The following is a 56,088-nucleotide window of genomic DNA, read 5'->3' on the forward strand; positions in this document are numbered from 1 at the left end:
CTGGAGAGCGCGCGCTCGCTGACCTTCTTCATGGTCATCTTCTCCGAGCTGTTCCGGGCGTTCGCGGCGCGGAGCCAGACGCGGCTCTTCTGGGAGGTGGGCGCCTTCACCAACCTGCGGCTGCTCGGGGTGGTGGGGGTGTCCACCGTCGTCCAGGTCGCCATCCACTACTTCCCGGCCACGCAGACGCTCTTCCGGCTGGAGCCGTTCTCCTGGAGGGAGTGCGCGCTGGCGATGCTGCTGGGGCTCATTCCCGTCAGCGCCGTCGAGCTGTCCAAGCTCGCACACCGCTTCCCGCGGCGAGCACCCTCGCTCACGGATTGAAGCGGTGTGGGGGGCTGATGCAGCTCACGACGGACAAGCGCCGTCACGAGGGCATGAAGCGCCCTCTCTGAGTCACTGCTGCGGCTGCGCGGCGGCGGGGTCCATCCAAAAGGACTCCCACTGGTGGCCGTCCAGGTCCTCGAAGCTGCGCTGGTACATGAAGCCCTGGTCCATCTTCTCCTTGGTCTCCTTCGCGCCCGCCGCCAGCGCCTTCTCCATCAGCGCGTCGACCGCAGCACGGCTCTCCGCCGTCAGCGCGATGATGACCTCGGTGGCCTTCTTCGCGTCCGAGATGTCCTTCTTGATGAAGCTCTTGAAGAACGGCTTCACCAGCAGCATCGCGTAGATGTCCTCGCTGATGATCATGCAGGTGGCGTTGGCGTCGGTGAACTGGGGGTTGAACGAGTAGCCCAGCTTCGTGAAGAACCCGACCGCGCGGTCCAGCGACTCGACGGGGAGGTTGACGAAGATCTTGGTGCCCATGGTGCGTCTCCTGACGGGAATGGATGAGGTGAACGTCGCCTTCATCCCCGCGACGAACGCACCCCCGCGGGATCGACACCGGATTTATTTTTCCGCGCGCCCCCGCCAACCCGCCGGAATCACAGCACCTTGCCGGGGTTGAGGAGGCCCAGTGGATCGAGCGCGCCCTTGATTGCCTGGTGCAGGCGCAGCGTCTCCGGACCCAGCTGCGCGCCCAGGAAGCCGCGCTTGAGGGAACCCACCCCGTGCTCGCCCGTGATGGTGCCGCCCAGGGCCAGCGCCGCGCGCAGGATGTCGTCGAACGCTTCCTTCGCCCGCGCCAGGGCCGCCGCGTCCTTCCGGTCGAAGACCACGGTGGGGTGCATGTTCCCATCGCCCGCGTGCCCGAACGTCCCGATGAGCACCCCATGCCGCTCCGCGATGCGCTCCACTTCGGCCAGCAGCTCCGGGATGCGCACGACGGGCACGCCCACGTCGTCCAGCAGCGTGGCGCCGCGCTGCTCCAGCGCGGGGAAGGCGAAGCGCCGGGCGCCCATGAGGAGCTCGCCCTCGACCTCGTCGGCGGTGCTCATCACGGTGGTCGCGCCGGCCCGCTCACAGGACGCGACCATCAGGGCCAGCTCCTCTTCTCCCTGCGGACCTCCCGCGTCGGAGCGCGCCAGGAGCAGGGCCGCGGCTTCGACGTCCAGGCCCATGGGCTTCCAGGCCTCCACGGCGCGCACGGTGGTGCGGTCCATCAGCTCCAGCAGGGAAGGGCGCGTGCGCTCCATGATGTCGCAGACGGCGGTGCCCGCGCTCACGAGCGTCGGGAACGCGGCCACCAGCGTCGTCGCCTTCGGCGGCCGGGGCCGCAGCCGCAGGGTCGCCTCGGTGAGGACGCCCAGCGTGCCCTCGGAGCCGACGAAGAGGCGCGTCAGGTCATAGCCCGCCACGTTCTTCACCGTGCGTCCGCCGGTGCGCACCACGGTGCCGTCCGCGAGCACCGCCTCCAGGCCCAGCACCGCGTCGCCTGTCACGCCGTACTTCACGCAGCACAGGCCTCCCGCGTTCGTCGCCAGGTTGCCGCCGATGGAGGAGAACTCCCAGCTCGCGGGATCCGGCGCGTACCAGAGGCCCTGCTCCGCGGCGGCGGCCTTCACCGCGCCGTTGAGTGCGCCGGGCTGCACGACGGCCAGCATGCCGCGCCGGTCCACCTCCAGGATGCGGTTCATCCGCATGAGCGACAGGACGATGCAGCCGTCGCTCGCGTTCGCGCCGCCCGACAGGCCGGAGCCCGCGCCCCGGGGCACCACCGGCACGCGCAGCGCCGTGGCCACGCGGAGCACGGCCTGGACCTCGGCGGTGGAGGCGGGCCGCACCAACACACGCGGCATGCCCGAGGGCGCCCACTCGGCTTGATCGTTCCGGTGCGCCGCGAGCACGTCCGGATCCGTGATGACCGCCTCCGCCGGCAACACCTCCGCCAGCGCCCGCTCCACGTCGACCGTCATGAGGGCCTCCCAGGCTCCGGAGCGTGAACGCCGGGCTGCTCGCCCGTCATCCATTCCCTGACGCCGGACCTCCAGCTTGCCTCGGAGCCGGGGTCGCTTCACCCCGGCCCTGCGCTGAAGTCCCCCTCGGTGTGACAAACGCGTGGCGGGCGTCCGTTGGACCCCGCGCGACACCGGCCTTCCGGGGAGGCTGGTCCCCGAGTGGGGGACCGTGAAACAATCCGTAACACTTCGTTTCCGGATGGCGCGGTTCGAGGAGGGGGTACAGCACATGAAATTCCTGCTCGTCGAAGACGAGGCGAAGATGGTGCTCCTGCTTCGCAAGGGATTGGGGGAAGAGGGGCACACCCTGGATGTCTGTTCGCGGGGCAGCGAGGCGCTCGCGCTGGGATGCCCGGAGGACTACGACGTCATCGTCCTCGACTGGTCGCTGCCGGACACGGATGGCATGACGCTGCTCAAGGGCTGGCGCGAGGCCGGCGTGCGCACTCCGGTGCTGATGCTGACGGCGCGCGGCACCACCGCCGACAAGGTGAAGGGCCTGCGCTCTGGCGCGGACGACTATCTGGTCAAGCCCTTCGACTTCGAGGAGTTGCTCGCGCGGCTGGAGGTGCTGGGGCGCCGGAGCGAAGCGAAGGACGGCGTGGTGCGCCTGGGGGAGCTGGTGCTGGATCCCGGCCGGCGCATCCTGCGCCTCGGTTCGCGCGAGGAGTCGCTCACCGCGCGCGAGTTCGCCCTCTTCAGCGCCCTGGCGCGCCATCCCGGTGAGCCCCAGGTGCGGGCGCGGCTGATGGAGCAGACGTGGGGGCCGGACTTCGACGGCAGCGCCAACGTGCTCGACGTGTACGTCGGGTACCTGCGCACGAAGCTGGAGCGGATGGAGGCCACGCACGTCACCATCCGCTCCGTGCGGGGCGTGGGCTACAAGCTCGTGGTGGCGCTGCCGGGTGGGCTCCCGGCATGAAGCTGACGCGGCGCCTGTGGTTGCACGGGGCCCTGCTGCCCGCGCTGGCCACGCTGGGCGCGCTGGCGGTCGCGGGGCAGCTGTTCCGCGCGGACCTGGAACGCTCGCTGGATCGCGCGCTGCTTGCGCAGGCCGCCGTGGAGAGCGTGAGCCTCTTCGACGGTCCCGGGCAGAAGGTCCACCTGCACATGGCCGTCTCTCCGCTGGTGGAGGCGGTGCGCCCCTTCGCCCCGCAGGGCTACCTCTACCAGGCGGATGGGCGGCTGGTGATGCGCTATCCACCGGTCGCCGAGGGCGCGCCCGAACCGCCGCGCCGAGTGCCGGGCAACCGGGAGGGTCCTCCGCTGCTGACCACCGAGGTGGCTCCGGACGGAAGCCGGTGGCGCGAGGTCATGGTGAACGTGCGTTCGCCGCAGGGGGAATGGTACGGGCTGCGGTTGCTGGCCTCGCTGGGACAGGTGGACCGCTCGGTGGAGTCGTTCTTCCGGATGGCGTTCTCCCTGACGGCGCTCATGGGAGGGCTGCTGCTCATCGTCCAGACCTTGCTCGCGCGCCGGTTGTCGCGGCGGCTGGGGGCCATTGCCCGGAGCCTGGACCGGCTGCGCGAAGGGGACTTCACGCTGTCCTTCGATGGGGACACGAGCACCGACGAGATCGGCCAGGTGGGCGCGGCGCTCCGAGAGGCCACGGCGCGTGTGCGCGGCGCACGCGAGGCGCAGGAGCGGCTCATCGCGAACGCGGCGCATGAGCTGCGCACGCCGCTGGCGCTGATGCGCACCAGCCTGGACCTCGCGCTGCGGCGCGAGCGGAGCCTGGAGGAGCTGCGCGCCGCGCTCCAGGACGCGCGCACGGAGGTGGACCGGCTGGCGGTGCTGTCGGACTCGCTGCTGGACATGGCCACCGCGGGGCGCGGCGCGTGGGATTGGAAGAAGGGGGACCTGGGCCTGCTCCTGACGCACGCGGTGGAAGGTGCCCGCGCGGAGGCCGAGCGGCGGGGCCTGCTCATCCACCTGGAAGCGCCCGCCGGGACGCAGGCCCCGTTCGACGCGGGCAGCCTGCGGCAGGCGGTGGACAACCTGCTGGGCAACGCCCTCAAGTTCTCCCCGCGGGGCGGAGAGATTCACGTCCGGCTCGCGGCGGAGGCGGGGCGCTTCCTCGTGAGCGTCAGGGACACCGGCCCGGGCATCCCCCTGGCGGAGCGCGACGCGGTGTTCGAACCCTTCCACCGCGTCGCGGGCGCGGAGCCCAGGCCCGGCGCGGGGCTGGGCCTGGCCATCGTGCGCGAGGTCGCGCGGCGGCACGGGGGTTGGGCCTACGTCGCGCCGGGGACGGGGCCCGGCGCCGAGCTGGTGCTGGAGCTGCCGGCCGCGCCGCCCCTGGAGGGCCGGGCCTCAGGGTGACAGGGGAATCCAGTCTGACGCGGCCCGCAGGCGTCCCGTCGCTTCCAGCGTCGCGAGCTGCGCGCCCTGGACGCCGACCCTGCGGTTCACGCCGAAGCTGACGGGCGGAGAGACCCCGGTGTCGAAGTCGCGCAGGGACTCCAGTTGCTGTTGAAGCCCCGCGCGCGTGAGGTCCGCGCCCGCGCGGGTGACGGCCTCCACGAACACCCGCGCGGCGGCGTAGGCCCCCAGCTGGAAGGCGGTGTGGCCGGGCTTCAAGCCGTGCCGGTCCATGAACGCGGTCAGCGCCTCCAGGTCGGGCGCGTGCTCGCCCAGCCCCAGGGGCGACAGGAAGGTGACCTGCCCTTGCGTGAGCTCCGGCCGTCGCGGATCCGCGAGCGACCCCGGGGCGAACACCGGCACCTTCATCGCGCGGGCGGCCAGCGTGCGCACGAGCAGGGCCAGTCCCTCGGACGTCCCGGTGTACAGCACGGCGAACGGCGCCGGCCCCGGCTCCGTCTCCTCCAGCGCGAGGCCCCAGTCCAGCGGCGGGGCCAGCTCCCGGCGGTCCGCCTCCGCGCGCACGGCCTCCCACCACGCGCGTCCGGCCGCGTCCCCTGGATGCACCACCGCGAGCGGCTGCCGGCGCAGCCGGGGCGCCTGCGTGCTGGCCAGGTGCTGCACCGCGAGCCGGGCCAGGGCGGAGGGCTCCGGGTAGAGGAAGAACACCGGCCCCTCGTCCGGCGGCGGTCCTGGCTCCAGCGGCAGGGGCAGCACCAGCGGCGCGCCTTCGCGCTCCAGCCGCGCGTCGGACGCGAGCGTCGCCGGGCGGAGGCTGGCCACCAGCGCGAAGACGTCCCGCTCGAGCAGTCGCGCCGTGGCATCCGCGCCCGCGGAGGACGCGGCCGCCGCGTACAGCGCCGCGTCGTCCTCCACCACCAGCTCCAGCCGGCGCCGGAAGACTCCGCCGCGCGCGTTCACGTCCTCGAACATCGCGCGCACCACCGCCTGGACCTCCTGGCCCACCGGCGCCAGCGGCCCCGTCAACGGCAGCGCCGCGCCCACCGTGAGCGTCGTCGCGGAGAGGCCGGGATCCGGCGCCACATCCAGCGTCTGGAGGTAGCCGAGCAGGGCGTCCGCGTCCGCCTCCGTGATCACGTAGCGCGGCATGGCCACGCCCAGGGGACGGCCGCCGGCGGAGCGGCCCTCCGTGATGGCGCGCAGCAGCGTGGCGCGCGTGTACGCGGGGCGTGAGCGGTCCTCGATGTCCTCCAGCCCCACCGCGCGCGCATGCTGGAGCGAGCCGGGAGTGATGTCCGGCACCTCCACGCCGCCCTCACGGCTGCCCCGTCCGGAAGGGCCGTGGCACCGGGCGCAAGCGGCGACGGCCCCTTCCAGCTCCACCCGCTCGGGCCCCAGGAGGCCGGTGAGCGGTGAGCCCTGGGGGGATTGGCCCCGCTGGAAGAAGCCGCGCCCGCGCCTCACCTCCTCGGGAGTCGCGGCCCGCGCAGGGGCCTCGCGCCTGCAACCGGGCAGCAGCAGTCCGGCCGCGAGCACCAGCACCACGCCCCACCGCGCCCCTGGCGTGAGCCCCGTCCCGTCACCGCGCCTCCCGCGCATGCCGTGCCCCCTCACCTGGGATCGTTCAGGTGTTCCACGGCGGCGACGATGTTGTCCGCCATCGCCATGGCCGGGGACTTGACCCACATGCCCGTGGAGGCGTCACCGATGAGCAGCGTCGTGTTGTGCTCGTCCGGCTTCTCCGCGTAGCCGCCGAGCTTCTTCAGCACGAGCGTGAGGTTCTCCCTGGAGCCCGTGAGGAAATACCACCCCGGCTGCGCGCCGAACTTCTTCGCGAACTTCGCCAGGTTCTTCGGCGTGTCGTTGGTGGGGTCCACGGAGAGCGTGAGCATGTGCACGTCCTTGCCCATGCGCCCCGCCAGCTGCTTCTGCACCTGCGCCAGGTGCTGCGTGATGGGGGAGCACGCGCCCTTGCAGGACGTGAACGCGAAGTTGATGAGCACCGTCCGGCCCCGCACCAGGTCCTCGTAGAAGCGGTGCGTCTTGCCGTGCTGGTCCACCAGCTCCGTGTTGGTGAAGTACTTCGCCGCCGCGGCGTCCTGGGCGGCGGTGCCGTCCACGGCGGCCAGCTCGGGTGGCGCGGCGGAGGACGCCTGGGCCTCCTTGACCGCCTCCACGATGCGCGAGGGGCTGCCCAGCCCGTCCACGCGCGTCCACCGGCTGGTGAGCGCGTTGCCCACGAGCACGAGCGGCCGGTGCGACTCCTTGTCCGGCACGTAGCCCCCCAGGGCCACCAGCGCCTCCTTCACCTTCGCGGGCTCGCCGGTGAGGAAGGACCAGTCCGGCCCGGGGTGGAAGGGCTCCGCGAACTTCGCCAGCCGCTCCGGCGTGTCGTTGTTCACGTCCAGCGTGATGGAGATGAAGCGCACGTTCGACTTCGGGCCCAGCTCCTTGCGCGCCCGGGCCAGCGTGGCCGTCACCGGCGTGCAGATGGTCTTGCAGCGCGTGAAGATGAAGTTGATGGCCACGGTCTGCCCGCGCACCAGGTCCGTCCACAGCTTCACCTGCCGGCCGTGCTGATCCACCAGCGCCACGTCTGGCACCGTCACCTCCAGGGACGCGGGCGCCGCCGGCTGGGCGGGGAGGGGGACGCGCACGTCCTCTTGCGCGTGCGCGAGCGGCGCGCACGTCAGCGCCAGGGCGAACAGGGCCTGCTTCAGGGAGGGCATCGTCATGGGGTGGACTCGGAGGTGAGGGCGGCCGCGAGCGGGGACGACACGCCGAGGGTGGACGTGGGCAGGCGGCCCAGGTCGAGCCCCCGGCCCTCCACGCCCACCACGAACTTGTATTGGCCTGGCGACGGCGGCCGGAAGTCGACCTCGAAGACGCCGTCAGCGACGCGCCGGGGTTCGGTGCGCACCTGCCAGGTGCCGGGCGTGCGGAACAGCAGCACGCGGATCTCCTCCGGCGCCACCGGGGGCGCGCCCGTGCCCGCGGTGGGCTCCAGACGGAAGCGCAGCGGCACCGTCTCTTGTGGCGCGAAGGTCCGCTTCGCGTCGAACTCCGGCGTGAGCTTCAAGGGCAGCACCTTCGCGAACGACGCGTCCAGGGGGACCTGGCCCACCGTCCACTCCATGCACGCCACGACCCGGGGGTTGTCCAGCAGCACCTGGACGTCATAGGTGCCGTTCTCGCGCACGCTGCCCCGGGCGGTGAAGACGCCGGGCTCCACCTCGCGCAGCGAGCGATCCAACACCATCACCGCGCGGGGCTCACGGCCGTAGTTCAGGTGCGTGCCGCGTGGGGCCATCATGCCTTCCTGGTAGAGGAACAGCGCGCGGTCCGCGTTGCCCGCGACGATGACGCCATTGCCCTCCGGCAGCGGCGCGATGGGGTCCGACCGGCCCAACTCCCGTGCCTCGGCCGCGGGCCGCTGGCCCATGGTGATGCGCACCTGGGCGGGCGTGCCGGTGCCCTCCAGCGTCTTCAACTCCACCAGCGTCACGTGGCTGTCGGTGGTGTTGCGCACGTAGGCGAACGCGTCCGTGAACACGACGGAGTCCGGCGCGGAGAAGCCGGTGAGCGTGTGGGCCACCTGGCCGGAGGCCGCGTCCAGGATGTCCACGGTGTGGGTGTCCTGGTGCACCAGGAAGGCCCAGCGGCCGGTGTTGTCGAAGCGCAGCGCGTCCAGCCCGCCCTTCACCGGGATGCGGCGCGACACCTCGCGGCGTGCGGCGTCCACCACCACCACCTCGTGCGCTCCGGGCCTTGAAGCGAAGAGGGCCCGGGCCACGTCGCTCCAGGCCAGCGCGGTGACGCCCGCGCCCACCTCCACCCGGCCCAGCACCTCGCCGGAGGCCACGTCCAGCGCCGTCAATGCCGTGGCGTCGCGGGCGGAGACCCAGGCGGTGCGTCCGCTGTCGGAGAAGCCGAAGGCGTGCGGGCCCGCCCCCACGTCCACCGGATCGCGCACGGCATGCCCGGGCGTGTCGATGACGCTCACCGTGCCGTCGCCGTCGTTGCTCACCCAGGCGGTGAGGCCGTCCGGAGACAGCGCGATGCGCCCCGGCTGGCGGCCCACGCGCAGTGGGCGCGTCACCACGAAGCGCTGGGCGTCCACCACGGACACGGTGTCCTGCGCCGGCACCGTCACGTACAGCGCGGAGCGGTCCGGCAAGAGCGCCCAGTCCGCCGCGCCACCGCCCACGGACACCAGGTGCTGGAGCTTTGTCCGGTCGAAGGCGATCTGCGGATTGATGACGGACACCGTCTGGTCGTGGTTGAGCGTGAGGAACCAGTACGCGTTGAAGTCCACGTCCGCCTGCGCGGACAGCAGCCCGCCCAGGTACGTCTTCACGCGCGCCGTGCACGCGGCGTCGTCCGGAGCAGGCTCGCCCTGGGGGCGCAGGCGCATCCACGCCAGGGGACGGCGCCCCGCCAGGGGCTCGCCCGTGCGCGCATCCGTGACGGCGACGCGCGCGACCGCCTGGAGCGGCGAGCCTTGTCCGGCCTCCAGTGGCCGGGGCATCAGCGTCAGGTCGAACGCGAGCGATACCCCCTCGCGCGTCACCTTCACGGCGGGCGCGGTGAGGGGCGAGGGCGCGGACCGGGGGGCCGCGGGCGCGGCGGGGACTCGCGAGAGGAAAACGTGACCACCCATGGCGAGGAGCCCGGTGGACAGCAGACCGGCGGTGGCGAGGACGAAGGGCTTGCGCATGGGCGGTTCGAAGAGGTGAGGCCAGCAACGAGGAAGGGGGCGGCGCGAGGGGAAGGGGAGCCTTCCACCGCCGCGCCGCCCGGGAGGGGGCACCGGGGCTACTCCACCCGGTACACGCCCCACAGACCGCCGCTGCTCCAGAGGAAGCTGGGCATGTCGCGGTACAGGTAGTCGCCCGTGACGCCGTAGGCGCCGCCCGCGCCGTACTCAGGGACGATGTTCCAGTGGTGCATCACGGACGACCCCCCCTGCGTGGAGATGACCGGCGACGTGGCGTTGGGGCCCATCACCCGCGACTGCGCGCCCGCGGCCCAGGGGTTGCGGTGCCACTCGGCGCCATGGATGCTGAACGCGTGCTGCCGCGAGTGGCCGGACGGCTGTCCCACGCGCCAGCGCACCGGCTCACCCACCTTGGCGGTGAACACCGGCGTGGCCGGGTCACCGTGGGTCGCGCTGCTGAGGATGGCGGTGAGGTCGTAGTTGTTCGTGTCCTCCGGCGGCGTCTGCGGCGGGACGCCCAGGCGGGCCCACAGCGGCTCGGTGCGGTAGTTGAAGCCCTTCTGGCCGGTGTCCTGCGAGTCGTCGATGCCGTTGGTGTTGCGCAGCGCCGTACCGCTGTTCAGCCCGCTGGCGCCGGAGTCCTGGAAGCGGGGGTTGTCGGTGTGCAGGCCCAGGTCGTCCTGGTAGAGCAGGACGAACTCGCGGAACGTCTGCTTGCTGCCGTCCTGGCGCGTGTAGCGCACGCGCGCCTGCGCGTCCGTGCCGGAGTCGGTGCTCCAGTCCGCGTCCTTCGGCTCGATGACCAGCGCGCCAATGGCGCCGTGCATGCCGTGGTTCACCACGTCCGCCATGTTGCGCAGGTTGACGATGCCGAACTCCATCGGCGTCACCTGGCCCACCGGGTACGGCGACGTCCAGGGCGAGCTCTTGAACTCGCCCGCGAACCAGCGGTACGTGCGCACGCCGCCCGGCGGCACCGTCTGCTGGGCGTTGAGGCCCACGTTCGCCCCGTCGTCCGTGTTCACGTCCACGTTGACCAGCTGCGGGTGCAGCGAGACGTGGTTGGACATCCGCGTCTGGTTGACGTTGAAGCTGGACGTGATGGCCGAGTGGTGTGCCCACACGTCCTTCTTCGTGGGCACCGTGGCGGGCAGCCGGTTGGTGAGCACCACCTGCACGCACTCGCCGGCCCGCGCGCGGAGCACGAGCGGCTCCGGGGCGCGCTTGCCCAGCTTCAGGTCGGACAGGTACTCGTCGCGGGCGAAGATGATGGCGTCCGGATCATAGAAGCCGTGCTTGCTGTTGTAGACGAGCCGTCCGCCGGGCAGCCAGTTGCGCGCGTCGATGGCGGACACCGTGTAGAGCCGCACCGGCGCGTTGCGCGGGCAGGAGTCAATCTTCACCGGCTTGACGCCCAGCTTCCCGCTGTTCTCGTACTGGAGCACCAGCTCGCGGTCGATCTTCAGCATCGCCTCGCGCTCCTCCAGCGCGAACGCCACGGTGCGCTCCTTCACCTCCTCGCCCTTCTCGTTGATCTCATAGGAGGCCTGGATGGTCTCGTCGGTCTCGCTCAGCCGGGGCAGGCCCGCGCGCTCCGGCATGTCCAGCAGCGCCACGGGCGGGTACGCCTGGAGCGGCTCCTTGCCTCCCGCGGAGACCGCCAGGTCCAGCCGCGGGTTCAGGTCCACCGCGAGCATCGCCACGTCCCCCAGCGAGCGCAGCCCCTTCTGCTTGTTGCGGTACGTGCGCAAGAGGCCCCACATGCCGTTCCAGAGGTCGCCGTTGGAGGCGCTCATGTACATGTAGTCCGCCGTCTCGTAGGCGCCGCCGATGGCGGGCAGGCCGCCGGTCAGCTCGAACTCGAAGTGTTCGGAGATGCCAATGGCCTGGGCGTTCTGGAAGCCGCTGTTCGGGTCGCCGCCCTCGCGCAGCCACTTGTGGCCGTGCAGGCTGAAGCTGTGCTGTTCCTCCTGCGAGCCCTGGACCAGGCGGATCTTGATGCGGTCGCCTTCGTAGCCCGCCATCAGCGGGGTGTAGGGGTCGCCGTGGATGTCCGAGCGGAAGACGTTGGACATCTCCCCCGCCTTGGTGGCGAGCAGCTTGCGGGTGCCGCAGCGCGTGGACCGGGAGGAGATGCGAACCGGGATGGGTTCGTTGCGGTAGTTGATCATCATGCCGCCCGGGTCCGCGGCGCTGATGGCCTCCGGCATGGGGACGGGCTCGAAGCCGACCGCCCAGGGCAGCGCGTCCTCCTTGTAGTTGGGAGGGTTCACGGGCTGGCCGCACTCGTCGTAGAGCGGGTTGTAGTCCATGAAGCCCAGGGTGAACTCGCGGAAGCTCTGGCTGGGGTCCGCGGTGATGACGTCCGCGCGCCAGCTGGTGGGGCCGCCGTCCGCCACGCGTGAGCCGTAGTAGACGCCGGTGCGCGGGTCGCGCCACTTGGAGCCCTTGGGCTCCACGATGAGCGCGCCGAAGAAGCCGTGCTGCTGGTGCGAAGACGGGCCGAAGTGATCATGCGTGAAGACCGTCTCCAGCGTGCGCTGCGCGGACTGGTCATCCGCCCACCAGCGCTGCACCGTGGTCTGCGCCGTGCCCGGCGCGCGGCTGATGCGCGGGTGCGACGCGGGCGCGGAGAGCGTCACCCGGGTGCCCGTCTCACCGACGTTGCCGTCCGCCGCGAAGGCGCCGCCGGCCGCGTTGGCCAGGTGGATGCGCTCCGCCACGGTGTCGGAGGACAGCGTGCCGTCCTCGTAGTTCCAGCCGTTGCCGGCGCCGTCCGCCGCCGTCACGTCGAACTTCACCAGGTGGATGTGCTGCCCGATGACGTCCGTGGGCGTGTAGATCTGGAACGCGTCCGGCTCCAGGTGCTTGGGGATGAGGTTCGTGGCGTAGAAGTTGATGCACTCGCCGGACTGGGCCCGGAAGAAGAACGGCTCGGGCGGGCGCAGGCCGTCCTGCGTCGCGGGCACGTCCTCGTTGAGCACCATCAGCCGGGCCTGCGGGTCATGCCACCCGGCGCGGTTGATGCGCTGCAGGTCGATCTGCAGGTAGGCCGCGCGGTAGTTGCGCACGCCCGCGTTCGCGGGGCAGGGGTCCGCGAAGGGGGCCCCCGCCACCGCCTTGCGCCCGTTGACGGTGAACGTCCCGCTGCCGCCCAGCGGCGTGTACGCGGGATAGCCGGCGGCCGCGTCCCCGTAGAGGGTGGTGACGCCGGAGGCGTTGGGGAACTCGCCCGCGTGGAACGCCATGGCGTTCTGTTCCATGGGGGTGCCGTTGTGGGGGAGCAGCTTGATGTTGAGCGCGGCGGGGTCCACGTCGAAGCGGCCGGAGGCGCCGTACGTCACGGTGCCCACGGCGCGCGTGACGATGTGGCGCGGCAGCCCGCCGTCGTACTCCAGGTCCAGCGGCGCCTGCGGCGCGCGGCGGCCGGACATGCCCGCGATGTAGAAGGGGAAGCCGGGGAACGCCGGGCGCGTCACCGGCCGGCCGTTGGAGTCCGTGACGGTGGTGCTGGCGTAGGTGGGCATGGGCGGCATCGGCCGGTCGGGCAGCGGGATGACCGCGGGGTTGGGCGTGCCGTTCTTGATCTCCGCGTCGGGGAGGCGGCGGTCGCTCGTGCCGGACTCGAAGACGTCGTGCACGCGCCACAGCGCCCACATGCCCTGCGCGAAGTGCGGGTACAGGTGGCAGTGGTGGATGGAGTCGCCCGGGGTGAAGTTGCGGTTGCCGGAGCCGCCGTAGTTGATGTCGTAGGTGAACGTGGAACCCGGCCCGATGGTCTGCGAGTCCAGGTAGTTGGACGCCTCCACGCTGGGAGAGAACTTCCACTGGTGGGCGTGGAGGTGGAAGACGTGCGTCTCCGCGGGGCCCGCGTGGATGTTGCGGATGCGCACCGGGTCCCCCAGGTAGCTGTGGTGCACGTTGGTGGGGTCATCCGGGTAGAGCGCCTGGGTGGCGCGGCCGGAGGCGTCCTTCTCCACGTTCATCGCGGGGTCGCCGTTGGCCCACGACTCCAGGAAGAACTCTTCGTACTCGCAGGTGACGCAGTCCTTGGTGGGGCCAATCTTCGCGCGGTTGGCGAGCAGCTCCGCGCCCAGGCCGGCCACGCCGTAGTTGATGCCGAAGCCGTCGCGCACGCTGTGGAACGTGGGGTTCCACTCCAGCTCGTCGAAGGCCTGAACCGCCTTCACCTCGTCGTGGTAGATGGCGGTGAGCTCGCGGAAGCTGCCGGTGTCGCGTGACGTGGACGTCCCCACCACCGTGCTGGAGTAGCCGGTGATGAGCGCCTCCAGGTCGCCGTGGCGGATGCGGTTGTCCCCGTCCAGGATGGCCAGCAGCGGTCGCCCCGAGCCGTCCTGCGCTTCGTAGTCGATGACGGGCGTGCCGTCGGGGTTGCGGGACGTGGTGACGGCATCCAGCACCTTGCCGGTCACCTTGGAGCGGTACCACCGCGCGCCCGGCGGCTCGACGTTGAGGGCGCCGAAGAGGCCGTGCACCGTGGAGCCGCCGTCGCCCTGGCCGCCGAACGACGCGCCCATGCTGTAGAAGAAGAAGACGCCCTCGTGGTCCGCGTACCAGGTGTACGTGGTGCTGGCGCCGGGGCTCACCAGGCTGCTGGCGTTCTTGCCCACCCAGGCCCCGTCCGAGCCCATGGAGAAGTACTGCAGGCCCTGCACGTGGATGGACGCGGTGCGCGTGGCCGGAGAGTCCTCCCGGTGCGCGTCGTCGAACTTGCCCTCGTCGCCCAAGGAGACCCAGAAGCCGCCGGCGGGCGCGTTCTGGAGCAGCGACTTGACCCGGTCATACGTGGGCGTCAGCACCCACGCGGGCAGCACCTTGCGCAGGAACGTCCAGCCATTGCTGGAGCCCGACGCCCGGCTCACGCCCGGCTGCGACTGGGACGGGCTGGGGATGGCAGAGCGCGTGGGCGCCAGCATGTTGTGGAACTGGACCGTGAGGCAGTCCCCCACGTTGGCGCGCAGCGTGAGCGGGCGCGGGCGCTTGTCCGCCTTCAGGCGGACGTTGCCCGGAATCAGGCCGGGCTTGCCGTCGATGGACTCCACGTCGTCGCGGAGCGCGTAGATCATCCCCGTCGGGTTGTAGGAACCCAGGCGGTTGTAGGTGTAGACCTGATCGAAGGCCACCACCTCCGCGCTGACGGTCCGCGCGCAGGCGGGGGAGGGGGGAGGGACGGGAGCGGGGAAGATCTTGTCCCGGTACGGCAGGTTGACGATCTGGATGCCCTGCGCCGTGGCTCCCAGGCCCGCCGTGCCTTCCGGCGCGTCACCGGGAGCGCGCGGCTCGCAGGCCATCACGCCGCAGAGCGCGGCGAAGAGCGCGGTCCGCCCGTGTCGTGACGCAAGGCTTCTCTTCTGGTGTGAAAACACAACGCCCCCTCGGCATTGCCCGATGTCGTGGATGAGAGTCTTTTATAAAAAGATTCTCAGGATTCACCTGCCGCTCGCGGGCAAGGGAATGGGTGAAACACAGACGGACTTGAAGTGACGTGATTTCACTAGGAGAGGTGCTGACCAGAAGTAAACAGGCCGCCCAAGGCTCTGGATTTGTTGGAGTGGAGACGCTGAAGGTCGTCCTCTCTAAGAGGATTCAAAGGAAGATCAGGGCCGGTGCGCGGCGCCGCGGGCCGCGTCCCAGGCTGAATTCAGGGAATCGGCTGTGATGCTTCGGATGAGGAGGAGCGGGGATTCCGGCCCCCTCCACCGAAGGATTCAGGCGAAGATGCGGGCCGGATGAAGACCCGAACAGACGCGGCGGAGCTCATCCGGACCCTGACGTACTTCGAGGCGCCACGGCCTGAAGCCCTGCCCACGCAACTGGCGAACCCCTTCCACGCGGCGCCTCCCGGCCCCTGGGGACTCCAGGCGGCGGAGGCCCTTCAGCAGCGGCTGCGGGAGACCCCCGCGTACCGCGAAGCCTTGTGGCGGCCCCACTGCGGGAAGATGTTCGGCGTGCTGGTGGTTGCCGCGCAGGACGGACGGGTCGGGTTCCTGAGCGCGTTCTCCGGGATGCTGGGCGGCGCGTGGACCGCGGACGGCTTCGTGCCGCCGCTGTTCGAGCCCCTGGCCCGCGACGCGTTCTGGCCCGCGGGCGAGGCGGAGCTGGCCGCGCTGGAGCAACGGCATGTGCAGCTGTCCCGGGAAGCCGATGCCCTGCGAGCGCAGGGCCCCGTCCATTCGCTCCGGGAGGTGGAAGCGCGCCGGGCGGAAGTGGAGCACGTGCGCGCCGAGCTTTCGCGTGACCTGTGGCGGCAGGTGACGCAGGGCTATGTCATTCCCAATGCCCGCGGCGAAACCCAGACATTGGCCGCGCTGTTCGCGCCAAAGCCTCCCCCCGGAGGCGCCGGTGACTGCGCCGCGCCCAAGCTGCTGGCGTATGCCTTTCGTCACGGGCTCACGCCGCTGGAGCTCGCCGAGTTCTGGTGGGGAGCACCTCCGCTGGGGGGCCGCCGGGAGTCCGGTGCGTACTACCCCGCGTGTGACAACAAATGCGGCACGGTGCTGCCGTTCATGCTGCAAGGCCTGGCGGTGGAGTTGCCGGCCCCCGCCGCGACGGTCAGCGCCGGACCGCGCGTGCTCCATGAGGATGCGTGGCTCCTCGTGGTCGACAAGCCCGTGGGACTGCCCACGCTCCCCGGACGGCATGGGCCCGCGCGCGACTCGGTGCTCGTCCGGCTCCAGGCCAATTTCCCGGAGCTGACCCCCGCCAGCTTCCTCCACGAACTGGAGCCCGATTCCTCCGGCCTCCTGGTCATCGCGCGGGACGCTGCGACGCGGGCCTCGCTCCAGCGCCAGTTCTCCCGTCGTGAGGCGGAGCACCGCCACGTCGCCTGGCTGGACGGCCAGGTGGAAGGAGACGCCGGCACCATCGACCTGCCCCTGCGCGGCACGGCCCAGGTGTCACTGGCGGACTGCGTGGACGCACGCCACGGCAAGCGGACCCTGAGCGCCTGGAAGGTGCTCCGTCGCGAGGCCTCCCGGACCCGGGTGGAGTTCGTGCCGACGACCCAGCTTCCCCACGCGTTGCGTATCCATGCAGCGCATCCGCTGGGGCTGGGACTTCCCATCGTCGGAGATGCGCGCTTGGGACGAGAGGACGCGCGGCTGATGCTCCATGCCGAGGCGCTGGCCTTCGTGCATCCTCGCACGGGCGAGCGTCTGTCATTCACGTCGCCCACGCCGTTCTGAAAGCCAGACCTGGTGGATTGTTTGATCAATCCAATGGGCCTCGGACACCAAGGGAACAGGGAAGGGCGGGAAGGCCCTTCGTGAACAGCACCCCCACCTTGGAGCGGAACCCCATGACTCACGCACGCAAGAACCACCGCCCGAAGTCCATCCTCGCGGGCCTGCTGCTCGCCGCGACGGCGCTGACCGGTTGCGGAGCGGACGACATCAACCGCAAGTACCAGGGGACGTACACCCTGGACCTCCAGCTCGACACCGGCGCGAAGCAGTCGGAAGGAGCGCTGGACGTGGGCTTCAACGTCTACAACGACGGTAACGCCTTCATCACGATGAACAAGCTGCAGTGCTCCCTCGCCGCCACCTACGCGAACATCACCGAGCCCGGCGCGGAAGGCGGCAAGGTGGAGTACGAGGACCTGCGCGACGTGCGCCCGGATCAGATCCACGCATGCCCGGTGCCCGCGGAGCTCGGAGAGAACCTCTGGCTGGACTTCCGCCTGGGCAAGGGCCGCGTCCAGAACAGCCAGCTCACCATCGACTACTCGGGCACGGTGGTGCGGGGCGCGTACGAGGAGGTCAACGCCGGCCAGGGCACCCGCGTGGGCTCCTTCGGCTACACGTTCCTGGGGGACGAGGTCGAGGTGCCGTGAGCCTTGAGAGGCCTTGTCCTACTTGAGGGTCAAGAGCGTGCCCGCGACGATGAGGGCCACGCCCAACCCCAGCCGCCAGGACATCGGCTCCTTGAGGATGAGCACCGCGAACGTCACCGTGAGCGCCAGGCTGAGCTTGTCGATGGGCGCCACGCGTGACGCCGGGCCCAGCTGCAGGGCCCGGAAGTAGGCCAGCCACGACAGGCCCGTCGCCACCCCCGACAGCGTGAGGAACAGCAGCGTCCTGCGGCTGAGCGAGGGCAGGGCGTGCTGCTCTCCCCGTGCCAGCGCGATGCTCCACGCGAAGACGAGCACCACCACGGTGCGCAGCGCCGTGGCGAGCGTGGAGGGCACTCCCTCCACGCCCACCTTCGCCAGCACCGCGGTCAACGCCGCGAACACCGCGGACAGCAGGGCATACATCCACCAGGTCATCTCGGCGCTCCAGCGGGCGAGGTCGGAAACAGCCCACCGTCCGTCTCTGCCTCGCGCGGCGCCTCCGCGCAATCGCGCCGTCCACCGCGCGACACCCGGTGTGGCCTCCGCCAACGTCCTCCTCCGTCCCCCGTCGCGGTCGGCGTCGGATGCCATGCAGCGCCCCGGACCCCTCCTGGCAGGTGATTGCACGATTCCCGTGTTGCGCGCATACCCGGGGTTTCGCGGAAAGGGGGACGCGGTCGTGCTCAAACTCAAGCCGGAACCCGATGCCTGGATGCCGCTGTCGGGCGATGCGGAGCGCCACGCGCTGGACCATCCGTGGCCGTCATCCGAGCAGGACTGTGTCCGCTTCGTCGTCGACGACGCCTTCTTCCGCCTGGAGCACGACGCCCGGCTGGAGCTCTACCGAGACCTGGCGGAGCGGATGCTCGCCGTGTTCCGCGAACTCACCCCGCCCGGCGGCTGGCTCTACGCGCTGGACCCGCAGCACCCCTGCTACCGCCTCTACCCGCACGTCCGCTTCGAGATCGGCGCGACGTTGCAGGAGATGACCGGGCTCTACACGCGCGAACACATGGAGCAGGTGGAGCGCGGCATCCACCCGAGGGCGTTCGAGCCGCGCTGGGCCATGGCCGTCCACCCGGTGGGGGACCCCGAACACCTCTTCGCGCCGCCGGACTTCCACTTCGTCTTCGCGGCGCGCTACCGCGTGGGCAACTTCGACGGGCTGGAGGCCCCGGGCCGTGGCCCCATTGAAACGGAGACCTACGAGCTGCTGGGACAGCGCCTCATCGCCGCCGTGGACCGGAACCCGCCGGCGCTCTTTCGGCGCGCGCGCAGGCTGGGGCCCGAGGACTGAGGTACGGCGGGAACGTCAGGCCGGGCGGGTCACGGCGCGCGGACGCGGCGCGCCCTCGTAGTAGAGGCTGGCCTGCCCCTCGCCGTAGACGACCAGCACCCGGTCGTTCTCCTCCAGGAGCCCCGACGTCTTCTGCGTGACCTTGCGGACCAGCGTGTCGAGCTGCGCCGGACCCTGCTTGCTGCTGGCCCGGACCGTGACGACTGGCATTCGGTGTTCCGCTCCTGGTGACCCCCCGCGACGGACAGGAGGGCCCGCGTGTCATAGCCAACGGAACACTTCGTTGACAAGTGCGCGCTGCCACGGTGGATAGGGTCCCATGCTCCACCTCGCTCGCGCATTGCTGGTTATTTCACTTGCCCTGGTCTCCACCTCCGCCGGCGCGCAGTCGCGCGTGCAGGACGACCTGCGGGGCCACGTGTCGCCCACGCCCGCGTGGCTGCCCCGGGGCGTGTTCCTGGGCACGCAGCTCAACAACGGCGCGGTCATCCCCAACGTGCGCGTGCAGTGGGAGCTCACCCTTTTCCAGGACCGCAAGGACGCGTGGATCGCCATCCTGGAGGGGGGAGTGGGGTGGGCGGCGTCGCTGCCCGACACGGCGCTGGAGGGCTTCTTCCTGCCGGTGTCCTCCTACTACGAGCACACCGTGCAGGCGGGCTTCGGCTACCGCAACCACCTGCCGGGCAAGGCCCACTGGGGCTTCCAGGTGACGGCGGGCCCCACCTTCTACGGCGCCCACTTCACCACCCAGCCGCCGGACCGCCGCACCGCGGGCACCGTCCAGGGCCGCCTCCAGATTGGCTACCAGCTGGAGCGCGACGTGGGCGTGGGGCTCGCCCTGGGCTACTCGGAGCCCTTCGGCCTCAAGAACCGCAGCTTCGCACGGGACTTCGTGGGTGGCGTGAACCTCGGATTTTTCGCGGATTGGCGGTAGAGGCGCGGTACACTCCGTGAGTGGGAGCGGCCCCGCCTGCCGGTGCGGGCCGGGCGCCGCGTCCCCGTTCACGTCCCATGGTCGAGCTGCTCAGTGCCCACGTCGCGCGCTATCTGCGCAACCGCGAGGACTTCGAACGGGGACTCCCCGCCGCGGTCCTCCTCTTCACGCCTCCCCTGGGCGGGGTGCCCCCTACCGACCTGGAGGAGTACCCGCTGCGCACGGTGACCAACGCGGGCCCGGCCACGCTCGGCCAGGACGAACCCGTCGTCTTCCCGCTGCTCAAGTCCCAGGGCAACGCCTTCGGCCGGGGCATCACCGTGGGGCGCACCAGCAACAACGACGTCGTCCTGGATGACGGCAGTGTGTCCCGATTTCACGCGTGGTTTTCGCGGGACACCGGGGATGCGGGTTTTCTGCTGACGGATGCGGGCTCGAAGAACGGCTCGTACGTGGGCGGAGGCCGGTTGTTGGCTCGCAAACCCATGCCGCTGGAGGACGGGGTGCGGCTGCGCTTCGGTCAGGTGGAGGTCAGCTTCTACACGGCGGGCGGCTTCGCGCGCCTGCTGACGGTGCGCCTGCAGCCCTGAAGCCTTGCCACGTCTTCGGCGGCCTGCGTAACGTGCGGAGTCACCCTCTAGGCACGGATGGAGCGTTCGCGGTGGCCTTGACCACAGAAGCCTTCGGGCTGACCGATGTCGGCCGGAAACGGCAACACAACGAAGACGCGATGATGGTGGACGCGTCGCTCGGCCTGTTCATGGTCGCCGATGGCATGGGCGGACACGCCGCGGGTGAAGTCGCCAGCGCGCGGGCCACGGAGGTCGTCAAGCAGCACATCGCGGCCAACCGGCACCTGCTCAAGGACCTGGCGCAGAACCCCACGGCGGACAGCCGCTCCGCCGCCGCCGCGCTGGTGGAGGTGGCGGTGCAGCGCGCGTGCGCGGACATCTACCGCACGGCGATGACGGACGCCTCCAAGCGCGGCATGGGCACGACGTTCGTGTGCCTGGCCGTGGGCGGCAACAAGGGCGTCATCGGCCACGTGGGCGACAGCCGCGTGTACCTGGTGCGGCACGGGCAGTGCCACCGGCTCACCGAGGACCACACGCTCGTCGCAGCGCAGCTCAAGGCCGGCACCATCACCAAGGAGCAGGCCGCCACCTCGCAGTACCGCAACGTCATCACCCGCGCGGTGGGCATCCAGGAGTCCGTCCAGGTCGACACGCTCATCGTGGACCTGATGCCCGGCGACGTGTTCCTCCTCTGTTCGGACGGCCTGCACGGCTACATCGAGGACGAGGAGATCCTGCCCCTGGTCGCGGGGCTGCAGCCCGGGGACCTGCCGCGCAAGCTCGTGGAGATGGCCAACGAGCGCGGCGGCAAGGACAACATCACCGCCGTGGTGGTGAAGGTGGCCGGTGACAGCGCGGCGCTCGCCAGCGAGGAGACGAGCGAGGCGCAGTCGCGCATGGAGGCGCTGCGGAAGATCCCGCTCTTCCGCCACCTCACGTACAAGGAGCAGACGGCGGTGCTGTCCATCGCCACCACGCGCACCTACCCGGCGGGTCGGGAGATCGTCGTGGAGGGGCAGCCGGGCGAGGAGCTCTTCGTCGTCATCCGGGGCCGGGTGGCCATCGAGAAGAACGGCGTGGAGATCGCGGAGCTGCGCTCGGGCGGGCACTTCGGCGAGATGGGCCTCATCGACAACGCGCCCCGCTCCGCCACCGTGCGCGCCACGGAGCCCACCCGGACCATGGTCATCGCGCGCTCGGACTTGATGGGGCTGATGAAGCGCGAGGCCATCCTCGCGGTGAAGATGCTCTGGAGCTTCGTGCAGGTGCTGAGCGACCGGCTTCGCGCCACCAACTCGGAGTTGAGCGAGGCGCGGCAGGAGCTGGCGGTGGCGCAGGCCATCCAGCCGTTCGCCGAAGACTGAGTGGGGAACCCCACCGGCCCCCGGGACGTCCTCAAGAGGACGCTCTGGAATTTCCCGGGGGAAACCGTCGTTGGGGGGCCGGCCGGCGAGTAAGGTCCCGGCCGCGTACACATGCGCAAATGGGTCTTCATCGCGGTGGCCGCCGTCCTGGCGATCGCCGCCCTCGTGCTGGGCCCCCGGTGGGGCGCTCCGGTCGCGCGTCCCGTGTCGCCCGTCTCCGCCAGCTCCATCCGCCAGGGGATGCCCGCCTTCAACGCGGTGGGGGTGTCGTCCGGCGCGCAGGAGGGGCTGACGCTCACCGGGCGCGTGCTGGACGGCAACGGCCGGCCGGTGGCGGACGCGGAGGTGTCGCTCGCGGCGTCGGCGGAGCGGACGCTGGCGGACGTGCGGTGCGACGAGTGCGGCCTGGCGCTGCTGGCCTGCACCGCGCATGAGACGGCGCTGCACACGCGGGCCTTCTTCGAACAGCATCAGGGCTTCCTCACGGCGCGCGCCACGGTGCGCACGGACGCGGAGGGCAAGTTCCGCTTCGAGCACCTGGCGGGCGTGTCCTTCACCGTCTGGGCGCGCTCGGCGGGGCTGGGCGTGGCGCTCCGGGACCGGGCCGCGCCGGGAGAGGCGGTGGAGCTGTACCTGCCGCCCCTGCGGAGCATCACCGGCACGGTGGTGGATGACTCCGGACAGGCGAGGCCCGGGGCGCGCGTGCGCGCGGTGTCGCGCAAGGTGCCGCTGCCCTTCGAGGCCGTGGCGGGCGCGGGCGGGGCCTTCACGCTGTCGGGCCTGGGCGAGGGGCCCTTCTACGTGCTCGCGGACGCGGAGGGCTTCCAGCCCGCGGTGGCGCAGCAGGTGGAGGCGGACTCGCAGCCCCTGCGCCTGAAGCTGACGCCGTCGCGCACGCTGGAGGTGCGCGTGACGCGCGACGGGGCGCCCGCGGCGGCGACGGTGCGCCTCAGGGGCGACCACCTGACGCGCGAGGAGCACACGGAGGCGCAGGGCGGGCCGGTGCGCTTCAACGGCCTGTACCCGGATGAGGTGGTGGTGACGGCGGAGGCGCCGGGCTTCGGCTCCACGCCCCAGACGCTCACGCTGTCGCAGCGGGTGACGCAGGTGACGCTGGTGCTGGAGGCGGCGGGCCGGCTGCTCGTCACGGTGGTGGACGAGGACGGCCAGCCGGTGCCCAACCCGCAGCTGCTCCTGCGCACGGTGGCGGGCGACCTCATCCGCCGCGACGCGGTGCCCACCGGGGCGCTGGCGGAGCTGGGGCCGCTGGCGCCGGGCGAGTACGTGCTGGAGGGGCAGGCGGAGGGCTTCACCGCGGCGCAGCTGCCCGCGCGCGTGGCGCAGGGCGAGACGCCGCTGGAGCTGGAGCTGGAGCTGGCGAAGGCCACGGTCATCCGCGGGCAGGTCATCGACGAGTACGGCCGGCCCGCGGCGGGCGTGTCCGTCCTGGTGCAGCCCACCGGCGAGGTGGTGAACGCGGGCGAGGACGGCCGCTTCACGGCGCAGGTGCCCATGCCCGGGCTCTACACGCTGCACGCGCACCACTCCGAGTGGGGCGGCGGCAGCGTGCAGGCGACGGCGCCCGCGACGGACGTGACGCTGTCGCTGGAGGCGAAGGCGGGCGCGGACGTGACGGTGTCCAGCGGCGGCCGGCGGGTGGAGGGCGCGGACGTGGTGATGTGGGCGGATCCGGAGAACATCTTCCGCAGCGACCGGCCCTCCGGGCCGGACGGCGTGGTGCCCATGCGCGGGTTGCCGCCGGGCACGTACCAGCTGATGGCGTCGCATCCGGAGTACCTGCAGTCCGGGCCCAAGCCGGTGACGGTGCAGGACGGGACGAAGCAGCAGGTGACGGTGGAGCTGGAGCCCGGCGCGCAGCTCGCGGGCGACGTGGTGGACGAGGACGGCCAGCCGGTGGTGGGCGCGGCGATGAGCGTGTCGCCGCGCGTGACGGAGCCGACGCAGTCGGACTCCAGCGGCCACTTCGAGTTCCGCGCGCTGCGGCCGGACCGCTCCTACGCGGTGGAGGCGCGCCACGCGAGCTACGAGGTGATGGAACGCCCGATGGGCAAGCCGGGCGGGCCACCGGTGCGGGTGAAGATGCGCAAGCGCTCCACGTTCCGGGGCCGCGTGGTGGACGACTCCGGCCAGCCGGTGCGCCGCTTCCGCGTGGACGAGCACGACGTGAACAGCCCGGATGGACGCTTCGAATTGCCGCTGTCCACGGCGGGCGACCGGCTCATCGTCGCAGTGGACGCGACGGGGTACGAGCCCCAGGTGGTGGACCGCCCGTCGGCGCCGCCGGACATGGGGGACATCGTGCTGGTGAAGGCGCCGTCGGTGTCCGGCCGCGTGCGGGACGCGTCCGGTGGCCCGGTGCCGGACGCGGTGGTGACGTGCGACGTGTGCGACGGGTCGGTGCTGTCAGGGCCGGACGGCACCTTCTCGCTGGCGAGTCCTCCCTTCGTGCCGCGCTTCACGGTGTCCGCGCGCAAGGGCAAGGTGAGCGGCACGCAGGAGGTGCCGCGCGGGAGCACGGCGCAGGTGGAGCTGACCCTCAAGCCCGCGACGCACCTGACGGGCCGGGTGTACCTGTCGAACGGCCAGCCCGCGGCGGGCGCGCAGGTGGAGGGGCTCAACGCGGACCGCAGCGAGACGGTGTCCCTCATCACCGGCGCGGATGGCCGCTACAGCGCGGACCTGTCGCCGGGCAGCTACCGCTTCGTGGTGGGGCCTCGCGGCGGCATGGGCGAGCCGGCGGTGGTGGTGCAGGTGGCGGGCGCGGACATGACGTTGGACCTGGGGCCGGTGCCGGGGACGGGTTCGGTGACGGTGCTGCTCCAGCCGGAGCGGGGCAAGGCGCTGTGGGTGGTGCCGGGGGAGGTGGGCGCGGTGGGCAATCCGCCCACGGAGCTGTTGCGCTCGCGCTACGCGCAGCTCGTGTACCAGCCCATGACGGAGCGGGTGGTGGTGCAGGGCCTGCGGCCGGGCCGCTACACGCTGGTGTGGGGCTACTTCCACGCGGAGATGCCGGGGACGGGCCCGGTGGTGCGCGCGGTGGACGTTCCCTCCCAGGGTGAGGTGTCCCTGCGGTAGTCGTGTTGCGACCGGACGTGCTGGCGCGTAATGAAGCCGCATGGACGCATCGGCATTGAAGGGTCGCCGCATCATCGTCGGCGTGGGTGGCGGCATCGCGGCGTACAAGGCCTGCGAGCTGGTGCGTGAGCTGGGCCGCGCGGGCGCGGAGGTGCGGGTGGCCATGACGGAGGCCGCGCGCCAGTTCGTCACCCCGCTGACCTTCCAGGCGCTCGTGGGGCACCCGCCGCTCACGGACTACTTCGACCCGGCGCAGGAGGGGAACTTCGGCCATCTGGACCTGGCCCGCTGGGGCGAGGCCTACGTGGTGGCCCCGGCGACGGCGGACCTCATCGCGAAGATCCGCGCGGGCTTCGGCGGTGACGCGGTGACGACGTCGCTGCTCGCCTTCAAGGGGCCGGTGGTGCTGGCGCCTGCGATGAACGTGGCCATGTGGGAGAACGCCCGGACGCAGGAGAACGTGGCGTCGCTGCTGGCGGAGGCGCGCTTCAGCACGGTGGGGCCGGGCGCGGGGATGCTGGCGTGCGGCGACGTGGGCTCGGGCCGGCTGGCGGACGTGGGCGCCATCGTGTCCGCGGTGGCGGCGAGGCTGGGCGGAGGTCCGCTCACGGGCAAGACGGTGCTGGTCACGGCGGGCCCCACGCGCGAGTACCTGGACCCGGTGCGGTTCATCTCCAATCCGTCCACGGGGAAGATGGGCCTGGCGCTGGCGCACGAGGCGCGAGCGCTGGGAGCGAAGGTGACGGTGGTGCTGGGCCCGGTGGGTGCGGTGGACCGCACGGGCCTGGAGGTGGTGGACGTGGTGAGCGCGGAGGACATGGCGCGCGAGGTGCTGTCGCGCGTGGAGTCCGCGGACGCGTTCATCGCCACGGCGGCCGTGAGCGACTGGCGGCCGGAGACGCGAGCGCCGCAGAAGGTGAAGAAGGGCGAGGGCCCGGAGAACCTCAAGCTGGTGCGCACGCCGGACGTGTTGCTGGAGGCGTCGCGCAAGGTGGCGGGGAGGGCGAAGCGTCCGGTGCTGGTGGGCTTCGCGGCGGAGACGGAGCGGGTGGTGGAGCACGCGCGCGAGAAGCTGGAGCGCAAGGGGCTGGACGCCATCGTCGCCAACGACGTCACCGCCGAGGGCGCGGGGTTCGGCACGGACACGAACCGCGTGACGGTGATTTCGCGCACGGGTCCGGACCGGGTGCTGGAGGGCAGCAAGCGCGCAGTGGCGGGCGAGATCTTGTCCCTGCTGCTCGTGTCACCGCGCGGCTGAGCGCTTCGGCGTCATCAGCCGCCACACCCGGACGAATGCGGACCCGGGTGCGCGTTACTTCCGCTCGCTCGTCGTCGACGCGCTCAGGGAATGATCTTGCGGCGGCGGTAGTCCGCGAAGACCTCGCGGAAACTCGCTTCCGTCTCGATGTGCCCCTGGAACCCGTGCCGGCGCGCCTTGGACGGATCCGCGAGGAAGTCGAAGTTCGTGGAGAACACCGCGTGGGCATGACGCCAGGGATTGATGTCCTGGTACGGAGTGGGAGCGAGCCCGTGTTTCGCGACCATCGCGTCCCAGAGCGGCGCCTTGTCCGCCATCACGTCGACCAGTGACATGGGCAGGGGAGGGGCGACCTCCAGATCGAACATGCGAGCGATCCTCGGCCACAGGTCGCTCCAGCGGAACTGGTCGCCGTTGTTGATATTGAAGGCCTGGTTGGCGGCCTTCGGGCTCGTCGCCGCCCACAGCATGGCGTGCGCCAGGAGCCTTGCGTCCGTGACGTCCATGAGGATGTCGTAAGCGGACGGCGGTCCGGGGAAGCGCAGCGGGATGCCCAGCTCCTTCGACATGGACGCGTACACCGAGATGGCGAGCCCCAGGTTCATCGGCGTGCCCATCGCGTAGCCGACCACGATGGAGGGGCGGAGCGCGGACCACGTCCACGCCTTGCCCTGCTGGCGCCGCTCCAGGAAGTCCTGCTGCTCCACGTTGAACTCGGGAGGCATGTGCGGCGCGTCCGTCTCCCGGGCGGGCGTCTTGAACGGGCCCAGGTGCGCGCCGTAGACCTTGTAGCCCTGCATCAGGTTGATGTGCTGGAGGTTCCTGGCGACAGGTTCCACCGCATCCACCACGTTGACGAGCATGGCCACGTTGGGCGCCACCAGCTCCGCGGCAGTCGGCCGGTCCTGGAAGGCGGCGTAGAAGATGTGCGTCACCTGCGTCAGTTCGCCCAGCTTCTTGCGGCTGTCGTTCGCGTCGAGCAGGTCCACCGGGATGTAGCGAACGCCCTCCCGGGACGCGCCTCCGCGACGCGACAGCCCGATGATCTCCCAACCTCCGAGCGCCTCCAGGTGCTCGATGAGGTTGAGGCCGGCGATTCCTTGGGCCCCGACAACCAGGGCCACGTTCTTGGGGGAAGACATGGGGTTCTCCATGCGGCCCGACGTGGATCCGTTCCGGGGCCGCACGGGTCTAGTATTCGTGGGCCTTGTCCCCGGGTAGAGCGGTCCCAGGCACAAGGCTTGTGAGTTCAATTCAATGGCGCGTCTGGAAATCAATCGCTCCGGGGAGATGGAGGTCTTCGTCCGGGTCGTGGAGCAGGAGGGCTTCTCCGCGGCGGCGCGCACGTTGCGGATGACGCCGTCGGCGGTCAGCAAGCTCGTCGCGCGGTTGGAAGCCCGCCTGGGAGCGCGGCTGGTGCACCGCAACACCCGTGGCTTCCAGCTCACCTCCGAGGGCTGCGTCTTCTACGAGCGCAGCGTGCAGGTGCTCGCGGAGCTGGAGGCCGCCGAGCGGGGAGTCACGTCGCATGACGCCCCCTCGGGCCGGGTGCGCGTGAACACCAACGTGCCGTATGGGACGCACGTCCTTCTGCCGCACGTGCCCGCGTTCCAGGCCCGCTACCCGGGTATCCGGCTGGACATCGGGCTCACGGATCAGGTGGTGGACCTGCTGGAGGACCGCGCGGACGTGGCCATCCGTGCGGGCCCGCTCAAGTCGTCCAATCTCATCGCGCGGAAGCTGGGAGAGACCCGCTTCCACGTCGTCGGCTCACCGGCGTACCTGAAGCTCGAGGGAACGCCCAGGACGGTCGCGAACCTGGAGAAGCACAACCGCCTGGGCTTCAGCTACACGCGCTTCGCGCAGCACTGGTCCTTCGTGGAGCGCGGTGCCCCGCTCTCCATCCCGTGCGTCGGTAACGTGCAGGTCAGTGACGGAGAGGCGGTGCGGCATCTGGCCCTCGCGGGAGCAGGACTCGCTCGGCTCCCCGTGTTCATGGTCCGCGAGGACCTTCGGGCAGGACGGCTGGTCGTGGTGATGGAGGACCGCAACCCCGGGGACACCGAAGCCTTCCATGCGGTGTTCCTCGATCCCGCGAGGCAGCTCCCGGCACGCATCCGCGCGTTCCTCGACTACTTCGGCGAAGTGGGGCTGGGTGAGCAGACTCCACCTTGATGCGAGCGAATTTCGATAGGTGCCAATCAGCCCCTGCCCTCAACCATCGAGCCAGTAGTAGTCGTCCCCGCTGGCCAGCGCCTTCTCCAGAAACTCGCTAAAGGACGATGCGATGATGCGGCTGTGGACCGGGTCCGGGAACGTCCCGTGGTACCCATCTCGTAGCGGATAGCATCCGTCCTTCTTCTGCGACACGTCGACCAGAACGAAGTCCGTGTCCTGGAGGTCCACGAGCGTGTACCAGGTCGCGGGACCATTCGCGTCCTCGTCCCGCCCCTGGATGGCCACGCGTCCGCGGCGAACCTGGGCGAGTGGGAGGATCCAGAAGTTGGTGTCCGGCCAGGGCATGAAGAGGGCTGCGCCATCGCAGTGCAGGTAGAAGGCGCGGAGATCCTCGTCGAGCCTCCATCCCACGCGAGCCTCGAAGGCCGCGAGAGCCTCGGCAGTGGCGGGAGGATTCGGGAAATGGCGCTGGTCGACTTCCGCGAGCAGGCGCTGCATGGGCGTGGACATGGGCACCAACCTCAATCCGCGTACGGGCGCTCAGGACCCGGCGTGAGCCACTTCCCGCCGGGAGCGTAGCAGGCCGGGTACTCGGTGTTGATGGTGGTGTGCACGTCATCGGGGACGGGCAGGACATTGCCGGGCGCCGTCGGGTCCCCTCCATGGAGGAAATCCCGCAGGTGGTGGCCGGGCCACGCACGTCCCGCCGTGTTCGGCCAGGTGCCAAGCTCCTTCGCCCACTCCTCACGGAAGCGGATGCGTGAGCGCGACCACACTTTCCGAAGACTCTCCGGGTCGGCAACCGTCGGGTAGTCGCAGCAACAATGCGTGATGGCCATCCGCCCACCGGCCTCCGCGGGCATGAGCAGGAAGCGCCCTTGCCAGTCCCCCTTGATGTCGGCCAGCCCCATGCAGCCCATGAGTTGGTAGCCCTGTGCCGCGCACTTCGACTCGCAGCGGGACAGGAACGCGGCGCTGCACTGCCATGGCCCGTAGTAGATGGTTGTCCGGAGTTGGCCGCCCTCTGGCGTGGCGAAGATCGGGCTGACCCACTTCGCGCGCGCAGGACTGCCGCCACCGCCGACGGTGGCCGAGCCGCATCCGAATAACGTAGTGACGACGACCGCAAGAGCAGCACGCCTGATTGTCTGGGGCGCTTTCACGGTATGCGGTGATAGCGCGGCCTACGCATGTCCGCCAACAGCTCGGGCTAACGCAAGCCCACGGCCGCGACCTGTCCCGGCGCACCTTCCACGCCGTGCAGGAACGTGTGCTGCTCCACGTGCACGGCCTCATGGAAGTCAGGCTCTCCGGTGCCGTCATTCCAGTCCACGCGGTCCATGCGGATGACGCGCGAGGAGTACGGCAACAGCGTCGCCGGATCCGTCACCAACTCCAGCTCCACGTGCGCGTACCGTCCCTGCGTCTCATCCGTCTGTCCCACGGGCTCCCGAACGATCTTCAGCCTCGCGCACCGGGGCTCTGGAACCGCGTCGGAGCAGGCCACTCCGACGTCCAGCCGGACGCGCTCCTCGGCGGGGACCTCCTCGGTCTTCTTGCGGCCCGTGCCTACGGACATCGTCGTCGCCACGACCTCCGTCCGCCCTGGCTTGAAGCGCGCCCCGTGCCAGCTGCCCACCCACTCGTTCCACCGGTTGCGGGCCTCCCGCTCCAGGCCGTTCGTGAGCGCCTTCGCCATCTGCGCCTTCTTCCGCGGGCTGACCGGCAGCGCGTCCAGCAGGTCCTGGCCGGGGCCGTCCTCCAGCGGATCAATCCCCTGGAAGTCCCCCTGCGCGTCGATGATGGACGTGGCCAGCGGCTCCACGAAGGCAGGGAAGGGGGCTTCGATGATCTCCACGTCCTGGATGATCAACCGCCGACGCCCCTCCTCATCCACCGGCCCGAGCCGCATCGCGTACCGGCGCTGCGCCGTCATCCGGCCGCTCCAGTCCGTCCGCACGTCCACCGTGTGCATCACCCGGATGGTCGCCTGCTCCGGCCAGCCATAGCGCAGCGTCACCAGGTCCTTCCCCTGCGCGCCTCCGACCGTGGCGCAACCGAAGACCCCGGAAGACAGCGCTGCGATGACGAGCCACGGGCGCGGGAAGAAAGTCATGTCCCGCCACGATAACAATGCCCGGCGGGCCGCGCGGCACGGCGTGAAGCCCGGGCCGCGCGAACCGGACACTCGGCGACGCGCTCAGGCCAGCGCCGCCTGTGTGCCGCGCCGCAGGCCCGCGTACTCCAGCGCCGCGAACACCGCGACCGCCAGCGCCTGCGCCGTGACGAACGCCACCCCCAGCCCCGTGGGCGCCGTCGGGCCGTGCGTCATCAGGAGCACGCTGTCCACCACCCACAGCGCGTTCACCGCGACCACGAACCACACCGGCCACGAGGGCAGGGTCTCCCTCGCCGCCAGGTAGCCGAGCAGCAGCGCGAAGGGGATGAGCCCCAGCCCCGCCGCGCGCAAGAGTCCCGGCTCCAGGCCCAGCAGCGGCCCCAGGGGCCCGGCGGCCACCGCCATCAACAGGCCCATGGCTCCACTGGCGACACCGTCCAGCAGCAGCGCGCGGCGCAACAGGCTTCCCGACACGTTCTTGACGCTCATGGCACACGTTTCCTTGCGAAGGGGTGGAAGCGGCGGCGGCCGTGAGGCCGTCCGTCGTTGATGGACAAGATGCGAGCCGGCCCGCGCGGTGTCGATTACCTCCGAGGGAATGGAAGCGCTGACGTGGGCCCCCTATCTTCCCGGCCATGACGAGCCTTCAGCAGAGCCGTCCCGTGGGAGAGCTGCTGCGCGGCTGGCGTCAGCGGCGCGGGCTGAGCCAGATGGACCTCGCGTTGCGCGCGGAGGTCTCCACCCGACACGTGAGCTTCCTGGAGACCGGCCGCTCCCAGCCCAGCCGCGAGATGCTGCTCCACCTGGCGGAGGAACTGGACGTGCCCCTGCGCGACCGCAATGGACTCCTCGTGGCGGCGGGCTTCGCCCCCGTCTTCTCCGAGCGCCCCCTGGATGACCCCGCGCTCACCGCCACGCGCGAGGCCGTGGAGCTGGTGCTCGCGGGCCATGAGCCGTACCCCGCGCTCGCGGTGGACCGGCACTGGACGCTCGTCACCGCGAACCGTGCGGTCGGCGTCCTGCTGGCGGACGTGGCGCCCCAGATGCTCCAGCCGCCCGTCAACGTCCTGCGCCTGAGCCTGCACCCGAACGGGCTCGCGCCGCGCATCGAGAACCTGCGCCAGTGGCGCGACCACGTCCTCACCCGGCTGCACCGGCAGGTGGACGCCAGCGCGGACGCCACGCTCGCGGCGCTCCTGGAGGAACTCAAGGGCTACCCGGTGCCGGAGGCCGCCCCGGACGCGAAGGCGCGCGACTTCGCGGGCGTGGTGGTGCCCCTGCGCGTGCGCACGTCGCTGGGGCGGCTGTCCCTCTTCAGCACCACCACCGTGTTCGGCACGCCCGTGGACATCACGCTCGCGGAGCTGGCCATCGAGTCGTTCTTCCCGGCGGATCCCGACACGGCGGAGGCGCTGCGGCGGGCCGCCACGGCGCGGGCCCGCCAGGACACCTGAGGCGCTACGGCTTCACGCGCACCGTGCGCAGCGCCGTGCCCCAGGAGACGACCTGATCCAGGAGCGTGTTCACCTGCTTCTCCTTGGCCGGGTCCGGCTTGAAGACGGTGTAGTGCTCGAAGTCGGTGGACAGGAACAGCTGCACCTGCGCGCGCACCGTGGCCAGCTGCAGCTCCGCGGCGACCAGGCGCAGCTGCTCCACCGCGCGCACGCCGCCCGCGCTGCCGTAGCCCACGAATCCGGCGGCCTTGTTGTTCCATTCGCCGTAGACGAAATCGAGCGCGTTCTTCAGCGCGCCGGACGTGCCGTGGTTGTACTCGGGCGTGACGAAGACGTAAGCGTCGTACCCGGCCACCGTCGCGGCCCACTTCTGGGTGTGCGGCTGGGTGTACTTGCCCGTGGACGGCGGGGACGGTTCGTCCAGCAGGGGCAGGTGGAAGTCCTGGATGTCGACGATGTCGTACGTGGCGTCGCCGCGCTTCTTCGCGATGTCGTGCACCCAGCCTGCGACTTTGTCCGCCTTGCGGCCGGGGCGCGTGCTGCCAACGACGATGGCCACCTTGATCATGTGCGAGGGGCTCCTGGAAAACGGGTAGGACGTCCGCCCGGCATCTTCCCCGCGTCCGCCCGGAGGCAGGGAGCTGTTCGCCCGGGGTGTGTCCTGATTCGACCAGAGCCCGGCGCGTCCGCCCGGAAGGTGGCGCAAGCCCCGACCCTGGGCTAAGCGTACAGGCAACTTCCCCGGCTGCTTCCTTGCACCGGGGCGGCTCCTCCGATACCGATCCCCGACCGTGAACGACGACACGCCTGATTCCGCGCAGGAGCTGGCCGACGTGCTCCAGGACGTGCGCCGCCACCTCCTCTGGCAGGAGGAGACCGCGGGCCGCTCGCTCCTCGTCGACGCGAAGGTCGCCGCCGAGCTCCAGCAGCAGCGCGCCGCCGCCTCCTCCGTGCGCTCGATGATTGCCCGGACCAAGGCCCCCGAGCCGGCCGCCGCCCCCCCGCCTCCCCGGCCCCCGCCGGAGTCGCCGACGCGCGACGCGCTGCACGCCGCGATGAAGCAGCCGCTGGGGGCTCCCCGTCCGCTGGCCGCGCCGCCTCCCGCCGCCCCTCCTCGCGCGCCCGTGGCCGCGTCGCGCCCGCTGGCCTCCGACGCCCCGGCCCCGGGGATGCTGCTGGACGTGCCCAGGTCGACGCCCCGCTACAACGGCGCGCTGCCCGGCGTCGTGGAGGGCGAGCGCCCCACGCTGGATCAGATCCGCCGCGAGCTGGGCGACTGCCGGCGCTGCAAGCTGTGCACCGGCCGCAAGAACATCGTGTTCGGCTCCGGCAACCCGCGCGCGGACCTGGTGTTCGTGGGTGAGGGCCCGGGTGAGAACGAGGACCTCCAGGGCGTGCCCTTCGTGGGCGCCGCGGGCGACCTGCTCACCAAGATGATTGGCGCCATGGGCTTCACCCGGAACGACGTCTACATCGCCAACGTCGTGAAGTGCCGCCCGCCCGGCAACCGCAACCCGGAGCCGGATGAGATCGCCGCGTGCGAGCCCTTCCTGCGCTCGCAGTTGCTCGCCATCCAGCCGAAGGTCATCGTCGCGCTGGGCAAGTTCGCGGCGCAGACGCTCCTCCGGGACACCACCCCCATCACCCGCATGCGGGGCCAGTGGCGCGAATACGAGGGCATCCAGCTCATGCCCACCTTCCACCCCGCGTACCTCCTGCGCAACAGCGCGGAGAAGCGCAAGGCGTGGGAGGACCTGCAGCAGGTGATGAAGCTGTTCGGCAAGCACCCGGGCGCCGGCGCATAGACCGCGCGGCGCACCGCGACGACCAGGAGTGGGACCGATGAAGGGCGTGCTCGAGACGCGTGAAGTGCAATCCCCCGCGCTGGAGAACAACCCGCTGGGAGATCCGGCCCGCCGCCGGCTCACCGTGTACCTGCCGCCGGGCTACGCCGCGGGCACGCAGCGCTACCCGGTCGTCTACTTCCTGCACGCCTTCGGCAACGGCGGGGGCTCGTGGACCAACGCGTCCGGCTTCTCGCCGTCCGTGCCGGACCGCCTGGACGCGCTCATCGAAGCCGGCACCATCCCGCCCGTCATCGGCGTCTTCCCGGACGCGTGGACGAAGCTGGGCGGCAGCCAGTGGGTGAACAGCGACGCCATCGGCCGCTACCGCGACTACCTCATCAAGGACGTGGTCGGCTTCGTGGACAAGACCTTCCGCACGCTGCCGAAGGCCGCGTCGCGCGCGGTGGTGGGCCACAGTTCCGGCGGCTACGGGGCGCTGGTGATGGGCCGCTACCACCCGGAGGTGTTCTCCCTGGTGGGCGCGCACGCGCCGGACTCCTACTTCGAATATTCGTACCTGCCGGACCTGCCCAAGGCGGCCACCGCGCTGATGAAGGCGGGCGGCGTGGACACGTGGGTGACGGAGCTGCGTCAGCGCGCGCGGGACACCAAGGTGCGCGGCGACGACTTCCCGGTCATCAACATCCTGGCGATGGCGGCGGCGTACTCACCCAAGAAGGGCGAGCCGCTCAACCTGGAGCTGCCCTTCGAGCAGCACAACGCGAAGCTGCGTCTGGACGTGTGGAACCGGTGGCTGGTGCACGACCCCGTGCGCTTCGTGCCCAAGTTCCTGGACTCGTTCCGCAAGCTCAAGACGGTCTACCTGGACGCCGGCACCCGCGACGAGTTCAACCTGCGCTGGGGCACGCGCATGGTGGCGGACGACCTCAAGGCCGGCGGCGTCGACGTGGTGCACGAGGAGTTCGAGGACGGGCACTCGGGCGTGTCGTACCGCTTCGAGCGATCGCTGTCGGTCCTGGTGCCGCGCCTGGCCGCGGACTGATAAGGGGGGGCCATGGATACGTACGGACTGTCACGCGTCGTCGGTGAGAAGGGCGTGCTGCCGCAGCGCGCGCGCAAGCTGGACCCCTCGCTGCCGTGCGGCGAGGCGGAGCTGCTCATCGACGTGGAGAGCCTCAACATCGACGCCGCGTCCTTCAAGCAGATCAAGGACGACGTGGGCGGAGACCCCGCGCGCATCGCGGGGCGCATCCAGGACATCGCGCGCGAGCGCGGCAAGATGCAGAACCCCGTCACCGGCTCGGGCGGAATGCTCATTGGCCGCGTGAAGGAGCTGGGCGCGAAGCACCCCGCGAACGGCGTGCTCAAGCCGGGCGACCGCATCGCCACGCTGGTGAGCCTGACGCTCACGCCGCTCGTCATCGAGGAGGTGAAGGCGGTGCACGCGGACATCGACCGCGTGGACATCCGCGGTCACGCGCTGCTCTTCGCGAGCGGCATCTACGCGAAGCTGCCCTCGGACATGCCGGACACGCTGTCGCTGGCGGCGCTGGACGTGTGCGGCGCGCCCGCGCTGGTGGCGCGCCACGTGCGCCCGGGCATGACGGTGGCGGTGCTGGGCGCGGGCAAGAGCGGCGCGCTGTGCCTGGCGCAGGCCCGTCGCAGCCTGGAGAGCCGCGGCAAGCTGCTGGCGCTGGACATCTCCCAGAAGGCGCTGGACGCGCTGTCCGCCATCGGCCTGTGCGACGAGGCCCTGAAGGTGGACGCCACCCAGGGCGTGGACGTGATGGAGGCGGTACAGAAGGCGACGGGCGGTCAGCTCTGCGACCTGGTCGTCAACTGCGCCAGCGTGGGCAACACGGAGATGGCGTCGCTGCTGTCCGTGAAGGACGGCGGCACGGTCATCTTCTTCTCCATGGCCACCAGCTTCACCACGGCGGCCCTGGGCGCGGAGGGCGTGGGCAAGGACGTCACCATGCTCGTGGGCAATGGCTACGTGCCCGGCCACGCCGCCCTCACGCTGGAGCTCTTGCGCACCGAACCGGCGCTGCGGCAGCTCTTCGAGGCCCGCTACATCTAGGGCTTGAGGAAGGCCGTGTGCACGGCCTGCATCAGCGGGTCCTGGGGGCCGCCCGCCAGGGTCTTGGGCATGTGGCCCTGGTTGATGGTCCAGATGATGCTGCCGCCCAGGCCCTTCTCCCTTGCCCAGCGGCCCTTCTCCGACACGGACGCGACGTCCTCGTAGGAGATGTAGTTGCAGGACTGCGGGCCGTACGCGGTGGGGAAGGAGAGGTAGGGCGCCTTGGCGACGTCGTCCCAGCGGTACGCCTCCGGCGAGTAGTAGAGCGACTGGATGTTGGCGTAGCTCATCGCGTTGTCGCTCTGCTCCTCCACGATGCCGTCGCGCCCGTCCAGCGGGGTGCCCGGCTCCGTGATGCCCTTCCAGCAGGTGCCGAAGAAGCCCACGCCCACGCCCAGGCGCTGCGGGGGCACGCCCGCGTCCAGGAACGCCTGCACGGAGCTGGCGACGGAGCTGGGGTGTCCGCCGCTCTCCCCGAAGAGGGCGCTGGAGTGCCAGCTCTCCCACTGCCCCCAGTGGCCGCTCATCTTGTAGGCCATCACGTTCATCTGGTCGACGCGGGCCGCCAGCTGCCGGTGGAACTCCGCGTCCACCTTGCCCAGCGCGAAGTTGGAGTTCACCCAGCCCACGGGCACGGTGATGACGATGTTCTCGTCCGCGGCGCGCAGGTCGTCCAGCAGCGCCAGCAGCGGCGCACTGTCCTGCGGCAGGAGGATGGGCTCCCAGTCCACGTCCACGCCGTCGAACTGCAGCTCGCGCATCGTGGTGATGATGTTGCGCACGAAGTTGCGGCGCTTCTCCAGCGTCTCCGTCGCGCCCTTGAAGCCGTCGTACTCGCCCATGCCGCCCAGCATCAGCAGCGCCTTCTTGCCGGCCGCGTGCGCCCGGTGCGCCAGCGCCCGGGCCATCTTCGGCCCCTCCACGGCGTCCACGTCGAAGTCGGTGTAGAGCGTGCCGTCGATGCGCGGGCGGATGCGGCCCACCACCACGTGCGTGAGCAGCGACATGTCCACGGAGTCCACCGGGTACAGGTCGCGCTGGTAGCCCACCCAGTAACCCATCACCCAGCTCGTGGGCGCGCCGCCCGGACGCGGCGTCACCTGGGCCGTCTGGCGCGAGCACGGGCCTTCGCCCATCTCGTTGGCCGCGCAGACGGTGAACGTGTACGCGGTGCCGTTGTCCAGGTTCTCGATGAGCGTGCCCGACGCGGGCGCGTCCACCCGCTTCACCCGGCCGCCCGGCTCCGCCATGACCTTGAAGTACGACAGCGGCCGGCCGCCGTAGCTCGAGGGCGCCAGCCAGCTCACGTACGCCTGGCCGTTGCCCGCGGTGGGCACCACCGAGCGCGGCTGTCCCGGCGCCGTCGGCTTCGGGATGCTCATGCCCGCCTGCGGCGTCACCAGGTCCGTCTCCACGGAGGCCTGGCCCTCGCCCATCGCGTTCACCGCGGAGACCTTGAAGACGTAGGTGAAGCCGTTGTTCAGCCCCAGCACCGTGGCCTGCGTGTCGGGCACCTTCACCAGCGCGCCGCCGCACTCGGGCACGCAGCGCACGACGTAGTAGAGCAGGGGGCTGCCGCCATCCGCGGGCGGCACGGTCCACGTCACCAGCGCGGAGGCGTCTCCGGCCTGCGCGACGACCTGCTTCGGCGCCTCTGGAGGCGTGAGCGGCGGGGGCTTCGCGTCCGGCCCGCCGCCGAAGTCGCAACCGCTCAACATCACCGCGAGGGCCAATCCCACCCACCCACGCACTGGTATTGCCCGATGGCTGTTCATCCCTGCACTCCTGGAAGGACGCGGGATGTTATGCGGCCAACCCCCCACTCTGAGTCAAGGGTAGTTGGAAAAGTGCGGCAATTTTGTATGAGTTGGAATTCGTGTATTAAACCGACTAATCCCATTTCGTCAGAGAATCACAAAACCTCAGCGGTTGGGAAATCGCCCCCCTGAGAACGGCTGGTGTGGGGGGCGGCGGGCGCCACGGGGGCCTCCGGCGTCTGGGTCCGGGCCCAGTCATTGGCGGAGCGGCCGCTGGCGTCGCGCAGGGCAGGGGAGGCGCCCTGGTGGCGCAGCTGGTCGGCGACCTCCGTGCGGCCGAAGAGGACGGCGAACATCAGCGCCGTCTGGCCCAGGCGGTTGGTCTGGTCCACGGCGCAGGGCTGGGCGCTCAAGAGCTTCACCACGTCCGCGTAGCCCTTGAAGGCGGCGCCCATGAGCGCGGTGTTGCCCCGGCTGTCGCCCGCGCACGCGTCCGCCCCGGCGTCGAGCAGCGCCTGCACCGTCCGCGTGTGGCCGTAATAGGCGGCCAGGATGAGCGGGGAGAAGCCCCGCGCGTCGCGAGCCTCCACGGGCGTGCCGGCCTTGACCAGCCCCTCGACGATGTCCGTCTCGCCCTCGCGCGCGGCGGCGAGCAGGTAGCGCTCCGCATCACTGGTGGCGAGCAGCCGTCCGGTAGGCGTCGCCGGGGCGCGCAGGGACATCCACGCGGCGGTCAGCACCGTGCACACCAGCATCACCAGACCCAGCGAACCGAGCAGCAGCTTGCGAACCATGAGGGCGTCTCCAGGGGCCCCGCGTCCGTGCGGGGACGCGGGGCGGGCAAAGGGGGGAGGCAGCGGGACCGCCGAGGCGTCACCGGCGGCCCCGGGCGTCACGTCACGGCTGGTCGCGCGTGGACAGCGGCGCGAGGGTGGCCTTCGCGTCGTCCAGCTTCACGTTCACGGCCTTGGCCAGGCGCGTGCCGTAGTCCACGTTGGCCGCGTAGAAGTGGCCGACCATGCGCGCCTTGACCTTCGCGTCGCGCACCTGGCCCAGGTCGCCGGCCAGGTTCTGGATCAGCCGTTCCTTGGCGGCCGCGTCGAGCGACGTCCAGAAGGCGCCTGCCTGCGAGAAGTTGTCCGTCTTCTCGATGGGGCGCTGCTGCGTGGTGCCCGTCAGCGGTGCATTGGAGAAGAGGGCGGAGGGCGTGTCCGACGTCTCCCGCGTGACGCTGGGCTCGTAGTTCACGTCCGACTTCGTGTTGCCGCTGTTCATCGCGCCGGCCTGGCTGTTGTTGTTCACCGCGGCGCGCGCGCGGTTCACCGGCAGGGACAGGTAGTTGGCGCCCAGGCGGTAGCGCTGCGTGTCCGCGTAGGAGAAGAGGCGGCCCTGCAGCAGCCGGTCCTCGGACGGCTCGATGCCCGGCGGCATCACGCCCGGGGAGAAGGCGGACTGCTCCGTCTCCTCGAAGAAGTTGTCCGGCATCTTGTCGAGGGTGAACCTGCCCAGCTTCACCGGCGGCAGCTTGTCCTTGGGCCACTCCTTGGTGGCGTCCAGCGGATCGAACGCGAAGCTGTCCAGGTCCTTGGGGTCCAGCACCTGCACGCTCAGCTCCCACGAGGGGAACCTGCCGGCCTGGATGTTCGTGTAGAGGTCGTGCGTGGCGTGCTGGAAGTCCTGGCCGCCCAGCTTCGTGGCCTCCTCCGCGGTGAGGCCCTTCACGCCCTGCTGCGACTTCCAGTTGAACTTGACGTACTTCACCTGGCCCCTGGCGTTGACGAACTTGAAGGCGTGCACGCCGTTGCCGTCCATCTGCCGGTAGTTCGCGGGGATGCCCAGGTCCGAATAGAGCTGGGTGAGCATGTGCGTGGACTCGGGCTGGTGGCTGAAGAAGTCGAAGTAGCGGCCCGGGTCTTGCCGGTTGGTGACGGGGGACGGCTTCAGCGAGTGCACCATGTCCGGGAACTTGATGGCGTCCCGGATGAAGAAGACGGGCAGGTTGTTGCCGACCAGGTCCCAGTTGCCCTCGTCCGTGAAGAACTTCAGCGCGAAGCCGCGAGGGTCGCGCAGCGTCTCCGGCGAGCCGCTGGGGTGGATGACCGTGGAGAAGCGCACGAACATCGGCGTCTTCTTGCCCTTCTGGGAGAAGACGGACGCGCGCGTGAGTTGGGAGAAGTCGCCGTAGCTCTCGAAGGAGCCGTAGGCTCCGACACCGCGTGCGTGCACCACGCGCTCCGGGATGCGCTCACGGTCGAAGCGCGCGAGCTTCTCGATGAGGGCGAAGTCCTCCAGGAGGATGCCGCCCCGCGGGCCGGCCGTCTTGGAGCTCTGGTTCGTGCCCAGCGGCGCGCCCGAGTCGGTGGTGATGGGAGGAGGGTTGCCGGCGGCGAGGACGGGAGCGCCGGACAGCAGGACCGCGAGCATCAACGAGCGTCGGTTCAAGGGAACTCCTGGGATCTACGGGGGAACCGGAGCGACCCCAGAGCACTCCTCGTGCCGACCTCATGATTCATGTGATTTCAATGGGTTGGACGTGGATGGCCGAGTGGAATCACCGACCATTCGGTGGATGAACCGAAATGGCGGTGGTATTCGTCACCGCCTTGTCGGTGGCGGAGTGTGCAGCGAAGTTTCGGTGGAGGGATGTCCGCGTGATGCGTCTCGCCATTCGAGAGGCGCGGTGCGGCATCGTTTGCTGATGGTACGGGCACCGCGATCTTGAGCCGAAGGACGCTGCGCTCGGGTAGGGTGCGCGCATGTCAGGCCCGTTTATCGACGACGCGCGGATTGCCGAGGCGCGCAAGCTGGCGGACGAGATCGTCAATCCGATCTTCGACCTCATCCAACGCAACACCACTGTCTCCAATGAGCGCACCGTGTTGCGCTTCTTTGGAATCTCCGGCGCGGGGGCTCGCGGCGTGCCGCTGGCCAACCTCATGGTGGACAAGCTGCAGTCCGCCAGGGTGCTCAACCGGGGCGCCGCCTACTGGTACGGCCGCGCGCTGCAACTGGGCGCCAGCAGCCCGCTGGACGCCGTGGAGCGCATCACCGCGCTGCCCACGGACAAGCTGGGCCCGCTGTCGCCAGAGATGGAGGGCAACCTGCGCGACGCCGTGCGCGAGGAGGCCCGCGCGGCGATGACGGAGCTCAAGGCCCGCATCGCCCAGCGTAACGCCCTGCGCGAGCAGTTCCCCATGTCCCCCGCGCCGCACAAGTACGTCATCGTCGCCACCGGCAACATCTACGACGACGTGGACCAGGCCCGGGCGGCGGCGCAGGCGGGCGCGGACGTCATCGCGGTCATCCGCTCCACGGCGCAGTCGCTCTTGGACTACGTGCCCCACGGCGCGACGACGGAGGGCTACGGCGGCACCTACGCCACCCAGGAGAACTTCCGCGTGATGCGCGAGGCCCTGGACGACGAGAGCCGCAAGCTCAAGCGCTACATCCAGCTCACCAACTACTCGTCCGGCCTGTGCATGTCGGAGATCGCCTTCTGCGCGGCCTACGAGAAGCTGGACATGCTCCTCAACGACGCGATGTACGGCATCCTCTTCCGCGACATCAACATGCGGCGGACGTTCATCGACCAGTACTTCAGCCGCCGCATCTGCGCCCTGGCCGGCATCATCATCAACACCGGCGAGGACAACTACATCACCACCGCGGACGCCTACGACGCGGCCCACACCGTCATCGCCAGCCAGTTCATCAACGAGTGCTTCGCCAAGCGCGCGGGCCTCAAGGACTGGCAGCTGGGCATCGGGCACTCGTACGAAATCGACCCGTACCGCGAGGACACGCTCCTCTTGGAGCTGTCGCAGGCGATGCTGGTGCGCCGCTGCTTCCCGGACGCGCCGCTCAAGTACATGCCGCCCACGAAGCACAAGGAGACGGACATCTTCTTCAGCCACGCGTACGACGTGATGGCGGACCTGGTGGCCATCTGGACGCGGCAGGGCATCCAGCTGCTGGGCATGATGACGGAGGCCATGCACACGCCGCTGCTCGCGGACCGGTACGTGGCGCTCAAGTCCGCGTCGTACATCCACCGCGCGGCGCGGGGCATCGACGAGGAGTTCACCGTCCGCGAGGACGGGAAGATCGCCAACCGCGCACGCGAGGTCTTCGCCAAGGCGGAGGAGCTGCTGCGCGAGTGCCACTCCGAGGGCATGGTGGCGGCCATCGGCAAGGGGCGCTTCGGCGACGTGAAGCGCGAGGAGACCGGCGGCAAGGGGCTGGATGGCGTGCTGGAGAAGGCCCCGGATTACTTCAACCCGTTCCTGGAAATGCTGGAGGCGACATGATCCTGAGTACCTTTCTGGCCGTGATGGTGGCCGCGGGCGGCAGCGCGGATGCCTTGAGCAGCGTGACGGTGAAGACCATCGCGCTGAAGGCCCCGGCCGCGTGGACGCGCTCCAACATGGACGGCACGGAGAAGTTCCTGGCGCCCTCCGGCGACGCGTACTTCCTGGTGGACGTGGGCACGGTGCAGACCGCGGGCATGAAGGCGGAGCTGTGCCGCACGAAGATCCTCGCGAGCATCGGCGGTGACAGCTGGACCATGCTGAAGGTGGGCGGTCAGCCCGCGGCCACGAAGACGGATACGGACGCGGCGCCGGACGGCAGCGGCAACGTGGACACGGTGACGTACGTGGGGTGCAACGGGAAGACGACGTGGTCGGTGGTCTTCTACATGGAGCAGGGCAAGAAGGACCGTTTCGCCGCGGTGGCCGAGAAGGTGGGCACCAGCGTGTCGTTCACGCCGCCCAAGAACAAGAAGGGGTAGTTCGATGGTGAAGCCGAGCAAGCAGATCATCCGCCCCTACGGCGACCGTCGCGACGACGGCATGGTGCAGCTGTCGTTCACGCTGCCGGTGCCGCTGTCGGAGAAGGCCAAGGAGGCCGCCGCCCAGTTCACCAAGAAGATGGGCTTCACGGACGTGAAGGTGGCGGCCGCCGAGCGGGCCGCGGACCAGTACACGTTCTTCGTCGTCTACGCCCGCTCCAACGTGACGCTGGACTACGCGGAGATCGACGTGCCGGAGGTGGTGGTGCGCAAGATGGGGTTCGACGACCTCAACGCGCTCATCAAGGAGAAGGTCCGTCGCCGCATCGTCGTCTTCGGCGCGTGCACGGGCACGGACACGCACACGGTGGGCATCGACGCCATCCTGAACATGAAGGGCTACGCGGGCGACTACGGCCTGGAGCGCTACCCCGGCTTCGAGGCGTTCAACCTGGGCAGCCAGGTGCCCAACGAGGACCTCATCAAGAAGGCCACCGCGAAGCACGCGGACGCCATCCTCGTCTCGCAGGTCGTCACGCAGCGCGACGTGCACAAGGACAACTCGCGCCAGTTCATCGACGCGGCGAAGGCGGCGGGCATCCACGGCAAGACGCTGCTCCTGCTGGGCGGGCCGCGCGTGGACCACAAGCTGGCCCTGGAGCTGGGCTTCGACGCGGGCTTCGGGCCGGGCACCAAGCCGTCCGACGTGGCCAACTACATCGTGCACGCGGTGATGAAGAAAGAGGGCACGGAGTCCGCGGACTCCCACTACCAGGGGGAACCCACGTGAGCACTGGGACGAAGGCGGTACTGCGGCTGCGCATGGGCAGCCACGACGCGCACTACGGCGGCAACCTGGTGGACGGGGCGCGGATGCTCGGTCTGTTCGGGGACGTGGCCACGGAGCTGTGCATCCGCTCGGACGGGGACGAGGGGCTGTTCCGCGCCTACGACTCCGTGGAGTTCCTGGCCCCGGTGTACGCGGGCGACTTCATCGAGGCGGAGGGCGAGATCATCAGCGAGGGCAACACGTCGCGGAAGATGCGCTTCGAGGCTCGCAAGGTCATCAAGCCCCGGCCGGACGTGAACGACTCGGCGGCGGACGTGCTGCCGGAGGCGGTGGTGGTGTGCCGCGCTTCGGGCACGTGCGTGGTGCCCAAGGACAAGCAGCGGGTGAAGCGATGAGCAAGCCCATGGTCCTCACCGCCGCCCTGGTGGGCGCGGAGACGACGCGCGAGCAGACGCCGTACCTGCCCATCACCGCGGAGGAGATTGCTGAAGACGCGGCGAAGTGCCGCGAGGCCGGCGCGGCGATGGTGCACATCCACGTGCGCACGGCGGAGGGCAAGCCGTCGCAGGACGCGGAGCTGTTCCGCGCGGCCATCCGCGCCATCCGCAAGCGCACGGACGTGCTCGTCCAGGTGTCCACGGGCGGCGCGGTGGGCATGGACGTGGACGAGCGGTGCGGCGGGCTGACGCTCACGGGCGCGGACAAGCCGGACATGGCCACGCTCACGACGGGCACGGTGAACTTCGGGGAAGAGGTGTTCTGGAATCCCCGGCCGCTGGTGCGCGACATCGCGAAGCGCATCAAGAGCATCGGCCTCAAGCCGGAGCTGGAGTGCTTCGACGTCGGGATGATCGACGAGGCGCGCTACCTGGCGAAGGAGGGGCTGGTGGAGCTGCCGGCGCACTTCGACTTCGTGCTGGGCGTGCCGGGCACGCTCCAGGCGCGGCCGGAGGTGCTGGACTTCATGATCGCCGCGCTGCCGGAGGGGAGCTCCTGGACGGTGGCGGGCGTGGGGCGCCAGCAGCTCCCGTTCGTGGACGAGGCCGCGAAGCGCGGCGGCAACGCGCGCGTGGGCCTGGAGGACAACATCTACCTGTCCAAGGGCGTGCTCGCGAAGGGCAGCTTCGAACTGGTGGCGGAGGCCGCGAAGCGCGCCCGTGCCGCCGGCCGTGAGCTCGCGACCCCCGAGCAGGCCCGGCAGCTGCTGCGCCTGGGCTGAGGCTCCAGGCGTTTGAAGGTGAGGCCCGGGAGCGGACGACGCCCCGGGCCTTCGCGTTTCAAGAGCGGTGAGGTCATCCGGGCCCGGCAGCAGCCACCGGTGGCCGCGCCCTCCGCGCGACGCTTGTCAGGAGTCCGGTGCGCATTTCGTCCCGCTGCCCGGCACGCAGCGCACCCGCGGACACCGCCCGTTCATCCGGCTGTCCACCCGGGACGGCTCGGGCATCATGCCGCGCATTCCTCCCGGCCTGACGGGAGCCCACGGGGAGTCGCGAAGCGATGGACACGGGACTGCAGGGCAAGGGTGTGCTGGTGACGGGCGGCGCGGGCGGCATCGGCTCCGCGCTGGTGCGCGCGTTCGCGGGCGAGGGCGCGAAGGTGGCGGTGCACTACCACCGCAGCCAGGAGAAGGCGGGGGCGCTCGCGCGCGAGGTGGGCGGCACGTCCGTCCGCGCGGACCTCACCATGGAGGCGGACGTGGACGCGCTGGTGCCGCAGGCGGTGAAGGACCTGGGCCGGCTGGACGTGCTGGTGTGCAACACCGGCGTCTATCCCGCCCCCGACGAGCCGCTGTGGACGATGTCGCTGGAGCGCTGGCGCCGCACGCTGGCGCAGAACCTGGACAGCGTGTTCCTGAGCTGCCGCGCGTTCCTGCGCCACGTGGAGACCACGGGCACGGGCACCATCGTCATCATCAGCTCCACGGCGGGCCTCTTCGGCGAGGCGGGCCATACGGACTACGCGGCGGCGAAGGGGGCCCTGGCGGCGGGCTTCGTGAAGAGCCTGAAGAACGAGCTGCACCGCATCGCGCCCATGGGCCGCGTCAACGTGGTGTGCCCGGGCTGGACGGAGGTGGACCGCAACCGCGCCAGGTTGGTGGACCCGGAGTTCGTCGGCCGCGTCACGCGGACGATGCCGCTGCGCAAGGTGGGGCAGCCGGAGGACGTGGCGCGCGTCGTCGTGACGCTCGCGTCGGATCGCATCTCCGGCCACGTGACGGGCGAGGTCGTCACCGTGGCTGGAGGCATGGAAGGAAGGGTGCTGCATGAAGACTGACCTGGACGTGCGGACGTACAACCGCGATGCGTGGAACGGCGAGGTGGGCCGGGGCAATCCGTGGACGGTGCCGGTGTCCCCGGAGGTCATCGCCGCCGCGCGGCGGGGGGACTGGAGCGTGGTGCTCACCCCGACGAAGCCCGTACCGCGCGCGTGGTTCGGGGAGCTGAAGGGAAAGGACGTGCTGGGCCTGGCTAGCGCGGGCGGCCAGCAGTGCCCGGTGCTCGCGGCGGCGGGCGCACGCGTCACCGTGTTCGACAACTCGCCCGCGCAGCTGGCGCAGGACCGGAAGGTGGCCGAGCGCGAGGGCCTGACGCTCCAGTACGTGGAGGGCGACATGCGGGACCTGTCCGCGTTCGCCGACGGGAGCTTCGACCTCATCTTCCACCCGTGCTCCAACTGCTTCGTGGAGGAGATAAGGCCCGTTTGGCGCGAGGCCTTCCGCGTGCTGCGTCCGGGCGGCGTGCTCTTGTCGGGCATCTGCAACCCGGTGCGCTACCTCTTCGACCCGGCCGAGGAGGAGAAGGGCGTGATGCGGCTGAAGTACCCGATGCCGTATTCCGACTTCACCAGCCTCACCGACGAGGAGCGCCGCCGCTACAGCGACAAGAATGAGCCCATGTGCGTGGGGCATTCGCTGGAGGACCAGCTGGGCGGCCAGCTGGACGCGGGCTTCGTGCTCACGGGTCTGTTCGAGGACAAGTACGAGGCGAAGGACCTGCTCTCCACGTTCCTGTCCACCTTCATCGCCACCCGGGCGCTGAAGCCCGCCGCGCGGTTGTGACACAGAAGAGCGTTGCGCTCGGGAGCCGTGAAAGCCTACAGGGAGGGGGTCCGGGTCTACCCGGACATTCCCCCTTTCGTAGGAGTCGTCCATGAAGCTGTCCCTGCGTCTCTCCGCTGTGTTGCTGATGGGTGTGTCGGTGCTGGGCCTGGGCTGTGAGGGTGCGGGCACGCGGGATCCGCTGAACGCCATTGAGGCGGGCGCCCAGGTGGCGGTGGAGCCCGCGCTGGCGGAGGTGAAGCAGGGCGCGGTGGGCGACACGGTGCTGCGCTGCACGCAGCCGCAGGACGGCAGCTACCTGGAGGTGGTCCAGACGGCCACGGGCTACGAGGCGGCCACGGTGACGGAGGCCTACGACCCGTGGGACTGCCGCTGCACCTACGAGCAGCGCACGGTGCTGGGGCAGTACACGCGGTGCAACCGCTCCACGGTGGACCCGCGCATCCTGAACTGCTTCCGCATCGAGTCCAACGGCACGACGGGCAAGGTGGTGCTGTCCACCACGCGCGTGCAGCGCACGCAGATGGTCATCGGCGGCACGCAGACGGTGTCGTACACGGACCTGAGCATCGCGGCCATCAACCAGGACCCGGGCCACACGCCGCGCCAGGACTTCAACTACAGCATGGCGGACTGCCAGTAACCGGCGTGCTCCCGGAGGCGATTTAACCTTTGGCGGGCTCCGGGGTCTTGAGTGTCAGAGCGCGACGGGAAGCAGGCTGCACGGCTGCTCCCGGAGCGTTTTGACCTGAACCCGGAGTCCACACACCATGTCGCTCAAGTCCATGCTTCGCGGTACCGCTGTCGCCACGCTGCTCCTCGCCGTGCCCGTGCTCGCCCAGACGGCCGCGCCGACCGACTCCGCCAACCAGGCCGGCCAGTGCGAGGGGCGCCGGGGCCGGCACGGCGGGGGCCACAAGTTCGGCCGCATGGAGCAGCGCCTGGACAAGCGGGTCGCCGAAGGGCGCCTGACGCAGGCCCAGGCGGACAGCTTCAAGGCGGAGGCCCGGCAGCTCCACGAGGAGATGAAGGCCGCGCGCGCCTCCGCCAACGGCCAGGTGGACGAGGCCCGGCGTGCGCAGTTCAAGGAGCGCCGCAAGGCCCTGAAGGAGAAGATCAAGGCCGCGCTGGCGCCCACGCAGCAGGGCGCATGAGGTCTTGCCGTGAATGGGGGACGTGACGCGAGGGCCCCGGCCGGCACAGACTGACCGGGCCCCTTCGTCCGCGGGAGTCCCCATGCTTCGCAGCCTCCTCGTCGCCGTCGTCGCCCTGACCGCTGGCTGCCGCGCGCACTCCAGCGCGACGCAGGTCGCGGTGGCTCGGCAGGCCCCGGTGGACGCGCCGGACGCGGCGGAGTCCCCGGTGGTGCTGGTGGCGGACGCGGAGCTCCAGCGCGTGCAGAAGCGCGCCCGGTACATCGTCGAATCGGAGCAGGGGGCCATCCGCGCCACGGACCTGCTGCTCGCGCGTCCGGACCTGGACCGCACGCGGATGAACTGGTTCTTCACCGTGCCGCGCGGCAACGCCTGGTACGCCGTCTTCGGCCGCTTCGACACGCAGAACGCCTTCGTCCCTGCGTACGCGTACCGCGCGCCCATCGAGTTCTCCGGCGAGATGGAGGACTTCCCCGTCGAGTCCCTGCCCGAGGGCATGGACGCGCTGGCCCGCGCGGTGAGCACCGCCTGCGAGCGCGTCTTCCAGGTGCACGGCCGCAAGCAGCTCAACCCCGTCGTGGTGGAGGAGGACGGCGGCATCACCGTGTACGTGCTCCAGGGCTTCGACGACTCGAACCTGTACCTGCTGGGCGGCGACTTCCGCTTCAAGTTCAGCAAGGACGGTCGCCAGCAGCTCCAGGAGCTGCCCCTGCACCAGGGGCTCATCCCCGTGTCGGTCGCGCCGGACGCGGATGGAGAGGTGCCTCCCTTCTCCGCGCACGCGCACGTGCTCTTCCCGGGACCGCTGGAGACGGAGCTCGCGCTGGTGATGCTCTATCCCGCGCTGGGGGGCCTCTTCGTCGGCGCGGCGGACCAGGACTGCGTCTACGCGCTGTCGCCGGACGGCACCATCCGCGCGGTGCGCCTGAGCCGCGAGGAGATCCTGCGTGAGCTGCGGCCGGACGGCACCTTCGCGCCGCCCGAGGCCCTGAAGGTCGAACCGGAACCCGGCGCGGACGTGGTGCTCTGAACAGCTCCTGGCTCCGCAGTGTTGAGCTTCGTTCACGCCTTTCCCGGCGGCCCGTCATTGCCAGTGGGCGCGGTGCTTGAGTTCGCGCCTCACGACAGGAGGACGCGAATGGCCTTGCAGAACGACTACCAGGACGTGCTGGACGTGGCGAAGAGCGTGGGCGCGAAGGTCGAAACGCGCGAGGAGAACGGCAAGCTCGTCATCAAGGGCTCCGTCGACCACGCCTTCGACCGCGATCGCATGTGGGATCAGATCAAGGCGAAGCACCCGAAGTGGAACGACGAGCTCATGGTCATGCTCACCGTGACCCACGCGGAGCCCTACGGCCTGCACACCGTGAAGTCCGGCGACACGCTCAGCAAGCTGGCCAAGGACATCTACGGGGACATGAAGCTGTACACGAAGATCTTCGAGGCCAACAAGGATCAGCTCAAGGACCCGGACCACATCAAGGTGGGCCAGGTCCTCAAGCTGCCGCCGAAGACCATCGCCAACAAGGCCTGAGCCTCGGCGCGGGACAGAGGCCCGTGCCGCCGGTGCATCAAGGGCAGTACGGGCACTCCACCGTGGCCTCGAGCTGGTCGTAGACGAGGCAGTTCTGGTCCGCGGCGCTGTCGTTCTTCTGCTGGCAGCGGTAGTTCCACACGGACGCGCACTGGCTGTAGACCTGCGCGTCGCCAGTGGGGCCCTGGTACGTGGACGTGCAGGTGCCGCCCGAGCTTCCACCCGACACGGTGCAGCTGTAGGGGTCCGTGCCGCTGGTGCACTTGAGGCCGGAGCAGGTGGTGCCGCTGCCCATCCACTTGCCTGAACAGCTGGAGGCGCTGGTGCGCTGATCACACAGCACGCGGTTCAGGCTCGAATCGTAGTAGGCGCACGCGCCGCTGCCGTTGCCGCCACCACCACCGCCGCTGGAGCCTCCGGAGGGCGTGCCCCAGCTCCACTCGGGCGACCTGGGCTCGGAGTAGGTGTCCAGCGTGACCGTGCCGTCCGGAAAGCCCACGTCCTCGCACGAGTCGCCCTCGAAGTAGCCGCAGTAGTCCCAGCCGTCGCACCAGAAGTCGCGGCACTCGTCCGCGGTGTCGTCGTTGCAGAAGTAGATGGACGAGCCATGGACGCAGGCGCCCTGTTCGGCAAAGCAGCCGGACAGCATGAGGCCCATCGCGAGGGACAGGAGGAGGGCGGACGTGGTGCGGCGAGGAGATGGGTTCATGGCGCCGGAGGGTAGCCGCAAGCCGCCGCTGGATTCAGCTGGGTCAGCGCCACCACGGGCGCTTAGAGCCCGCGCAGGCGCGCGGCCCAGGCGAGGTACGCGCCCCGCGGATCCACGAGCGGATCCCGGAAGAGGGCGCGGATGTCGGCGGTGTCCACCTGACCGGCGTCGAAGGCGCGGTAGAGGCTGTCCCCCAACAGGTAGCCCAGCGCGTGGCTGACGCCGTGGAACAGGCGGTCGCGGCGCAGGGGGAGGAGCTTCACGGCCTCGTCGGGGGCCTCGGACTCCGTGGCCTTGTGGGCGAGGACGAAGGCGGCGATCTGCCGCTCCAGGCCCCGGGCCTCGCCGAAGCGCCGGGCCCACTCCGTGACGTTGGGGCAGGTGCGGCGCGGGTTGATCAGCTTGGAGCCGAAGAAGCCCAGGGCCTCTTCCAGGCACCGCGCGTAGAAGGCCTCGGACGCGCCTCGCGGAGCGTCCATGGCGTCGCCCACGGCGCAGTGGCGCACGAAGTGGGCGGCCTCCTCCGCGGCGTGGTTGAGGGACAGCGACGCCAGCCAGGCCGTGCGCGCGCGGGGGATGTAGCCGCTCTCGCGCGACAGGATGTGCTTGCGCAGCTGGGACAGCTCCGCCTGGGTGAAGCGGCCGCGCCGGCGGATGCGGGCGAGCACGTCGCTGTCCGCCACCGTCGTCACCTCCACCGAGTCCAGCTCCCGGCCCACGGACACGCCCGCGAGCCCGCCGATGAGCTCCGCCATGTCGCGGAAGCGCTCCGCGGCGCTGCGGTCCAGCAGGGGCGCGTCGTCGCCTTCGGCCTCCAGGTAGTCCAGGAAGCTCTGCTGGCACAGGACAGGGGAGGCGTTCATCAGGCACAGCGCGCCGTCCGCCAGCTCCACGGCCTCCGCGCCACCCAGCCGGCCCTCGCGCGCGAGGCGCCACCAGAGGCCTTCGGCGTTCTGGTACACGACGAGCCCGCGGCGCGGATGCGCCTCACCCAGCGCGCGCTCCACCTGCGCGGGGAGGTGGCAGGGCGCGGCGTGGAACTGGCCCACCAGCACCATCACCAGCGGGACGTCCTCCGCGCGGGCCACGCGGGCGATGCGCTCAGCCGCGAAGGCGTCCCGCAGCGCGAGCGAGCGCTCTCCCTGGGCCCGCCGGTCGATGGCGGCCACCTGGAGCTTGTGGCGCTTCGCGAAGCCCAGCACGGCGCGGATGCCGGCGCCCGGACCGAAGCCCGGGGTGGGGCCGTGACCCAGCCGCGACAGAAGGGTGCGCTCCGGCAATCGTCCGGCGAGGTACGCGTCGAGGGCCGCCTGGTGACGGCCTTCCACGCACTCGAGCGCCAGCACGACACGGCGTCCGGAGGCGAGGGCGCGCTCGACGAGGTCCAGGTAGGTCTGCTGGGCGAGGGGCAGCGTGTGGTAGTCGCCGACGTAGACGAGGTCCGACGCCGCGATGCGCTGGTGCACGTGGGTCAGGGGGACCACGCGCTGGTAGGTGCTCGTGCGCCGGCGGTAGCGGGCCTCGTAGGCGCGGAAGGCTTCGGTGCGGCCCTCGACCACCCGGGCGATCTGGGCGCGTTGGCGGCGGAAGAGGGCGAGGTGAAGGGCAAGCGACGCGCGCATGGAGCGACAGGCACCGTCGCATGCGCTCGCGGGGGCGGCAAAAAATCAGCGGGGCGTGGCCGGGTGGCTTGCTTGACTCAAATGGCCCTGCAACGGACCATCGTCGTCAATCTTGCAGACCGTTCTTCCCCGCACGCTCATCCTCTGTGCCGTGATGTTCGTCGCGGCCCCCGTCCACGCGCAGGAGCCCGCGCTGTTGCACGCGCCGCCGCGGCGCGCGGAGCCCCGGCAGCCCCTCCAACTGGATGCGACGCTGGTGGATGGCGGCAAGGTGCTGGAGCTCTTCGTCCGCTATCGCGGCCCGGGAGAGCCGTACGTCCAGGTCCCGATGGAGCTGCAGTACGGAGACCTGTACCGCGCGATGATCCCCGCGGTGCACATGGTGCCACCCGGCGTGGAGTACTTCGTCGAGGCGGCGATGGCGGATGGTTCGCGCACGCCGCTCTTCATGTCCGCGCTCCGGCCCGCGAGGGTGATGGTGGGAACCCAGGCCCCGGAGCCTCCGCCGGCGAGGGTACCGCCGGGCCGCAAGGGAAGCCGTGAAGAGCCGAAGCCCGAGCCTGGCATCGATGCCTTCACGCCGCCGTCAGGGGGAGGGGAGGACGGTGACGCAGGTGCTGCTCCGGCTCCGCCCCCTGTAAGGACCGGGACCTCCACTCCGTCCGTCCCCGGGACGCGCATGGATGGCGCGGACCCGCGTTCTTCAAGCCGCACGAACGCTGCCGACCCGCGTGCGGCAAGCCGCACGGATGCCGCTGACTCGCGGCCGTCGGGGCGTCCGGACGGGACGGACGCTCGCGCATCGCCCCACGCGGGGACCTCGGATTCACGAGCATCAAGCACCTCGAATGGGACGGACTCACGCTCGTCGAATCGCGCGGCGACCTCCGATTCACGAGCCGCGAGCACCGCGAATGGGACGGACTCGCGCTCGCCGAACCGGACCGATGCGCCCGATTCACGCACTGCCCCCCGAACGGACGCCCCTCGCACTTCGACTCGCGCGACCGGTGCGGACTCGCGGGCTTCGCGCACCGCCAGCTCCGACGACGCGATGGCCGCACTCAACGCGGACGTTCCACCGGACTCCCGTGCGTCCCCTGCCTCCCGCACCGCCTTGGACGACGACCTGGCGCTCTACAGCGCGGAGGACGTGCTCGCGGTGACGACGCTCCAGGAGGAGGCCGTGCGCACCGTGCCGGCCATCGGCGCTTCCTTCAACCGCTCGCAGATGATCGCGCTGGGGGCCCGCACGGTGGCGGACGTGCTGGACGTGGTGCCCGGGGTGTCCGTCAGCCGCGACGTGCAGGGCTTCCACCGCACCGCCATCCGGGGCCTGCGCAACGACGCGGAGGTCCTCTTCCTCCTCGACGGCCACCGCCTCAACAACTTCTTCGACGGCAAGGCGCTCATGAACCTGCCGGTGGAGAACCTGGAGCGCATCGAGGTCATCCGCGGCCCCGGCTCCGCCATCCATGGCGCGGGCGCCTTCCAGGGCGTCGTCAACCTCGTCACCAACCACGCCGACGGCGTGCGCGGCGCCGTCTCCACCGGCGGCGTTCCCCGCGACGACGGCCGGCTCGCGCTCGCCACCGACGGCCACCTGTCCGCCGCGCACTCCACCGGCGACCTGCGCCTGTTCGCGGACCTGGACGTGTGGACCCAGGAAGGGGACTCGCTCATCGTCGACCACGACGCGCTCGACGACGAGGCCGTGGACCAGGGCCTGCGCGACGTGGACGAGCCCGCGGGCCGCACCCGCGACGGACGGTTCCTCGTGAACGCGGGTGGAGGCGTGTCCTACGGCCTGGACAGCGCCGGCCGCGTGGGCGTCACCGCGCGCTACCTCTCCGAGAAGCGCGATGCCCTCGTCGGCCTGTTCGACACCGTGGGCAATGACTCGGAGCTGTCCTGGAACGTGCTCCTCGCCGACCTCACCTGGGAGCGGCCTCTCTCCGACGGAGGGCAGGTGCGCGCCCGGCTGGGCTTCGATCAGCAGTCCACCGACCGCCTCTTCCAGCTCACCCCCCACGACTTCCGCACCGGCGACGGCGTGGAGCGCCTGTTCCCGGACGGCCTCCAGGAGGAGACCCAGGTCACCGTGCGCACCGTGACGGCCTCCGTGGACGCGGACCTCGCGCTGGCCAAGGAGAACCACCTCACGCTGGGCTTCGTCGCCGAACAGCAGTCGCTGTCCCGCTACGACTACACCACGAACTACACGCTCGACGGCCGCCTGCGCCCCAGCCCCGCCGCCCCCGAAGGGCTCGTGGACCTCACGCAAGGAGCGGCCTCCCGCCGCCTCACCCTGGGCCTCTCCGCGCAGGACCAGTGGACCGTGCTCTCCGCGCTCACGCTCACCTTCGGCCTGCGCCTGGACGCCACCCAGCTGCCCGACGTGGACGCGGCGGGCTCGCTCGACGCCAGCAAGATGGTGGTGCGCGTGAACCCGCGCGTGGGCCTGGTCATCGCCGCGTCGGACGCGCTCGTGCTCAAGGCCCTGTACGGTCGCGCCTTCCGCGCCCCCACGCCCCAGGAACTGGTCGAGCGCATCCCCGACACCGACTACAACCAGGGCCGCTTCGAGGGAAACCCGCTCCTCAAGCCCACCACCGTGGACACCTTCGAGCTGGGCGCGGACCTGGTCCAGGCCGCCGGCGACAGCCGCGTGCGCGTGCGCGCCAACGTCTTCCTCCAGAACTTCGCCTCGCCCATCACCCCGGTGGACACCAGCGGCAACATCGTCCCCCTGCGCAACCGCGAGCTGGGCGTGCGCGTGTACGGCGTGGAGGCGGAGGCTCGCCTGGAGGCGTCGAAGCGGGCCGCCGCGTGGGTCAACGCCAGCCTGTCGCGCGCGCAGGACCTGGAACTGCCGGAGCAGTCCCGCCTGCTCACGGACGTGCCCCAGGCGCGCTTCAACGCGGGCGTGTCCATGCCGCTGGGGGACTGGGTGAACCTGGACGTGGTGGTGCGCTCCGGCGCCGAGCGCCGCAACAACAACCGCTCCACCCTGGAGCTCATCCGCCGCTATGAGATTCCGGCCTACAGCCTCATCACCGCGCAGCTGCGCACCGAGCCCATCTGGGAGCACTTCGAGGTGACGCTCTTCGCGCAGAACCTCTTCGACCACGACCTGCGCGACGACGTGCCCCGGCCGGACCGCGTCACCGGCCTGCTGCCTCGCGAGGGCGTGTCCGGCTACCTCACCCTGAGGGCCTTCTACTGATGGACCGCCGCCACCTCACCGCCGCGCTCGCGGCGCTCGCGCTGTTGCCCGGGTGCCTCGCGTACAACGACTCCTGCACCCCGCTGGTGGACGACCCCGACGCCGTCGTGGGTTACCTGGGCGAGGAGGTCCAGCTGGGCTCGGCCTTCACCCGGCACGACAACAACGCGCTGGGGCAGCTGGCCGCGGACGCGTTCCTCCACGCGGAGGACGGCGCCGCGAAGCCCACGGAGCTGGGCATCATCAACGGCGGCTCGCTGCGCGACGAAGGCCTGTGCGTCACCCGCACGTCCCTGCGCACGGGGCCGCTCACCGACGGCGTCCTGCACGAGGTCATCCTCTTCGAGAACCTCGTCGTGACGGTGGACCTCACGGAGAAGCAGCTCGTGAACCTCTTCGAGCACTCCGTGGAGGCGCTGGCCCTGGAGGGGCAGGCCATCGTGTCGCCGTCCGGCGCGTTCCTCCACGTGTCCGACGGCACCACCCTGCGCGTGGACTGCGCGCGTCCGGTGGGCCAGCGCGTGACGGAGCTGCGCGTGAGGGGCCGCGCCGTGTCCATCCCCGCGCGCGACGACGCGTCCATCCGCTACCGCGTGGCGATGTCCACGTTCCTGCTGGACGGAGGGGACGGTTACGGGAGCATCCTGGGCGACGCGGGACGGGACCCGGACCGCAACCCGGTGACGGCGCGCAAGCTGGGCGGCACGGACGCCAACATCGCGGCGGCGTACATGAAGAGCACCTACCCCAGCCCGGTCCAGGCGCTGAAGGAAGCCCCGCGCATCGTCTTCGACAACTGTGCCCGGCCCGCCCGGCCCGCCCCGCGCTGAAAGTCGCGCGCGGTTTCGGACTGCGGGGGCCGGGGTGGACGTCGCCCTACGGCTTGGAGGGCTCGTCCGAGGAGGCCGGGGCGCTGGACGTCACCACCGCCGGAGCGGAGGTGGCCGTCTGCGCCGCGGCAGCCACCGGCCGTGGAGGCAGGGGGCCGAGCACGTCGTTGACCGAAGGCATCCGCCGGATGTCGGCGCGGGCGACCTTCCATGCCTGCTGGACGATCCACGACAAGGAACGATCCTGCCGGGTCGCCTCGCGCTGGATCTCTTCCAGCATGTCCTCGGGAAAATAGAGTGACTGCTTGCGATGATCCGTGGTGGCCATGCCCTGCCTTAAGGCCTTTCTTCGCGCGGGTCCGTGCGCTCGTCGCCCGTGACGTCATTCACGGCAGGGAAAGACTTGATGCGGTCGCGGGCGATCTTCCAGGCCTGCTGCACCACCCATGAGAGGGAACGGTCCTGCCGGTTCGCCTCCTCCTGGATCTCCTTCAGCATCTCCTCGGGGAAGTACAGCGACTGCTTGCGCTTGTCGGTGCCTGCCATGCCTGGGTCTCCGGGGCGGATTCGAGGTGACGACCTGAACACACCGGAGCGGTTATCCGACAGACGCCCTGAAGGGTCAACGGTTTCGGAGCAGTCAGTCGTGCGCCCGGAGGCTGAACGCTCCGCTTCCGACACTGCGTTGACAGCCGAAAAGAGAAACGCCCCGGCCTCCACGAGGGAGACCGGGGCGCTTCGGAAAGAGGGACCGCAGGGAGCGAATCTCCGAGCGGCCCCGTGGACCCAGAGGGGGAGGGGGGGGACCCCTAGGTCCAACGTCATGAAGTCCAGAACGTCCAACCAACAACCGTGAGGCGCCGTTCTATTTCCGCCCCGCGTCCATCCATTGTGGGAATCATGGAATGCATCCCCACGCCTTCCGTCCACCGCGACTCTGTAACCCGGCCACCCCTCCCTCCATTCCAAGCGCTGCGCCATGCCTCGCGCGTCTCCTGAACGTCCCTCGCTGACCGCCGCGCTCGCCCGCTCCTATGCCGGGCACGGCCTCGCCTCGCGCTCGGTGCTGCTCGCGGTCTCCGGAGGCGCGGACTCCACCGCGCTCCTCGTGGGAACGGCGCGCGTGCGCGACGCGCTGGCGCTGCGCGTGGAGGTGGCGACGGTGGACCACGGCCTCAGGCCCGAAGCCGCGGAGGAGGTCACCTCCGTCGTGGGCCTGGCCG

51 protein-coding genes (2 of these 51 cut by a window edge) are annotated in these 56,088 nt (G+C 70.6%); 30 read left to right on the plus strand and 21 right to left on the minus strand.

From position 1 onward, the window contains the following. On the plus strand, positions 1-324 hold the 3' portion of the coding sequence (locus AABA78_RS28220) for a cation-translocating P-type ATPase (RefSeq protein ID WP_338267629.1). 2,151 nt of this gene lie to the left of the window's left edge; 324 of the gene's 2,475 nt are visible here — the last part of the coding sequence; its start codon lies beyond the left edge, outside the window; its stop codon occupies positions 322-324. Positions 325-396: 72 nt separating this feature from the next. Here the strand turns inward: AABA78_RS28220 and AABA78_RS28225 are convergent, their stop codons facing one another. Then, positions 397-807: a VOC family protein gene (locus AABA78_RS28225; RefSeq protein WP_338267630.1), complete on the minus strand. Its 411-nt coding sequence runs from the start codon at positions 805-807 to the stop codon at positions 397-399. 119 nt (positions 808-926) lie between these two features. After that, positions 927-2,297 carry an FAD-binding oxidoreductase gene (locus tag AABA78_RS28230; RefSeq protein ID WP_338267632.1) on the minus strand — a complete coding sequence of 457 codons (1,371 nt, stop codon included), beginning with the start codon at positions 2,295-2,297 and terminating at the stop codon, positions 927-929. A gap of 271 nt (positions 2,298-2,568) precedes the next feature. On the opposite strand from AABA78_RS28230, the gene AABA78_RS28235 reads away from it, so the two are divergent. Together AABA78_RS28235 and AABA78_RS28240 are read left to right on the plus strand one after the other, a co-directional pair. After that, positions 2,569-3,261: a response regulator transcription factor gene (locus AABA78_RS28235; protein ID WP_338267633.1), complete on the plus strand. Its 693-nt coding sequence runs from the start codon at positions 2,569-2,571 to the stop codon at positions 3,259-3,261. Then, positions 3,258-4,661, plus strand: coding sequence for a sensor histidine kinase (locus AABA78_RS28240; protein WP_338267636.1), 1,404 nt, complete (start codon positions 3,258-3,260; stop codon positions 4,659-4,661). The genes AABA78_RS28235 and AABA78_RS28240 overlap by 4 nt, the downstream gene beginning before the upstream one ends. Here AABA78_RS28240 and AABA78_RS28245 read toward each other — a convergent pair. The 4 genes from AABA78_RS28245 to AABA78_RS28260 form a co-directional block, all read right to left on the minus strand. After that, positions 4,653-6,260 (minus strand): ABC transporter substrate-binding protein, encoded by a 1,608-nt coding sequence (locus AABA78_RS28245; protein WP_338267638.1) that lies wholly within the window; start codon positions 6,258-6,260, stop codon positions 4,653-4,655. The two genes, AABA78_RS28240 and AABA78_RS28245, sit on opposite strands and share 9 nt — an antisense overlap. Positions 6,261-6,271: 11 nt before the next feature. Continuing rightward, entirely contained in the window at positions 6,272-7,396 is a 1,125-nt protein-coding gene (locus AABA78_RS28250; protein WP_338267640.1) for an SCO family protein, read from the minus strand. Then, entirely contained in the window at positions 7,393-9,378 is a 1,986-nt protein-coding gene (locus AABA78_RS28255) for a YncE family protein (protein ID WP_338267644.1), read from the minus strand. The genes AABA78_RS28250 and AABA78_RS28255 overlap by 4 nt, the downstream gene beginning before the upstream one ends. Before the next feature lie 98 nt (positions 9,379-9,476). Further along, positions 9,477-14,690, minus strand: coding sequence for a copper oxidase (locus tag AABA78_RS28260; protein WP_338267646.1), 5,214 nt, complete (start codon positions 14,688-14,690; stop codon positions 9,477-9,479). Between the two features lie 438 nt (positions 14,691-15,128). Between AABA78_RS28260 and AABA78_RS28265 the strand changes: the two genes are divergently transcribed. Then, complete coding sequence (locus AABA78_RS28265; RefSeq protein WP_338267647.1) at positions 15,129-16,583, plus strand: RluA family pseudouridine synthase; 1,455 nt, start codon at positions 15,129-15,131, stop codon at positions 16,581-16,583. Positions 16,584-16,696: 113 nt separating this feature from the next. After that, positions 16,697-17,233 carry a hypothetical protein gene (locus AABA78_RS28270; protein ID WP_338267649.1) on the plus strand — a complete coding sequence of 179 codons (537 nt, stop codon included), beginning with the start codon at positions 16,697-16,699 and terminating at the stop codon, positions 17,231-17,233. An 18-nt stretch (positions 17,234-17,251) separates the two neighbouring features. On the opposite strand, the gene AABA78_RS28275 is transcribed toward AABA78_RS28270, so the two are convergent. After that, the gene (locus tag AABA78_RS28275; protein ID WP_171419266.1) at positions 17,252-17,668 is read right to left on the minus strand and encodes an EamA family transporter; all 417 of its coding nucleotides are present in this window, start codon (positions 17,666-17,668) and stop codon (positions 17,252-17,254) included. Between the two features lie 244 nt (positions 17,669-17,912). Between AABA78_RS28275 and AABA78_RS28280 the strand changes: the two genes are divergently transcribed. Then, a complete protein-coding gene (locus tag AABA78_RS28280; RefSeq protein WP_338267653.1) occupies positions 17,913-18,530 on the plus strand; it encodes a DUF2716 domain-containing protein in 618 nt (205 codons plus the stop codon). 15 nt (positions 18,531-18,545) lie between these two features. On the opposite strand, the gene AABA78_RS28285 is transcribed toward AABA78_RS28280, so the two are convergent. Next, positions 18,546-18,740 (minus strand): hypothetical protein, encoded by a 195-nt coding sequence (locus AABA78_RS28285; protein WP_120530191.1) that lies wholly within the window; start codon positions 18,738-18,740, stop codon positions 18,546-18,548. 109 nt (positions 18,741-18,849) lie between these two features. Here AABA78_RS28285 and AABA78_RS28290 point away from each other — a divergent pair, with 109 nt between their 5' ends. The 5 genes from AABA78_RS28290 to coaBC all read left to right on the plus strand — a co-directional run bounded on the left by AABA78_RS28290 (position 18,850) and on the right by coaBC (position 25,757). Further along, positions 18,850-19,464 carry a hypothetical protein gene (locus AABA78_RS28290; protein ID WP_338267655.1) on the plus strand — a complete coding sequence of 205 codons (615 nt, stop codon included), beginning with the start codon at positions 18,850-18,852 and terminating at the stop codon, positions 19,462-19,464. Positions 19,465-19,541: 77 nt separating this feature from the next. Then, positions 19,542-20,054, plus strand: a complete 513-nt coding sequence (locus AABA78_RS28295; RefSeq protein WP_338267656.1) for an FHA domain-containing protein — start codon at positions 19,542-19,544, stop codon at positions 20,052-20,054. A 71-nt stretch (positions 20,055-20,125) separates the two neighbouring features. Beyond that, positions 20,126-21,403 carry a Stp1/IreP family PP2C-type Ser/Thr phosphatase gene (locus tag AABA78_RS28300; RefSeq protein ID WP_043323281.1) on the plus strand — a complete coding sequence of 426 codons (1,278 nt, stop codon included), beginning with the start codon at positions 20,126-20,128 and terminating at the stop codon, positions 21,401-21,403. A gap of 111 nt (positions 21,404-21,514) precedes the next feature. Continuing rightward, a complete protein-coding gene (locus AABA78_RS28305) occupies positions 21,515-24,499 on the plus strand; it encodes a carboxypeptidase regulatory-like domain-containing protein (protein WP_338267662.1) in 2,985 nt (994 codons plus the stop codon). A 40-nt stretch (positions 24,500-24,539) separates the two neighbouring features. Next, positions 24,540-25,757, plus strand: a complete 1,218-nt coding sequence (gene coaBC / locus AABA78_RS28310) for a bifunctional phosphopantothenoylcysteine decarboxylase/phosphopantothenate--cysteine ligase CoaBC (protein WP_338267664.1) — start codon at positions 24,540-24,542, stop codon at positions 25,755-25,757. Positions 25,758-25,840: 83 nt separating this feature from the next. On the opposite strand, the gene AABA78_RS28315 is transcribed toward coaBC, so the two are convergent. Next, positions 25,841-26,899, minus strand: coding sequence for an SDR family oxidoreductase (locus AABA78_RS28315; RefSeq protein WP_338267667.1), 1,059 nt, complete (start codon positions 26,897-26,899; stop codon positions 25,841-25,843). Positions 26,900-27,014: 115 nt separating this feature from the next. On the opposite strand from AABA78_RS28315, the gene AABA78_RS28320 reads away from it, so the two are divergent. Further along, a complete protein-coding gene (locus AABA78_RS28320) occupies positions 27,015-27,932 on the plus strand; it encodes a LysR family transcriptional regulator (RefSeq protein WP_338267670.1) in 918 nt (305 codons plus the stop codon). Positions 27,933-27,971: 39 nt separating this feature from the next. Here the strand turns inward: AABA78_RS28320 and AABA78_RS28325 are convergent, their stop codons facing one another. The 4 genes from AABA78_RS28325 to AABA78_RS28340 all read right to left on the minus strand — a co-directional run bounded on the left by AABA78_RS28325 (position 27,972) and on the right by AABA78_RS28340 (position 30,543). Continuing rightward, positions 27,972-28,445 carry an SMI1/KNR4 family protein gene (locus AABA78_RS28325; RefSeq protein WP_338267672.1) on the minus strand — a complete coding sequence of 158 codons (474 nt, stop codon included), beginning with the start codon at positions 28,443-28,445 and terminating at the stop codon, positions 27,972-27,974. A gap of 11 nt (positions 28,446-28,456) precedes the next feature. Continuing rightward, entirely contained in the window at positions 28,457-29,098 is a 642-nt protein-coding gene (locus AABA78_RS28330; RefSeq protein ID WP_338267673.1) for a hypothetical protein, read from the minus strand. A 47-nt stretch (positions 29,099-29,145) separates the two neighbouring features. After that, positions 29,146-30,051 carry a hypothetical protein gene (locus AABA78_RS28335; RefSeq protein WP_338267676.1) on the minus strand — a complete coding sequence of 302 codons (906 nt, stop codon included), beginning with the start codon at positions 30,049-30,051 and terminating at the stop codon, positions 29,146-29,148. An 84-nt stretch (positions 30,052-30,135) separates the two neighbouring features. Further along, on the minus strand, positions 30,136-30,543 hold the full coding sequence (locus tag AABA78_RS28340) for a hypothetical protein (RefSeq protein ID WP_171421107.1): 408 nt from the start codon (positions 30,541-30,543) through the stop codon (positions 30,136-30,138). Positions 30,544-30,689: 146 nt separating this feature from the next. Between AABA78_RS28340 and AABA78_RS28345 the strand changes: the two genes are divergently transcribed. Then, a complete protein-coding gene (locus AABA78_RS28345; RefSeq protein WP_338267679.1) occupies positions 30,690-31,508 on the plus strand; it encodes a helix-turn-helix domain-containing protein in 819 nt (272 codons plus the stop codon). Between the two features lie 4 nt (positions 31,509-31,512). Here the strand turns inward: AABA78_RS28345 and AABA78_RS28350 are convergent, their stop codons facing one another. Then, entirely contained in the window at positions 31,513-32,076 is a 564-nt protein-coding gene (locus tag AABA78_RS28350; protein WP_338267682.1) for an NADPH-dependent FMN reductase, read from the minus strand. 223 nt (positions 32,077-32,299) lie between these two features. Here AABA78_RS28350 and AABA78_RS28355 point away from each other — a divergent pair, with 223 nt between their 5' ends. Genes AABA78_RS28355 through kdd form a run of 3 tightly spaced genes read left to right on the plus strand, consistent with a single transcriptional unit; the run spans position 32,300 to position 35,396 of the window. Next, positions 32,300-33,313, plus strand: coding sequence for a uracil-DNA glycosylase (locus tag AABA78_RS28355; protein WP_338267684.1), 1,014 nt, complete (start codon positions 32,300-32,302; stop codon positions 33,311-33,313). A 37-nt stretch (positions 33,314-33,350) separates the two neighbouring features. Beyond that, complete coding sequence (locus AABA78_RS28360; protein WP_171416123.1) at positions 33,351-34,358, plus strand: alpha/beta hydrolase; 1,008 nt, start codon at positions 33,351-33,353, stop codon at positions 34,356-34,358. A gap of 12 nt (positions 34,359-34,370) precedes the next feature. Then, positions 34,371-35,396 carry an L-erythro-3,5-diaminohexanoate dehydrogenase gene (gene kdd / locus AABA78_RS28365; RefSeq protein ID WP_338267687.1) on the plus strand — a complete coding sequence of 342 codons (1,026 nt, stop codon included), beginning with the start codon at positions 34,371-34,373 and terminating at the stop codon, positions 35,394-35,396. Here kdd and AABA78_RS28370 read toward each other — a convergent pair. The 3 genes from AABA78_RS28370 to AABA78_RS28380 form a co-directional block, all read right to left on the minus strand. Further along, positions 35,393-37,171 carry a glycosyl hydrolase family 18 protein gene (locus AABA78_RS28370; RefSeq protein WP_338267688.1) on the minus strand — a complete coding sequence of 593 codons (1,779 nt, stop codon included), beginning with the start codon at positions 37,169-37,171 and terminating at the stop codon, positions 35,393-35,395. The genes kdd and AABA78_RS28370 overlap by 4 nt on opposite strands. A 137-nt stretch (positions 37,172-37,308) precedes the next feature. After that, entirely contained in the window at positions 37,309-37,947 is a 639-nt protein-coding gene (locus AABA78_RS28375) for an ankyrin repeat domain-containing protein (RefSeq protein ID WP_338267691.1), read from the minus strand. 103 nt (positions 37,948-38,050) lie between these two features. After that, on the minus strand, positions 38,051-39,595 hold the full coding sequence (locus AABA78_RS28380) for a catalase (RefSeq protein ID WP_338267693.1): 1,545 nt from the start codon (positions 39,593-39,595) through the stop codon (positions 38,051-38,053). Positions 39,596-39,909: 314 nt separating this feature from the next. Here AABA78_RS28380 and kamD point away from each other — a divergent pair, with 314 nt between their 5' ends. The 11 genes from kamD (at position 39,910) to AABA78_RS28435 (ending at position 48,478) form a co-directional block, all read left to right on the plus strand. Continuing rightward, positions 39,910-41,460 (plus strand): lysine 5,6-aminomutase subunit alpha, encoded by a 1,551-nt coding sequence (gene kamD / locus AABA78_RS28385; RefSeq protein ID WP_338267694.1) that lies wholly within the window; start codon positions 39,910-39,912, stop codon positions 41,458-41,460. Beyond that, positions 41,457-41,942, plus strand: coding sequence for a hypothetical protein (locus AABA78_RS28390; RefSeq protein ID WP_338267697.1), 486 nt, complete (start codon positions 41,457-41,459; stop codon positions 41,940-41,942). Before kamD ends, AABA78_RS28390 begins: the two co-directional genes overlap by 4 nt. 4 nt (positions 41,943-41,946) lie before the next feature. Beyond that, the gene (kamE, locus tag AABA78_RS28395) at positions 41,947-42,732 is read left to right on the plus strand and encodes a lysine 5,6-aminomutase subunit beta (RefSeq protein ID WP_120562679.1); all 786 of its coding nucleotides are present in this window, start codon (positions 41,947-41,949) and stop codon (positions 42,730-42,732) included. Beyond that, entirely contained in the window at positions 42,729-43,127 is a 399-nt protein-coding gene (gene kal / locus AABA78_RS28400; RefSeq protein ID WP_014396341.1) for a 3-aminobutyryl-CoA ammonia lyase, read from the plus strand. The genes kamE and kal overlap by 4 nt, the downstream gene beginning before the upstream one ends. Next, positions 43,124-43,951, plus strand: a complete 828-nt coding sequence (gene kce / locus AABA78_RS28405; RefSeq protein ID WP_338267702.1) for a 3-keto-5-aminohexanoate cleavage enzyme — start codon at positions 43,124-43,126, stop codon at positions 43,949-43,951. Before kal ends, kce begins: the two co-directional genes overlap by 4 nt. 278 nt (positions 43,952-44,229) lie before the next feature. Continuing rightward, positions 44,230-45,006 (plus strand): SDR family NAD(P)-dependent oxidoreductase, encoded by a 777-nt coding sequence (locus AABA78_RS28410; protein WP_338267705.1) that lies wholly within the window; start codon positions 44,230-44,232, stop codon positions 45,004-45,006. Continuing rightward, a complete protein-coding gene (locus tag AABA78_RS28415; protein ID WP_338267708.1) occupies positions 44,996-45,790 on the plus strand; it encodes a class I SAM-dependent methyltransferase in 795 nt (264 codons plus the stop codon). The genes AABA78_RS28410 and AABA78_RS28415 overlap by 11 nt, the downstream gene beginning before the upstream one ends. Positions 45,791-45,881: 91 nt before the next feature. After that, positions 45,882-46,433, plus strand: a complete 552-nt coding sequence (locus tag AABA78_RS28420) for a hypothetical protein (RefSeq protein ID WP_338267710.1) — start codon at positions 45,882-45,884, stop codon at positions 46,431-46,433. A gap of 127 nt (positions 46,434-46,560) precedes the next feature. Beyond that, complete coding sequence (locus AABA78_RS28425) at positions 46,561-46,944, plus strand: hypothetical protein (RefSeq protein ID WP_338267711.1); 384 nt, start codon at positions 46,561-46,563, stop codon at positions 46,942-46,944. Between the two features lie 82 nt (positions 46,945-47,026). Next, the gene (locus AABA78_RS28430; protein ID WP_338267714.1) at positions 47,027-47,974 is read left to right on the plus strand and encodes a hypothetical protein; all 948 of its coding nucleotides are present in this window, start codon (positions 47,027-47,029) and stop codon (positions 47,972-47,974) included. 108 nt (positions 47,975-48,082) lie between these two features. Beyond that, a complete protein-coding gene (locus AABA78_RS28435; RefSeq protein WP_338267716.1) occupies positions 48,083-48,478 on the plus strand; it encodes a LysM peptidoglycan-binding domain-containing protein in 396 nt (131 codons plus the stop codon). Positions 48,479-48,515: 37 nt separating this feature from the next. Here the strand turns inward: AABA78_RS28435 and AABA78_RS28440 are convergent, their stop codons facing one another. Next, positions 48,516-49,187, minus strand: a complete 672-nt coding sequence (locus AABA78_RS28440; protein ID WP_338267719.1) for a hypothetical protein — start codon at positions 49,185-49,187, stop codon at positions 48,516-48,518. Positions 49,188-49,249: 62 nt separating this feature from the next. Further along, the gene (locus AABA78_RS28445) at positions 49,250-50,809 is read right to left on the minus strand and encodes a ChaN family lipoprotein (protein ID WP_338267721.1); all 1,560 of its coding nucleotides are present in this window, start codon (positions 50,807-50,809) and stop codon (positions 49,250-49,252) included. A 112-nt stretch (positions 50,810-50,921) separates the two neighbouring features. Here AABA78_RS28445 and AABA78_RS28450 point away from each other — a divergent pair, with 112 nt between their 5' ends. After that, positions 50,922-54,035, plus strand: a complete 3,114-nt coding sequence (locus AABA78_RS28450; protein ID WP_338267723.1) for a TonB-dependent receptor plug domain-containing protein — start codon at positions 50,922-50,924, stop codon at positions 54,033-54,035. Then, positions 54,035-54,865 carry a 5'-nucleotidase C-terminal domain-containing protein gene (locus AABA78_RS28455; protein ID WP_338267724.1) on the plus strand — a complete coding sequence of 277 codons (831 nt, stop codon included), beginning with the start codon at positions 54,035-54,037 and terminating at the stop codon, positions 54,863-54,865. The genes AABA78_RS28450 and AABA78_RS28455 overlap by 1 nt, the downstream gene beginning before the upstream one ends. A gap of 46 nt (positions 54,866-54,911) precedes the next feature. On the opposite strand, the gene AABA78_RS28460 is transcribed toward AABA78_RS28455, so the two are convergent. Beyond that, positions 54,912-55,193, minus strand: a complete 282-nt coding sequence (locus AABA78_RS28460) for a TIGR04563 family protein (RefSeq protein ID WP_014396355.1) — start codon at positions 55,191-55,193, stop codon at positions 54,912-54,914. Positions 55,194-55,201: 8 nt separating this feature from the next. Then, on the minus strand, positions 55,202-55,411 hold the full coding sequence (locus tag AABA78_RS28465; RefSeq protein WP_014396356.1) for a TIGR04563 family protein: 210 nt from the start codon (positions 55,409-55,411) through the stop codon (positions 55,202-55,204). A gap of 433 nt (positions 55,412-55,844) precedes the next feature. Here AABA78_RS28465 and tilS point away from each other — a divergent pair, with 433 nt between their 5' ends. Continuing rightward, positions 55,845-56,088, plus strand: partial view of a tRNA lysidine(34) synthetase TilS gene (gene tilS / locus AABA78_RS28470; protein WP_338267728.1) — the beginning only. Its footprint extends 1,124 nt past the window's final position; the window shows 244 of its 1,368 coding nt (coding positions 1-244); the start codon lies at positions 55,845-55,847; the stop codon falls past the right edge of the window.

Origin of the sequence: Corallococcus caeni (assembly GCF_036245865.1) — a bacterium.
GTDB classification, from domain to species: Bacteria; Myxococcota; Myxococcia; order Myxococcales; family Myxococcaceae; genus Corallococcus; species Corallococcus caeni.

Bases quoted from the DNA above. Each gene is read 5' to 3' on its own strand.
- AABA78_RS28225 (WP_338267630.1), bottom strand. From the start codon at position 807: ATGGGCACCAAGATCTTCGTCAACCTCCCCGTCGAGTCGCTGGACCGC.
- AABA78_RS28230 (WP_338267632.1), bottom strand. From the start codon at position 2,297: ATGACGGTCGACGTGGAGCGGGCGCTGGCGGAGGTGTTGCCGGCGGAG.
- AABA78_RS28235 (WP_338267633.1), top strand. From the start codon at position 2,569: ATGAAATTCCTGCTCGTCGAAGACGAGGCGAAGATGGTGCTCCTGCTT.
- AABA78_RS28240 (WP_338267636.1), top strand. From the start codon at position 3,258: ATGAAGCTGACGCGGCGCCTGTGGTTGCACGGGGCCCTGCTGCCCGCG.
- AABA78_RS28245 (WP_338267638.1), bottom strand. From the start codon at position 6,260: ATGCGCGGGAGGCGCGGTGACGGGACGGGGCTCACGCCAGGGGCGCGG.
- AABA78_RS28250 (WP_338267640.1), bottom strand. From the start codon at position 7,396: ATGACGATGCCCTCCCTGAAGCAGGCCCTGTTCGCCCTGGCGCTGACG.
- AABA78_RS28255 (WP_338267644.1), bottom strand. From the start codon at position 9,378: ATGCGCAAGCCCTTCGTCCTCGCCACCGCCGGTCTGCTGTCCACCGGG.
- AABA78_RS28260 (WP_338267646.1), bottom strand. From the start codon at position 14,690: ATGGCCTGCGAGCCGCGCGCTCCCGGTGACGCGCCGGAAGGCACGGCG.
- AABA78_RS28265 (WP_338267647.1), top strand. From the start codon at position 15,129: ATGAAGACCCGAACAGACGCGGCGGAGCTCATCCGGACCCTGACGTAC.
- AABA78_RS28270 (WP_338267649.1), top strand. From the start codon at position 16,697: ATGACTCACGCACGCAAGAACCACCGCCCGAAGTCCATCCTCGCGGGC.
- AABA78_RS28275 (WP_171419266.1), bottom strand. From the start codon at position 17,668: ATGACCTGGTGGATGTATGCCCTGCTGTCCGCGGTGTTCGCGGCGTTG.
- AABA78_RS28285 (WP_120530191.1), bottom strand. From the start codon at position 18,740: ATGCCAGTCGTCACGGTCCGGGCCAGCAGCAAGCAGGGTCCGGCGCAG.
- AABA78_RS28290 (WP_338267655.1), top strand. From the start codon at position 18,850: ATGCTCCACCTCGCTCGCGCATTGCTGGTTATTTCACTTGCCCTGGTC.
- AABA78_RS28295 (WP_338267656.1), top strand. From the start codon at position 19,542: ATGGTCGAGCTGCTCAGTGCCCACGTCGCGCGCTATCTGCGCAACCGC.
- AABA78_RS28305 (WP_338267662.1), top strand. From the start codon at position 21,515: ATGCGCAAATGGGTCTTCATCGCGGTGGCCGCCGTCCTGGCGATCGCC.
- coaBC (WP_338267664.1), top strand. From the start codon at position 24,540: ATGGACGCATCGGCATTGAAGGGTCGCCGCATCATCGTCGGCGTGGGT.
- AABA78_RS28315 (WP_338267667.1), bottom strand. From the start codon at position 26,899: ATGTCTTCCCCCAAGAACGTGGCCCTGGTTGTCGGGGCCCAAGGAATC.
- AABA78_RS28320 (WP_338267670.1), top strand. From the start codon at position 27,015: ATGGCGCGTCTGGAAATCAATCGCTCCGGGGAGATGGAGGTCTTCGTC.
- AABA78_RS28325 (WP_338267672.1), bottom strand. From the start codon at position 28,445: ATGTCCACGCCCATGCAGCGCCTGCTCGCGGAAGTCGACCAGCGCCAT.
- AABA78_RS28335 (WP_338267676.1), bottom strand. From the start codon at position 30,051: ATGACTTTCTTCCCGCGCCCGTGGCTCGTCATCGCAGCGCTGTCTTCC.
- AABA78_RS28340 (WP_171421107.1), bottom strand. From the start codon at position 30,543: ATGAGCGTCAAGAACGTGTCGGGAAGCCTGTTGCGCCGCGCGCTGCTG.
- AABA78_RS28345 (WP_338267679.1), top strand. From the start codon at position 30,690: ATGACGAGCCTTCAGCAGAGCCGTCCCGTGGGAGAGCTGCTGCGCGGC.
- AABA78_RS28350 (WP_338267682.1), bottom strand. From the start codon at position 32,076: ATGATCAAGGTGGCCATCGTCGTTGGCAGCACGCGCCCCGGCCGCAAG.
- AABA78_RS28360 (WP_171416123.1), top strand. From the start codon at position 33,351: ATGAAGGGCGTGCTCGAGACGCGTGAAGTGCAATCCCCCGCGCTGGAG.
- kdd (WP_338267687.1), top strand. From the start codon at position 34,371: ATGGATACGTACGGACTGTCACGCGTCGTCGGTGAGAAGGGCGTGCTG.
- AABA78_RS28370 (WP_338267688.1), bottom strand. From the start codon at position 37,171: ATGAACAGCCATCGGGCAATACCAGTGCGTGGGTGGGTGGGATTGGCC.
- AABA78_RS28375 (WP_338267691.1), bottom strand. From the start codon at position 37,947: ATGGTTCGCAAGCTGCTGCTCGGTTCGCTGGGTCTGGTGATGCTGGTG.
- kamD (WP_338267694.1), top strand. From the start codon at position 39,910: ATGTCAGGCCCGTTTATCGACGACGCGCGGATTGCCGAGGCGCGCAAG.
- AABA78_RS28390 (WP_338267697.1), top strand. From the start codon at position 41,457: ATGATCCTGAGTACCTTTCTGGCCGTGATGGTGGCCGCGGGCGGCAGC.
- kamE (WP_120562679.1), top strand. From the start codon at position 41,947: ATGGTGAAGCCGAGCAAGCAGATCATCCGCCCCTACGGCGACCGTCGC.
- kce (WP_338267702.1), top strand. From the start codon at position 43,124: ATGAGCAAGCCCATGGTCCTCACCGCCGCCCTGGTGGGCGCGGAGACG.
- AABA78_RS28410 (WP_338267705.1), top strand. From the start codon at position 44,230: ATGGACACGGGACTGCAGGGCAAGGGTGTGCTGGTGACGGGCGGCGCG.
- AABA78_RS28415 (WP_338267708.1), top strand. From the start codon at position 44,996: ATGAAGACTGACCTGGACGTGCGGACGTACAACCGCGATGCGTGGAAC.
- AABA78_RS28420 (WP_338267710.1), top strand. From the start codon at position 45,882: ATGAAGCTGTCCCTGCGTCTCTCCGCTGTGTTGCTGATGGGTGTGTCG.
- AABA78_RS28425 (WP_338267711.1), top strand. From the start codon at position 46,561: ATGTCGCTCAAGTCCATGCTTCGCGGTACCGCTGTCGCCACGCTGCTC.
- AABA78_RS28430 (WP_338267714.1), top strand. From the start codon at position 47,027: ATGCTTCGCAGCCTCCTCGTCGCCGTCGTCGCCCTGACCGCTGGCTGC.
- AABA78_RS28435 (WP_338267716.1), top strand. From the start codon at position 48,083: ATGGCCTTGCAGAACGACTACCAGGACGTGCTGGACGTGGCGAAGAGC.
- AABA78_RS28440 (WP_338267719.1), bottom strand. From the start codon at position 49,187: ATGAACCCATCTCCTCGCCGCACCACGTCCGCCCTCCTCCTGTCCCTC.
- AABA78_RS28445 (WP_338267721.1), bottom strand. From the start codon at position 50,809: ATGCGCGCGTCGCTTGCCCTTCACCTCGCCCTCTTCCGCCGCCAACGC.
- AABA78_RS28455 (WP_338267724.1), top strand. From the start codon at position 54,035: ATGGACCGCCGCCACCTCACCGCCGCGCTCGCGGCGCTCGCGCTGTTG.
- AABA78_RS28460 (WP_014396355.1), bottom strand. From the start codon at position 55,193: ATGGCCACCACGGATCATCGCAAGCAGTCACTCTATTTTCCCGAGGAC.
- AABA78_RS28465 (WP_014396356.1), bottom strand. From the start codon at position 55,411: ATGGCAGGCACCGACAAGCGCAAGCAGTCGCTGTACTTCCCCGAGGAG.